Source organism: uncultured Maribacter sp., from assembly GCF_963977385.1.
In the GTDB taxonomy this organism is placed as follows: Bacteria; Bacteroidota; Bacteroidia; order Flavobacteriales; family Flavobacteriaceae; genus Maribacter.
On the sequence record NZ_CAXBOU010000006.1, the window covers coordinates 1 to 57,671 of the forward strand.

Consider the following 57,671-nt stretch of genomic DNA (forward strand, 5'->3'; position numbering starts at 1 on the left):
CTACGGTAACTTTCGATGCCGAATTCAAGGAGAATGAATGGGCCATGCGGAAGGATATGAAGGAATCCGCTGTCGAAATGCTCGAAAAAGCAGGGCTGCGCGATGTCGAGCCCTTTGACAATCCCGGGGCGCTAGGCCTTGGAATCCACGAAATGGGCACCGCCCGTATGGGAAGGGACAAAAGAACATCGGTACTCAACGGACACAACCAAATACACGAAGTACCCAATGTATATGTGACCGACGGGTCGTTTATGGCATCCGCTGCCTGCGTGAATCCATCCCTCACCTATATGGCATTTACGGCCAGAGCGGCAAACCATGCGGTACAACAACTCAAAAAAGGAAATATATAATCGATGGAGGAATACATTCGGAAACTACACTTGGCACAACACATATAAAAACGATCAGTAATATTCAAAAACAATAACAACAATGACAGATTTAACAACTAGCGCAAGTGCACATGTTCTCAGAAACAATTACCTCGGTCACTTGGCCTATCTATGGCAAGGGAAACCCTATTTGATTCCAATTACCTATTATTTTGATCATATAGACGGTACAATTATCAGCTATACATCGGAAGGCCATAAAATCGATGCGATGCGAAAAAGCAACTCCGTCACCGTACAGGTCGAAGAAATACAATCTATGTTTAATTGGGAGTCGGTCATGGTACACGGTACATTCGAAGAACTTGAGGGCAGCATTGCCAAGCAAAAGTTACACCTATTTACCGAAGGCATAAAAAGTATTATAAAACGAAAAGAACATAAGGAGGTCGAGTTTATCAACGAATTTTCAAGTAAAATATACTCCAGGGGCATTCCTATTGTTTACCGTATTAAAATACTGGAAATAATGGGAAAACGAAGGGAAACCTAAAGCTTTCATCAATAATGGGATTGAACTATTTGGTAATCTAAAAAAGATGAAATGGAAAAATTGATATTGGTACGGCATGGAAAAGTGAGTGGAACGTAAAAAATCTATTTGCCGGATGGGCGGATATCGACCTTGACCTGGAAGGCATTGAAGAAGCCAAAAATACAGGTAAGATTTTGAAGCGAAATACTATTGAAACAGATATATAGTTCTCATCCTGCCAAAAAAAATCTAGGGGAAGCATTTACAGAACAACCCAGATGAGTTCTGTTACAAGCTCAACAGAAAATAATTCGGCCATAGGCTTTCGATAAGAGCGAAATTGTTATAAAGATACCTTACTGATAAGCAATTAATTTATGTTTTGAACTGACTAAAATCATACTATATAGCAACTGATTTTGATATTTTTAATTTAACCTATTAAAAGTCTCGAGAGGATAGTTGAAATTAAATAAAAAATGCATTCTAAACTTAAAAAATGAAGATGATAATAAGCCTTTCAAAAAGACCGAATCACTTTTTTCTATATAAATTTTAATTATACTAATTATGTCTAAATATATATTATCGTTAGATCAAGGAACTACCAGTTCCAGAGCCATTTTGTTTAATCATAAAGGTCAAATCGAAGCTATTGCTCAAAAAGAGTTTGAACAAATTTTTCCTAAACCGGGTTGGGTAGAACATGATGCCATGGAAATTTGGTCTTCTCAACGCGGTGTAGTGGCAGAAGCAAAGGCAAAGTTGCACATTGAAAACTCCGATATTGCTGCGATAGGGATAACGAATCAGAGAGAAACTACAATTATTTGGGATCGGGCAAGCGGTAAACCTATTTACAATGCCATTGTATGGCAGGATCGAAGAACTTCAAAAATTTGTGATCAACTTAAGGAGGATGGTTACACCGATAAGATAAAATCAAAGACGGGCTTGGTCATAGACGCCTATTTTTCGGGAACTAAGATCAAATGGATATTGGATAACGTAGAAGGTGCCAGAAAAAAAGCAGAGGCTGGAGAACTAGCATTTGGAACGGTTGATTCGTGGCTTGTCTGGAATCTTACCAAAGGCAAATTACATATTACAGATGTTACCAACGCAAGTAGGACGATGCTTTACAACATCCATGATCTTGATTGGGACAATGAATTGTTAACACTACTTGATATTCCGAAAAGTATGTTGCCTGAAGTAAAATCCTGTAGCGAGGTTTATGGGGTGAGTAGTTGGGGAATTCCTATTGCCGGTATTGCCGGAGATCAACAAGCTAGCCTTTTCGGTCAAATGGCACTAGAATCGGGAATGGTAAAGAGCACTTACGGTACAGGATGCTTTATCGTAGCAAATACAGGAAGCACTCCCGTTTCTTCAAAAAACAATTTACTTACGACCATAGCCTGGCAAATAAATGGTGAAACGACCTATGCCTTGGAAGGTAGCATTTTTATTGGAGGAGCAGTAGTACAATGGCTTCGAGATGGGTTAGACCTTGTTAGGGAATCTCGTGAAATAGAAAAATTAGCCAATTCTGTGGAGGATAATGGCGGTATTTTTCTAGTACCGGCGTTTGCCGGATTAGGGGCGCCTCATTGGGATCAATACGCTAGAGGTATTATTATAGGGATTACACGTGGCACTACCAAGGGACATATAGCTAGGGCAGCTCTTGAAGCCATATGCTATCAGACTAAAGATGTAATGAACGCTATGCATGGTGATTCTAAAATAGCTATAAAGGAATTGCGTGTTGACGGAGGCGCTTCCGTAAACAACACGTTAATGCAATTTCAATCGGACATCCTTAATATTGATGTAGTGAGACCCAAGGTATATGAGACTACAGCACTTGGAGCAGCTTACCTAGCTGGTTTAGCCGTAAAATTCTGGAAATTAGAAGACTTAAAAAATCAATGGCAAGAAGATCAAAAATTCGAACCAAAAATGGAATCTGAAGAAAGAGAAGAATTGTACTCCCGTTGGAGTAAAGCAGTTGAACGATCAAAAGACTGGTTATAATTAGAACAAAAAACAGCAAAAAGATGAACAGAAAGTTAATGATAAAAAAACTCGAGCAACATATCGACAAGGTATGGGATATTGTTGTAATCGGAGGTGGTGCAACAGGACTGGGAGCAGCCTTGGATGCGGCTAGTAGAGGATATAAGACGTTGCTGCTGGAACAAGCGGATTTTGCAAAGGGTACATCAAGCAGAAGTACCAAACTTGTACATGGTGGGGTTAGATATCTGGCACAGGGAGATATCTCTCTTGTACTTGAAGCTTTACATGAACGTGGTCTTCTTAAGCAAAATGCTCCGCATTTGGTAAGTGATCAGGAATTTATTATTCCGAATTATGAATGGTGGGGTGGTCCATTTTACACCGTCGGGTTAAAAGTGTACGATATGATGGCTGGCAAACTAGGATTGGGGCCTTCTGTTCATATAAGCAAAGAAGAAACACTCAAAGCAATACCGAATCTCAAAAAAAAAGGACTACGTGGCGGTGTAATATATCATGATGGTCAATTCGATGATTCTAGACTGGCAATCAATCTGGCACAGACCATCGTGAATAATAATGGTAATGTTCTCAATTATATGAAAGTTACCCAGCTATTGAAAAATAACAATCAATTGGTTGATGGTGTTATGGCAATTGATCAGGAGACTGGTAAAGAATTTAAAATAAATGCAAAAGCCGTTATCAATGCCACAGGGGTCTTTGCCGATGACATTCTAAAAATGGATGATGTAAATGCCCGTAAAACTATAGTTCCAAGTCAGGGTGTTCACATTGTCCTTGAGAAAGAGTTCTTGTTGGGTGACTCGGCTATCATGATTCCTAAAACAGATGATGGTCGCGTGTTATTTGCGGTACCCTGGCATGATAAAGTAGTAGTAGGTACTACTGACACACTAATTTCAGAACCTTCTCTAGAACCACGAGCCCTTAAAGAGGAGATCAAATTTATATTAGATACTGCTAGCAAATACCTAACTAGAGCGCCTTCTAGAAAAGATGTGTTATGCATTTTTGCTGGATTGCGACCGCTTGCAGCTCCTGAGGATGAAGGAAAAAGCACCAAGGAGATATCACGTAGTCATAAAATTTCAATATCCTTATCAGGTCTCGTTACCATTACTGGAGGTAAATGGACTACCTATCGCCGTATGGGAGAGGATACAATTGACAAGGCATCCATGGTAGCCGGTCTTGATGAGCAACCTAGTGTAACCAAAAATATGCCCATTCATGGTTATGTGCAACACTTAGAAGAGGATGATAATTTAAGGTTCTATGGAACAGATCGACTTCGGATACTTAAACTTGTGAATAGCAATCCATCGTTGGGTGAAAAGTTGCATCCTAAATTGAATTTCATAAAGGCTGAAGTAGTTTGGGCCGTAAGAGAAGAAATGGCTAGAAACATAGAAGATGTTTTAGCAAGACGTGTAAGAGCGTTATTCCTTGATGCCCGGGCAAGTATCGAAATGGCACCGGAAGTTGCTAGGTTGATAGCTACCGAGCTGGATTGGAACGATGCTAAGGTTTCCCAAGAAATAGAAGCCTATAAAAAGTTGGCCAAAGGGTATATTTTGGATTAATCAACTTACCTAGTGATAAACATTATTTAATATCAAAACTTATGTCCCCATTTGTAGCAGAATTTTTCGGAACCTTTCTATTGTTATTGCTCGGTCTTGGAACTAACGCCAATGTTGCGCTTAACAATACGTTTGGTCAAAATAGCGGTTGGATCGTTATTAGCTTTGGGTGGGGGCTTAGTGTTTTTGCCGCCGTCGCGGTTGCTGGTCCATATAGCGGTGCCCATATCAATCCGGCGGTAACTATCGGTCTTGCTTCCTCTGGCCTATTTGCTTGGAGTGAAGTACCTTCTTTTTTATTGGCGCAAGTACTTGGCGGTGCCACCGGTGCAACATTGGTGTGGCTGATCTTTAAAGATCATTTTGCATCTACAAAAGATCAAGGCACCAAATTGGGAGTGTTTTCTACCGGACCTGCTATTAAAAATTATCCGATCAACTTTCTAAGTGAAATGACAGGTACATTTGTACTCATGTTCGTAATCCTATATTTCACCGAACCTCAGTTCAATACTGATTTAATGTCAGGTAATGTTGTTGGCTTAGGATCGGTAGGAGCTTTACCAGTAGCCTTATTAGTTACTGTAATAGGGCTAAGCTTGGGCGGCACTACCGGATATGCAATTAATCCTGTACGGGATTTGATACCAAGAATTATGCATGCCGTCTTACCTATTCCAGGAAAAGGTGGAAGCAACTGGAAATATAGCTGGATACCCGTATTGGCCCCCATTACAGGTGCGGTAATTGCCAGTTTAATTTATTTGTATTTAAAGTAATAGATGCTGATATATAGAAGAATTTTAATTCCTTTTAAGATGATGTTATTGCGTAAAGAGCTTCTGTATTTTATTAAAACGTTGCTTTACCGCAACCCGAAAATTCAATTTTAACCTTTTTTAACTTCACAAGAATTATGAGTAATATAAATAAAATCCTTGTTCCATTTAATTTATCCCTGGCATCGGAACGTGCTTTACAATATGCACTTCATTTTATAACCCAAAATGATTCTCCAGAAATCATAACCTTATATGCTTCCAGTACATCGGACGATGACGAATTGAAAGAAGTACTACAAGAAAAGATTTCAGATATAAAGAAACAATTTCCTTATGCATCAAAATCCAATATCGAGTTAATAATACGAAAAGAATTATTAATTGATACAATATTGAAAGAACAAAAAGAGAGCAACATAGATCTCATTATTATGGGAACTAAAGGTAGTGATCAGGATGAAGAAAGTACCTTCACTAATACTTCAGGACTTGTTTTAGAAGCTGATTGTCCTGTCTTGGTTGTCCCGGAAAAAGTTGAAGAGTTTCAAGTCAGTAGGATTGCTTTGGTATTAGGTAAAGATGAAATTGATGACCCTTCTGCTTTAGGGATATTATTAGAAACCGCAAGAAGGTTTGATGCTCAAGTTCATGTATTGACGATTTGTAATGAAGACGGTACTTACGGGTATTCGGTAACCGATGAGAACAACGAAAATACAATCACCTATTATTTGGAAAAGTTTTATTCTCATCACATGTTTATGGAAAATATAGATGTGATGGACGGGATTTTTGATTATGTAAAAAAAAAGGAGATAGATATGATAGCCATACTTCCTTCTAACCATTCGAAAAAGAATCGACCCTCTGAAGGCAGACTAACAAAGTTCCTGACATTACGTTCGCAAATACCTTTACTGACTTTGGATTAATAGGTTTTTCACCTAGGATTACCCTACTCCCAAAATTTAAAATACAACTATGTAAATCAATAAGAGGGTCTTTTATACCATGAGTTTTTTGTCATGATAATGCTCATGTTTATGTTGACCTCGCATTTTTAACTTTATAAAAACTTTTAAAAATTATATCTATGGAAATACTATCGAAAGCACCAAAAAATACTGACCTTGATAAATATGGGTTAAAAGATGTTACTACATTTTGGAACCTTTCCCCTGAGACATTACAAAAACTTACTGTAGAACAAGGAATGGGAAAAGAAACTGCAAATGGCACACTAGCTGTCAATACCGGCAAATTTACAGGCAGATCCCCAAAAGATCGCTTTTTAGTAGAGGACGATTATACAAAAGATAAAGTCTGGTGGGGGCGTACGAATAAATCAATTACCCCAGATAATTTTAATAAACTATACAATGAAGTGACCAATTATTTATCTGGAAAGTCAATATACATTCATGATGGGTATGTATGTGCCGATCCAAAATACCGAATGAATGTAAGAACCATAACAGAATATCCCTGGTCCAACTTTTTCGTTCATAACATGTTTCTTCGATTGGCAGAAAATGAAATTGCTGATTTTGAAGAAGAATGGTTGGTACTTTGTGCTCCGGGATATGAAGCTCAAGATCCTACAGCTTTTGGGATTCGTCAAGGGAATTTCTCCATACTTGATTTCACTCGTAAAATAGCTTTGGTCGGAGGATCTGCGTATACCGGTGAAATGAAAAAAGGTGTTTTTTCGGCATTAAACCTAATTCTACCAATAGAGAAGAATGTACTGCCAATGCATTGTTCTGCAAACGTAGGTGAAGATGGAGAAACGGCTATATTCTTTGGATTATCAGGTACTGGAAAAACAACACTATCTGCCGATCCTAAACGTAAGTTGATCGGTGATGATGAACATGGTTGGACCGCTGAGAATACAATATTTAATTTTGAAGGAGGATGCTATGCAAAGGCGATCGACCTTACCGAAGAAAAAGAACCTGATATTTTCCGTGCGATACGTCCGGGTGCTATTCTAGAGAATATTGTTTTCAAAGAAGGAACCAAAGAAGTGGATTATGAAAATAGTAGCATTACTCAAAATACACGGGTGAGCTATCCTATTGACCATATTGATAATATTACCATACCTTCTTATGCAAAAAACCCGAAAAACATATTCTTTCTAACCTGCGATGCCTTTGGAGTTCTACCTCCAATATCAAAATTAACACCGGCACAGGCGGCATATCATTTCATATCAGGATATACGGCAAAAGTCGCTGGTACGGAAGCAGGGATTGTAGAGCCTGTTCCATCGTTCTCCGCTTGTTTTGGGGAGCCTTTTATGCCATTGCACCCTACGGTATATGCAGAGATGTTGAGCAAAAAAATGACCGAAGCCAACGTAAATGTTTGGTTGGTCAATACCGGTTGGTCCGGGGGACCTTACGGGGTCGGATCCCGTATAAAACTTAGATATACACGAGCTATGATATCAGCGGCAATGGAAGGTGAACTTAATGATATTGATTATGAGCAACATCCAATTTTTGGATTGCATATGCCAAAATATATTCATGGTGTTCCCTCGGAAATGTTGGACCCGATGAATACTTGGTTACAGAAAGGGGCCTATGTTAGCAAATCCATTCAGTTAGCACATTCTTTTCATTTAAACTTTGACAAGTTTATAAATCAAGCTTCCAATGAAATTTTACACGGAGGGCCGCTGATCGATGCGCATCAGATTTTAGATCATATTTAATCGGAAAGAATTCCTCGAGGCTCTGCCTCGGGGTTTCCGTTAAAATTATCATTCCCATAAAAACAGGAATCAAAATAACAGGATTTTGATTTCTTTTCTTTTGATTAAAATGAAACTAGCAAATACCTCTATGGCTGTGCCTCAAGGATAGTCAGTTTCAAAAATAACTTTTATTCTAAAAACGTTGAATAGCTGTAATCCATTTATAGAACCAGTCAATTTAAAAAATAAGAGGTATGGCCGAAAATAAATTGTTTTTTAGGAAAACAATTATCGCAGGAACCGGGCTTTTCTTGTGCTTATTTTTGATTGTACACCTTTCTGCAAATTGGATTCTATTACTGCCTGAGGAAACAGCACGCGAACTGTACAATTCGTACGCTACCACATTGCGGGAGAACCTTTTCATTAAGTCGATATCCTATATTTTGTATGCTTTTATCGTATTGCATGTAATCTATGCATTGCTCATCACAATACATAATAGAAAAGCCAAACCACAGAAATATGTGGTCAATCATTTTATGCAAAATAGTACATGGACTTCACAAAATATGGGACTTATTGGGACGATGATCTTACTTTTTATCGTAGTCCATCTTGCTAATTTTTGGGCCCGTATCAAATTAGGAATAGGTGAAAGTCTAGAACTGGATGCTACAGGTAATTTAGATGTATATGAAGTAACCTTTTCGCTATTTCACAATATTTACTATGTAATTTTTTATACGGTTTTAATGATTCCTCTTGGACTTCATCTAAATCACGGACTTAAAAGTGCTTTCAAAACACTAGGATTTTATCATAAAAAAGGATTACGGATTTTGGCCAAAGTGTCCCTCATATATGCAGTTATAATCTCCATCGGATTTGGGATTATACCGTTTTTTGTATATCTCAAATAATTCATTAAAATGAAATTAGATTCAAAAACCCCGGAAGGAAGACTCGAAGATAAGTGGCGTAATTACCAGATAAAAGCGCATTTGATCAACCCTGCCAATAAAAAGAAACTAAATGTTATCGTTGTAGGATCAGGGCTTTCTGGAGCTGGAGCTTCAGCTACACTTGCCGAATTAGGCTATGACGTTCAATGCTTTTGTTATCAAGATTCTGCCCGTAGAGCGCATTCTGTTGCTGCCCAAGGAGGTATTAATGCTGCAAAAAATTATCAGCATGATGGTGATAGCGTTTGGAGAATGTTTTATGATACATTGAAAGGCGGAGATTTCAGGTCTCGAGAAGCCAATACCTATAGATTGGCCGAGCTTTCTGCACCACTTATTGATCATTTTGTGCAACAAGGCGTTCCATTTGCCAGAGAATATGGTGGGGTATTAGTGAATCGTAGTTTTGGTGGCGTACAAGTACAACGTACCTTTTATGCCAGAGGGCAAACAGGGCAACAATTATTACTCGCCGCATATTCGCAGCTGTATAAAATGATTCGGGCGAAGAAGGTAAAAATGTTTCCGCGCAGTGAAATGCTCGATTTAGTAGTAATCAAAGGAAAAGCAAAAGGGATTATTGTCCGTGATTTGGTTACAGGTGAACTTAAACGCTATGCTGCAGACGCAATTGTATTGGCGACTGGTGGCTATTCTCGTGTTTTTAGATTGTCTACGCTTGCCATTGGATGTAATGGAAGCGCAATTTGGAAAGCCCATAAAAGAGGTGCCTTTTTTGCAGCGCCTAGTTTTACGCAAATTCACCCTACAGCATTACCGCAAACCAGTGAGACGCAATCCAAACTTACCTTAATGTCAGAATCCCTCAGAAATGACGGGCGTATTTGGGTACCTAAACAAAAGGGAGACACCAGAAAAGCAAATGATATACTGGAAAAAGAACGGGATTATTACTTAGAACGTCGCTATCCGAGTTTTGGAAATTTAGCACCTCGTGACATTGCATCAAGAGCTGCAAAAGAACGCATCGATGCTGGACACGGTGTGGGAAGATTAAAAAATGCCGTCTACCTAGATTTCAGACACGCAATCGATAAATTAGGTATTCAAACTATAAAAGATCGTTATGAAAATCTCTTCAGCATGTATAAAAAAATTACAGGGATTGATGCATATAAAGAACCTATGCAAATTTCACCTGCCGCGCATTTCTCCATGGGTGGATTATGGGTAGATTATGAGTTAATGACTACCATTCCTGGATTGTATGCTATTGGAGAATGTAATTTCTCTGATCATGGTGCCAATCGTCTGGGAGCAAATTCATTACTGCAGGCGAGTATCGATGGTTATTTCATATTACCGAATACGATTAATAATTATCTGGCAGGTGCTTTAGAAGAAGATATTCCGACCACAGATCATATAGAATTTGAAAAGGCTGAAAAAGAAGTACGGGGTACTATAGACAGAGTTTTGAATATCAACGGCACCAAAACTGTAGACCATTTCCATAGAGAATTAGGGAAAGTCATGTGGCAAGAATGTGCTATGAGTCGTAATAAAGAGGGGCTGGAAAAAGCAATACTTCAAATAAAAAAGATAAGAGATGGATTCTGGAGTGATGTAAAAGTTACAGGAAGCAGTAATGAACTAAATACAGAACTAGAAAAAGCCTTGCGACTAGCTGATTTTATTGAGTTAGGAATTTTAATGTGTACAGATGCATTAGAACGTGAAGAGTCGTGTGGAGCACATTTTAGAGAAGAATTTCAGACTGAGGATGGCGAAGCTGTACGCGTAGATGAAAACTATTCCTATGTGTCTGCTTGGGAGTACGATGAAGGTGATTTTAAATTACACAAAGAAGAACTAGAATTTGAATTTGTAAAACCTTCGGTAAGAAGTTATAAATGACATATAATGAAAGTTACATTTAAAATTTGGAGACAAGAAAACCAGAATACCAAAGGAGCAATAGAAGAATATAAGGTAGATGGGTTAACAGAAGATATGTCCTTTCTGGAAGCATTGGATCATTTAAACGAATTGCTGGTTCTTAAAAACGAAAAAGTTATCGCTTACGAGTATGACTGTAGGGAAGGTATCTGCGGGCAATGTGGTGTTTTTATAAATGGTCGTGCTCACGGTCCACACGATAATATCACTACCTGCCAATTACACATGCGTAGTTTTAAAGATGGTGATACTATTGTTGTCGAACCATGGAGGGCAGCTTCTTTTCCGGTACTAAAAGATTTGATCGTAGACCGTTCTGCATTTGACAGAATCATGGAACAAGGGGGATATATCAATGCAAAAACAGGAACTGCACCAGAGGCTAATGCCATTCTTATTCCTAAAGAGGTATCTGACAACGCAATGAATGTTGCGGCCTGTATTGGATGTGGTGCTTGTGTAGCTACCTGTAAGAACGCGTCTGCGGCCTTATTTACATCAGCTAAAATCAACCATCTTAACAACTTGCCGCAAGGACATCCTGAAGCGCATAAACGAGTGCAAGAAATGACCTACCAAATGGAATTGGAAGGGTTTGGAAGTTGCTCCTTTACAGGTGCTTGTGAAGTAGAATGCCCAGAGGGGATTTCAATAACCAACATAGCAGAAATGTATGCTAAATATACAAAGGCAAAATTATTTGGCTAAATTGAATCAACAACCTCGGTGCAAACTCACGAGGTAAGCTTCCAAAAAAAAAAGAATTTTGTTTACGCAGGCGAACCTCAGGTAATTAAACCTTCTAAGAGGGATTTAAAAAAGGTTTATAGCGACTTGTATACTTGCAAACTTTTGATCGGTATTCCACAAAGCTGTTACAGACACGGGGAGGTAAATATCTTGGTAAACTTTTACATCCCTGCTATAAATAATTCCAAAATTATTTAGGACTTTATCCCCATAAAAATGGGCGTCATTAACGAATGAAAATGCTCCAGCAATGGAGACTCCCAAGGATGAATGTTTCTTTTTAAAAATATTATAGCTAAGCTCTACATAATTAGTAAAGGTATTCTCTAATTCTCCGTCATCTGTGAGATAGCTATCTCTACCTAGGAGAATAGTACTCCACGACGCTTTTAAAGGAATTTTTTGAAAAGTATATGCTAATGTTAAATCCACAAAGTGGGATGTAGTGGATGTATCATAATCAAAAATTTCTGCATCCGGAAAGTCACTGTAATTATTAATATCCCATAACGCTATTGAAAACCCATGAGTAGTATAACTAATATAATAATCAACCTCGGTATAGTCTCCATTGAATCCTGCACCGCCCCAAAACCCCGCATCTAATTTACCGTTCTTTGAAGTATAATGTAAAAGAGCTCCGGTCATAGGAGCGTCGGTAACCCTAAGCCCTCTCCACAAGTGCATGTTTTTTACCTGTAAATTAAAATCAATAGGTTTATAGGAAACTGCTTCTGTAAGGTTTTCAGTCTCATCTTGTGCATTTAAGGCACTAAAAGAGAGCCAAAATAACAGGACAATCTGTATATACTTAGAATTTTTAACTTTTTTCATTCTCGTGTTTTTAACTCTTTTTCATTACCATATCACAAAATCAAAAAACAAGTTTTTATCTGCACCTGTATTCAATTAATTATGAGATCACTAAAACATTTTCTAATGTGCTGAATTTGTTTTCAGAAAAACCAAAGGACTAAAAATATGCTTCAAACACGTTAAATACTATGATATTCATCATAGTGTTATATGTTTAATAAAATTCTATAAAACTAGAAGAGTTCGGTGTAAGAACATTGAGCGAGAACCTCTAAACTATCCTAAAAATTGCCTACTTCCCGATGGAGAAGGAAATCATCATTAGCAGCTTACTGGCGGTATCTGAACCTAACGAAATAAATCAAAAACCGTAATCTTAAAAGATGATTACGGCAGATTTAACAACTGGCACAAGTGCATGAGTACTCATGAACAATTACCACGGCCACTTGGCCTATCTATTACAGGGGAAATCCCATTTAATTCCTAAAACTTATTATTTTGATCATACTGACAATACAATTATTAGCTATACATCGGATGGTTATAAAATCTCCGCGCTGCGAAAAACAACGTGGTCACCACCGTACAGGTCGAAGAAATACAATCTATGTTTAATTCGGGGTCGATTATGGTACGCGGCACATTTGGAAAATTTCAAGGTAGCATTGCAAAGCAAAAGTTACACCTATTTATCAAAGGCGTTAAAAACATTATAAAACACGAAAAAGTCGAGTTTATCAACGAAATTTCAAGTAAATTATACTACGGAGGAATTTTTATTTATTCCCATATTAAAATACTGTCATTTATAGGAAAACGGAGGGAAACATGAACGCAACATCAATAATGGGATAGAACCGTAACGCAATTTAAAAAAAAAATAAAATGGGAAAATTGATATTGGTAAGACATGGAAAAAGTGAGTGGAACCTAAAAAATATATTTACCGGATGGACGGATATCGACCTTGCCCCGGAAGGCATCGAAGAAGCCAAAAATGCGGGTAAGATTTTGAAGCGTAATACTATTGAAATAGATATATGTTTTTCCTCCTACCTAACACGTGCCATCCGAACGGCTTGGATTTTATTGGAAACGGCCGAACAGATGCACGTGGACACCCGTTACCATTGGAAACTGAACGAACGGCACTACGGGGATTGGCAGGGCAAGAACAAGGAAGAGGTTCGCAATGCGATAGGGGAAGATTATTTTTTGAATGTTCGAAGGGGATTTGACATAGCGCCCCCTATTCTGTCCAAGGAAGATGAACGAAATCCGAAATTTGATCCGAAATATAAACAGGTAAATCCCTCTTTGCTGCCCTTGGGCGAATCATTAAAGGATACCTCGAAAAGGGTCGTCAATTACTTTTTTGAGGCAATTGCAGCCCAATTGGCAAAGGACAGGACAGTACTCATCTCGGCACACGGCAATTCATTGCGCGCCTTGATAGCGCATCTAGAACATATTTCGACTCTCGATATTGAAAAAGTCGAAGTGGATACCGGGATTCCTCATCTATATGAATTTGATGGTAATCTGAACATATTGGAGCATCACCGATTAGAATAGGGCAACAACGACCTAAGAAATCATTAAAATAATTAGAATGATCGCTCTTAAAATAGTTCCCCAAGCTACAGGAGCACTATAGCGGAAAGACCAAACAGAGATATTACCGGGTATGACTCTTCTTCCAAACCTTGTTTGAGGAAGTTAAATATGCCTGGTTCGTCTTCTACTATTAAAATTCGCATGGACAAAAGTTAAGCTCTAAATTTAGAATTCTATTAGGGCTTTCTTAAGATTTGCTTAAAATTTTATCACTAATTGTTCAAGGAGGCTTACCTCGTGTTAAGGGGAAAGTATTAATACCTTAGGTTTTCATTGTAGAGATTAAAATTCAAATTTGACACTCCGTCTGCCTGACGCGGGTAGTTTATTTTATCATTTTTTTGCAAAAGTATATTGACGAGAACTTAATACCTGCGAAATCTCAACTTAAAACCTTAAGACTATCATAAAAAAGAATGAATGTTCATTTTTAGTTGTATTTTTGTATGAGAATTTATAAGATGACTGAATTATCGAAAAGTGAAATAAAGAGAAGGGCATTAGTTGATGCAACCATCTCATTGGTTAATAATAATGGTTTTCACGCTACACCCATTTCAAAAATTGCGAAATTGGCGAATGTTTCTCCAGCTACTATTTATTTATATTTTGAAAACAAACAAGATCTTGTAAATAAAGTATATATAGAGGTTAAGGAATCATTTACAGCATATGCTTTTGAATCTTATATAGAGAGCATGTCTGTGGCAAAAGGTTTCGAAGTTGTTTGGAAACGAATTGCGGATTTCAAGACAAAACAAACAGAAAATGCGATTTTTTTAGCGCAATGTGACAATACGCCTATCATTGATGAAGCTAGTCGACAAGAAGGCATAAAGCACCTGCAACCATTACTTGATTTATGGCAACGAGGTAAAGATGAGCAGATAATCAAGCCTATGTCAGATTATTTACTTTATGCTTATACTATTAATCCATTGTCATTTTTAATAGTAATGCAAAAACAGGGAGCATTTAAAATAGAAGAAAATCATATCGAGGAAGCTTATCACGCAGCTTGGAACAGTATTAAGTTATAAAAAAAGAAACAATATACAAATGGAATTATTAGATAAATTAAATTGGAGATACGCTGCAAAAGCAATGAACGGCGAAAAAGTAGCACAGGAAAAAATTGATAGAATTTTAGAAGCTGCTCGCCTTGCTCCAACGTCAAGTGGATTGCAACCTTTTGAGATTTTCGTGGTTACCAACCAAGAGATTAAAGAACAAATTAAGCCCGTAGCTTGGAATCAATCCGTGATTACAGATTGTTCTCATCTCTTAGTATTCGCTGCTTGGGACACGTATACAGCAGATAGAATTAACCATATGTTTGATTTAACCAATGAGGTACGTGGATTTAAAAACGAAGGATGGGAGAATTACAGACAAATGCTATTAGACTCTTATCCTCAAAAAGATGCCGAAGAAAATTTTAACCACGCAGCAAAACAAGCCTATATCGCTTTTGCTTTAGCATTAACTGCTGCTGCTTATGAAGGCCTTGATGCTACTCCATTAGAAGGTTTTGATCCTGCTGCTGTAGATAAAATATTAGGTCTAAGAGAAAAAGGGTTACGCAGTGCTGTACTCTTACCAATAGGAATGAGAGCACCAAAAGAAGATTGGTTAGTAGATCTAGTTAAAGTAAGAAAGAGTACAGCAGATTTAGTAACTGTATTAGATTAAATAATAATCATTCTGAGTTACCTCAGATTAAAAAAATAAAATTATGAAAAAAGTATTATTCGTGCTTACAAGTCACGATCAATTAGGAAACACAGGAGAAAAAACAGGATTTTGGATTGAAGAATTTGCAAGTCCATACTATTTATTAAAAGACAAAGGCGTTGCTGTTACTTTAGCTTCTCCAAAAGGTGGACAGCCACCTATTGATCCTAAAAGTGCTACTGCAGATTTTAGCACACTTGCTACGGAGCGTTTTAATAAAGATAAAGAAACCCAAGCCGTATTAAGCAAGACATTAAAACTTAACACCATAAATCAAGCTGATTATGATGCTGTTTTTTATCCAGGTGGTCACGGTCCATTATGGGATCTTGCAGAAGATAAAAACTCTGTTGCGTTAATTGAAAGTTTCTACAACAATAATAAACCAGTTGGAGCAGTCTGTCACGCACCAGCAGTATTCAAGCATACAAAAGACACTAACGGTAATCCTTTAGTCAAAGGAAAAAAAGTAACTGGATTCACCAATACTGAAGAAGAAGCTGTACAATTAACAGACATAGTACCTTTCTTAGTAGAAGATATGTTGAAGGAAAATGGTGGAATTTATTCCAAAGGAGAAGATTGGAATCCATATTCAGTTCAAGAAGGTAATTTAATCACTGGACAGAACCCAGCTTCATCTGAGTTAGTCGCTGAGAAGTTGCTGGCAATGTTGGGATAAACGCTATTTTTTTTAGATTAAAGAGAAACGACCTAAGTATTTACTTGGGTCTTTTTTTAACATAAATCATTAAACTTTTTGAATTTTAACACCAGTAATGAAACAGACATTTCGTAAAATATCATCCTTGTTAACAGCTATTGTAGTATTTCTTTCTACAATGTCATTTACTATTGATATGCACTATTGTGGTGATATTTTAGTTGATTCTGCAATTTTTGAAAAGGTAGGTACTGCTGGTGCGGAGTATATGTTGTCCAGAGATTTTTCTTTAATGGGGAGTTACGATAGTCGTTTTGGAGGAGGAGCTGGGTTATCTGTTCGATTTTAATGAATTATAAATACGTAGCAATTATTCAATACTTGGCAGTCCTACTGATAATCGTTCCTTTATTGGTAAGTATTTTAGCTATATTCAGCAAGTAAGCCAATAGAAAATATTTAAAATAAAACCTGAGAAATCAACGAAATGAAAAATCCTATAAAAGAGACTCCCATAAAAGAAAATAATAAACTGTCCCTAATAGGTTCTATATCTTTAGGCACAGGTGTAATGATTGGTGCCGGAATATTTGTCCTTATGGGCCAAATAGCGGAGTTGGTTGGAGACCTATTCCCAGTTGCTTTTATTGCAGGTGCCATTGTGGTAGGATTTAGTTCATATTCTTATGTGAAGTTCTCCAATGCTTTTCCATCCTCTGGAGGTGTTGTTAAATTCTTCAATAGAGCCTACGGCCCAGGAACCACAACGGGTGTCTTTTCCTTGTTGATGTATGTTTCAATGGTAGTTTCGGAAAGTTTAGTGGCGGGTACTTTTGGAGCTTACACGCTTCGGCTATTTCCCGAAAGTTTTGCCGGTTATGCGTCCATTCTTGGTATTCTACTTTTGGTAACTGCCTATATATTGAATATTTTAGGTAATAAAGTTATTGGAGCAACAGCAACCTTTACAGCAATTATTAAGGTTGCAGGTATTGCATTGCTCGCCATTGTAGGCCTAATAATTTCTGGGATTGCAGATATTACAGGGGATTATATTCCTAATAATTCTGAAACTATGCCACAAGGACTTGCCTTTGTAGCAGCACTGGCATTATCAATCCTTGCCTATAAAGGATTCACAACAATCACGAATCAAGGTGGAGATATTAAAAATCCTCATAAAAACCTTGGTAGATCTATTGTGTACTCAATCCTTATCTGCACTGTTATATATGTAGCATTGGCACTTTCTGTTGCAGGAGGTTTAAGCATCCCTGAAATAATCAAAGCAAAAGATTATGCGTTGGCAGCTGCGGCAGAACCCGTTTTTGGAGAATGGGGTTTATGGATTACTATAGCCATAGCAATTGTAGCGACCTTTTCTGGAGTTTTAGCTAGTATGTTTTCTGCATCGCGCTTATTAGGGATGTTAAGTAATATGAAGCAAGTTCCATCCTTAAAAAAATTAGGAAATTTTAAAAATCCAGCCCTTATATTTACGGCTTCTCTTGCTATTTTATTGACTGTTCTGTTCGATTTAACGAGGATTGCTTCTATAGGAGCTATTTTTTATCTTATAATGGATATAGCTATTCATTGGGGGCTTTTCCGCCACTTAAAAAAGGATGTAAAATTTCAACCTATCATTCCGTTAATAGCCATTGTAATGGATATAGCCGTACTCGTTGCCTTTCTTTATTTAAAATATCTCAATGACCCAATGGTGCTTATAGTTGCGGCAATTGGAATTATATTAATATTTGTTGCGGAACGGTTTTTTATGAAGTCGCATACTGATAATGAAGGTAATATGGAAATGGGAATGGAAACCAAATCAAAGAACTAAAAACAAAATTAACATCAATTAATAAACCATTTGGAGTATGAAATTTATTAAAAGAATTGCCATTGTACTATTAATTGTACTTGTGGGCATTCAATTTGTGCCCACAAAGGGCAATCAAAGTGATGCAATTCCTATAACTGATTTTATAACGGTTAATAACGTACCAAAAACAGTAAATAATAATTACTGAAAACCATTGGATAAAAGAAGAACGTTCGGGTTTCTTACATAAGAAAATTAATATTCACGACTATGTTAAAAAAGCTCAAACCATAGCAACATTGTCTGACCCTTTTGGTACAAAAAGCCTGAGTATTAAAGCAAGTAATGATGGTTACATTTAAACATCAACGAAGCATCAATGGTCTATCAGGGCGATGCAATCTGGACGGGTGAAAATTTACTCTTTCTCATACTGTTTAAAATTATGACCTCCTCCCTATAAACAGTTCGGTTTAAGGGGGAGCTTACAATCCCAGGAAACCACGGAAAGGTTTTTGGAACAGATGCACAAAAACAGGAAGATTTAGACAAAATATTTAATGCGATAATTAAAAAAGATGGCGTTAAGAATGTAATTTTGGAATCTCAAAAATTTCCGTAAAATTCACAATGCATACTTCTAAAATGGTAGAAATAAAAACAATTGAAGATGAAGTAAAACGTTTAGGTTTCCATGCGATACCAATGGGATTATTCCAACTTTAAATAGGAACTCATGAAGCAGAAATCACTCATTTTATTAGGTGTTTTAATTACTATAAATTGCTTTTCCCAACAGGAAAAAGTAATAGTAAATAAAGACTCTTTGAGTATCAAACAAATACGACACCCACAATCACCAGAGCCAAAATATCAAAAATACGCTATTTCTGGCTATGTAAAGTTGGTTAGTACGTTCGATGTTGGTCCAAATATTAAAAACACAGGCGCGTTTAAAAATTCTGACATTCCTGTTAATCCTAATAAATTACAAGAAAAGTCGAGATTGTCTTTCGATGCAAGACAAACACGGGTAGGTTTTGATGGCAATTTTACAGCAGGTAATGAACATATTCATACCTATGTAGAAACCGATTTTTACTCTTCAGAAACTTTAAATAATTATAGTCTTCGCTTACGGTTGGCATACATTAATGTTTGGAAATTCCACATTGGTAGAGATTGGACCACCTTTGCAAATCTGGAAGCGACGCCAAATCAAGTAGACTTTCAAGGTGCGAATTCTTCACCTACCATTAGAAATGAGATGATTCGTTTTGTTCACGATTTAAACAAAAAGACCACACTCAATATTGCAGTAGAAACCCATAATTCAGATTTTACACCATTGGTTCAAGATGACCCAGGCTATGTATCATTTCCAGATTTGGTGTCGAATATTACACATACAGATGATTGGGGACAACTGTCATTTGCAAAGATGTTTCGAGACATCTCTTATCTTAATGCTGAACTAGATACCAAACACGAATTCGGTTACGGTTTAAATGTTGCGGGTTATATAAATACATTTAAAACAGCAAATGGCACTAAACACGATAAGTTGATGTTTATGGGTGTGACAGGAAAGGGAATAAGTCATTATATATTAGATATTTCTGGTTTGGGCTTGGATGCTGTTTCACTTGCAGCAAATAAATTAACTGCTTTAAAAGCCGGAGGAGGTTATTTAGCTTACGAGCATTGGTGGAACGATAAAATGAGTTCTACGCTTGTAGGAAGCCATGTTTCAGTAGAAGATGTAAATCAGCAACTTCCAAATATATATAAATCGGCAAGTTATCTTGAAGCCAATTATATCGCGACACCTTTAGAAAATTTTCACGTAGGTATTGCTTATTTATATGGTAATCATCGACTTCAAAATAAAGACAAAGGTAATGCGTCTAGAATACAAGCGATGTTTCAGTATAGTTTTTAAAAATATAATAAGCAGTCATAAATCGTTTAAGACGCTTTTAATTTAATTCAGAATTAAAAAAAACTTTCGCTTATAGAAATTGTATCTATAGGAATAGGCACCATGTTGAACTAAACCTAAAGGTAGCTTCAAGTTTTTACCGTTCACTACCTTTAAGTATTGTACAATCCTTAAGATCTAAATTATGAAAAAAAAGTAGTACCCTTCTCGAAAGGGCCCGTCAAAACGTTCCCGAATTTAATGTAACCTACCAAAAGCTAAAACGATCGGTAGAACTCTCCGGCAAGAGCCAGAGCACCCTTACCAATTATGCGCGCTGCCTGGCGCATATCGTACTTCATTTCAAGTGCAGTCCGCTCGATCTGGACCGGGAGCAGCTTCTGGATTATCTCCATCATCTAAAGTCGCAGGGCAAAACGCCTTCCGACAGTTTCTTCAAGCATACGGTATATGGTCTGCGTTACCTCTACCGGGTATATGGTCTTGAAGAGCACCGGGTCGCGCTACCTTCGATAGAGCGGCCCAAGAAACTGCCCGTGGTGCTGAGCGAGGAAGAGACAAGGCTGCTTATAAAAACCCCAAAGCTTCACAAACACCGATTGATGCTGGCCCTTCTCTACGGCTGTGGGCTGCGCAGCCTTGAACTCCGCAACCTGTATATAAAGGATATCGATATGGACAGGGAACAGCTCCACGTGCGCCAAGGGAAGGGGCGCAAGGACCGCTACGTTCCCCTCTGCGGTCTTTTGGTGCGCGGGGTACGCAAGCACCTGGCATCGGAAAGTCCCGTACAATGGCTTTTTAACGGTAACGATGCGCAAGGCAGGGCGGTAGGGCTATCCGCCAATGGTGTACAATGGGTGGTGAAACAGGCCCGGCAACAGAGCGGGATACGGAAGCAGGTGACCACCCACACTCTCAGGCACAGCTATGCGACCCACCTTTTGGAAATGGGCCTGGACATCATGACCCTTAAGGACCTTTTGGGCCATGTGGATATCCGGACCACTTTAGTGTATCTGCACGTTTCGCGCTATAAGCAGGGCACGGCCTTTAGCCCATTGGAAAAACTCTACGGCAAGGCGCAATGAGCGCCGCGGCCCATGAAGTGGCCGGTGTATTGGAACGGAACAGGGAGGGCCTATCGGGCATTTGCTCCGACAGCTGGCAGGCAAGGACGCTCCATGCGCTGCGCAAATGCCGTACCGCGGCCCTTGGCGGCCATATCGACCGCTGCGACGATCCATCCTGTGGCCGACTGCACCTTAGTTACAATAGTTGCCGCAACAGACACTGCCCGAAGTGCCAGGGGCACAAGCGGGAAGCGTGGATCAGGGCGCGAGAGGAAGAACTGTTGAACGTGCCCTATTTCCATGTGGTCTTCACCATGCCCGATACGCTGAACAAGCTGTGCCTGCACGAACCGAAGCAGCTTTACGGCCTGCTTTTCAGAACGGCCTGGTCGGTGATCAGGGATTTTGGTGAAAACCCGAAGTTTATGGGGGCAACAACGGGCATGGTCGCCATTTTGCATACCTGGGGCCAGAACCTGAGTTTGCATCCACATCTGCACTGCATCGTCCCGGGCGGAGGCGTGACGGCGGGCGGCAAGTGGAAGTATGGCCGTAGCAAGGGCAAATACCTGTTCCCCGTAAAGGCAATGGGCAGCGTGTTCAGGGCACGGTTCGTGGCCGGACTGCGCAAGGAGCAGGGAAAGCGGCAATCCCCTTCCTTTTACCAAAACCTGTTCGGGCAAAACTGGGTAGTCTATTGCAAGCGTCCGTTCCTAGGCCCGCCACAGGTAGTGGAATACTTGGGACGCTACACCCATAAGATCGCCATAAGCAACCATCGCATAAGGAACCTGGAGGAGGGCTCGGTGACCTTTTCCGTGAAGGATTACCGTCATGGGGGCAAAAAATCGTTGGTGCGGTTGCCGGATGCCGAGTTCATCAGGCGCTTTTCCATGCATGTGCTGCCCAAAGGGTTCGTACGCATACGTCATTACGGGATCTTGAGCAGTTGCAGGAAGAAGACCGTATTGCCCGTTGTAAGGGTCCAGATCGGTGGTATCGCGACCAAGATCACAAGGGAGCCCCTGCGGCACGGGATATGCCCCATGTGCAAAAAAGGAAAGTTGGTGACCTTGATGGTCTTCGACAGCAGGGGGCCGCCAAAGCATTGGCTCAGGAAACTGGAAAAACAAAATATACGTCCCCAAGATTGAACGGCGCACTGGCTGTAACGGACAGCCTATATCCAATATCAAGATTTTTGATAAAAAAAGAAGATGATTTCCAAATAAGGAACGCTTGGTTGGAAAACAACTCTCAAAAGAGATCAAAAACGGACCATGAGTCCGTTTTGAACGAGAAATTCAACCATAAGACCGTTCACCGCTTCCATACCAATCCCCATAGTAACTCTATAACCGACCCACTTTAGTCAACACCGCGTTCATGTTCGGTCGTACCGACCACACGAATGCTTAGTTAATGGGAGCAGGTATTTTTGCACTATTTAGTGAGATATCTTCTTTATCTGGCGTTTATTCTTGGCTAGCATTGCAACAACAGTTATCATCTCTGGTCTTGTGGGTTATTCTTTAATGAGTAAAATATCGAAAACGGGGGGCTGGCAAAATATTTAAACTACTCATGGAACGGAGGTTTAATAGGATGAGGTCAACTTTAATGAAGTTTTAGAAAACTAAGCAGTTCTAGTTAGGGGAGGCTTACACACTTGCCTACAAGATTGTCCTACAAGTAGACAGAATTTTAACATAAAAGAAAAGTATAAACCATTGTTTACGTAAGGAATTGCTAGTTGGTGTAAAAACCAAATATGTTGACCTATAGCCAGTGTTCAGGATTTAGTTAGTTTCCTGTTGCTTATCTGGAGAAGTCCAATCCTTTGTCGAAATCTTTACGGTCAACCTTCTTTACATCCATGTTTTGAATATCGGATGTCTTTTTATCCGATTCTATGTGTAGGATATTTTCTTTGTGCTGCCCTTGAGCGACTTCATTGCTATATTGCTCCATACCTACTTGCATAGCATTAATACGTTCGTTATCGTAACTAGTATCTTTAAACATTGGCGTAGTCAAATTCAATTCTTTAGCCAATTCATACCCAAGATTGAAAGCCTCTTTATAATCCTTATTAACTTTTAAACTTTCTTCCATAATTAAAAGGTTTCACGAACATTTGCCTCAATATATTCATTTATAGAGTCCCGGTCGTAGAGAATAATTTTCTTTTGTGGTTGGGAAAACGCAATTTTTCCCTCATCCCTCAATTTTTGTAAGGTGGTTGTAGATTTTATTTTAAGTATACCCATTGCTTCCTCTCCATCGATCCATTTGGCAGGCTTATCGTTTAATTTTTCCTCTAAATGTTCGACTACCTTATCAAATAAGGCGTAAAAAGCTTCTTCTTGTAAGCAGACGATTTGCATTGAATTATTTCTTAGCCAAAATGGTTTGCTCCATATTTTGGTTTTATTAATCCAATAATGTACCCATTTTTCGAAACCTATCGACCTAAAATAGTTTATCGGTCAATTTATTGGTTGAAAATACCGTTTGTATATTAGAAATTGACAACTTTTTCCAAGGCATCATCCGTTTCTTTGTGCATGAAATTTGATTGATAATTTACGGTCGTCGTAATCGAAGAGTGACGATATAGTTTTTGAAGCATTTGAATAGGTATTTTATCTCCTGAAATATTACCAAAAGTATGTCGGGCTATATGCATACTTAGTTTCTTTTCGATACCCAGTTTTTCAGCGACAATTTGCAATCGTCGATTTAAGTTTCTTGTAATAGTCTTAATCCGAGTTGCGACCCTCTTCTCGTCCTTTAAATCAGTACCTTTTAAATAAGGGAAGACTAAATCGTTCTTGTGTTTCTTGAGTGACATGTATTGATATAATATTTTCTTTGCCTTTTCAGGAACCGTTAGCGAAACAAGTTTTTTGTTTTTGCCCATTCGATAATAAAGCCTATCGTCTTTAAAATCAAGACATTTCAATTTTAGGACATCTCCGACCCTTATCCCCGCAAAGTAGAAACTTGTTAACCATGTATTTACGGCATTCTGTTGAGCGGGAGTCAAATCATTTGCAGTTTCAAGCAATTGCACCTCTTCCATATTCAATCCGATTTTTTCAGTTTCGGGAAATTTGATCTGGATTTTTCCTTTACCGAAAGGATAGTTCTTATCATCAACTTGGAATTCCTCTCTGGCGAAATTATAAATTGTTCGAATAAGCATCAGGTAATTGATAGCCGTTCTCTGAGCTACCTTCCTCTCGTACAAGAGATAGGTCTCAAAGCCCCTGAGAAGAATAACATCCAAATTGGAAAAAACCAATTCTTTACTTTTTAAGTACTCCTTGAAAATTTTCAGTCGCCTTTCTTGATTATAGTGCTGGTTGAACTTCTTCCTTTTCAAGAGATTTGAAAGAAATATTTCGCTAGCTTCAAAAAAATCCAATTTAGATTTACCAATTATTTTCTTTTTTATTTTCTTGGCAGATTGCCCTGAAACTTCAGTATCACTATCAATTAGTCTATCGTTTGCTTCTGATAGCTTCTTTGCCATTAGCTTATTTAAACGGTTTGAATTAGGATGTGATTTTCTAACCCTGTTGAATTTACTATCCCAAAACTTCTCGTCAATGTATTGTCCACTAAAAAGGTAAGATGATTTTCTATCTTTGGTTACACGAATGGCGATAGGAAATAATCCCGCCTTATTTGGTTTCATCCTTAAAACTGCCTGTATTGTTGCCATAACTACTATTTTGGATACTTAAATATACAAAATTTGGGTACAACATAGGTACAACATTTGATGTTTTTACATGGCTTTATAGGATTTCATAAATATATAATACGTTTATAAACAACTGATTAATAATAAAATGAGACCATATTGGTACAAATGTCTCAGAATTCATAACCCGGAGGTCGGGGGATCGTGCCCCCCTCTCGCTACATTAGTAAAATCAACCAAAACAACGGTTTAGTTCACTCTAAACCGTTTTTTTTATGTCTATATTTCTAGAAGTAATTACGATTGAACATAAAAGTGAACACGTTTTAGAATACGATTTATCTACAAAACCAAATTTTTCAGCTCCAAAAATCTATACCGCAAAGGGTAATCTTTCCAAAAGATGGTATGTTTATTTTTCATTTAGAGATTCGATTACCAAGAAACTGGTGCGAATGAAGAACATTTATGGGAAAACGAACAATTATTAGACCAAGGCGTACAGACTTCCAATCCTAACTTCGTACCGAAAAAATTTACTGAAATTACTTAAAGAGGGAAATAGCCTTTTTGAAAAAATAACTTCAATTGTAGCCGCAGAAACTATGGAAAGTATTTATGGAAATGAGACCTATGCTTTACCTCACGATTTACTCATTGAAACACTCAAAAAATATAATCGGATAGAAGAATAACGTTGTAGAACAATATATAAAGCCAATCAATCATAACCTGGAAGTCGGGGAATCGTACCCCCTCTTGCTACAGAACATAAGCTTATAATGTAATACCTACTGCAATTAAAAGTGTCTTGAAATAATCAATTGCTATGAAAAAGCATATTTGATGGAATTTCTACCTTTTCGAAATCGCCACTTTGCCAAGATAAGGTCAATTTACGTCCACCGCCTTGCTGAAAATAATTGAGCGCGATTTTATGCATTCCGGTTTTTAAAGAAATTGAACCTTTTTTTTCGTAATTGCCATGCGCCCCGTCATTGTCGATGAGCACTTCATCATTCAGGAATAGCACACTTCCATCGTTGGATTCAAGAAAGAAGGTGTATAAACCATCTTTTGGGACATTTATATATCCATCAAAGGCGTAACCGAAATTTTCTGTCTGTTCACTATATTCTATGGAAAATTGTGGGATTATACCTGCTGCTGTTTCCTGCTTTTTTTCAAGGCATCTCGCCTTGCTTAATTCTTCATTGTAATATTTATAATGTAGCCCCGCTGTAGGCTTCTCCGCCAGTTGCTGCGCCTCTTCAAATAGATCAGTACCAATTTCAACGGATACGATCTGACTAGGAGTTTTGTCTCCCGAAAATGCCTGCATACGCAACGTGGCTTTCTTGGTAATTACAATCGGTTCTTTATATCGCAATTCATTTTCCGGTTTGGGCAGGGAGCCATCAAGTGTATAATAAATTTTGGAGGTTCCGTCCTTGGGTGCCAATTGGATATTACCATTTTGATCTGATGCCACTTTGGGATTTTCGGTAGCCTCCTGATAAATCCAATCTAAGCTAAGGCGGGTAATTTGTGTAGTAGCCAAACCATGCCCGCCCTTTCTATCTCCTGCACAATGCCCCAAAAGCACATGATCATCAAGGAACTCTATTGCCGTGTAGCAATACCATCCATCAGGGTCACTTTCAATGGTCTTTATCTTCTCCCAACTTTTTCCTTCATCTTTGGATATGGCAAGGTTGTATGGAGTTCGATAGCCGCCGTCTCTTGAATTTTCGTAATTGTTGTTCCAGACCAGCAATAAGTCCCCTGTTTTTGGAATGCGCTCTATCGAAGCTGGGGAAAGTGGCGATTTTATATTTCCCGCTACGATGGGCGACCAGGTTTCCCCCTTATCTTCCGAATAGGAGAAGTATTGTACACCTGCATCTGTCCGACAAAAAAGCATCATTTTTCCATGATCTAATTCCACGATTCCTGGCTCTTGCAACACGACGTTGTTAGGATTGGGTACCTCCATGGATTTGGACCAACTTTTCCCTAGATCATCCGAGAAATAGGAATATATTTTTCCATTAGCAGTCATACTAGATTCAACCTCACCATGTAGTGCAGTGGGATAAATGATTCTGCCATTGGGCAACTGAAGCAATCTGTCGTTATTTATAACATGATATCCTTCGTCTTCCATACATCTGATCGGCTCACTCCAAGTGTGTGCCTCATCAGTAGAAATACGCATATAGGGTATACAGTCCGTTTCGGAGTTTTTTCTAATGTAAAAAAGCGCCAAACTTCCATCACTTAACCGCAAAAGAGAAACGGACATCACGTTCATTCTACCTTCGTTGGGTAAAATACTAACATCTTCTTGTGCCCAGGTTTGGCCGCCATCACTGGAATATCTCCCTGCAAGATAAGCTTTGGCATGATCCCCTGCTCCACCCGTAAAATGGGTATAAACAAACAATATTCGCCCATCTTTTAGCTGGATAAAATCCCCTTCGCTATTCCTAGGATTATCAGAACTAGGAGTTAGACGTAAAGTAATTTCTTTACCGGAATCTTCCTGTGGAGCAGTTTTACAACCCATGAAGAATATGGCTAATATTATAAAAAGGAAGCGGTATTTGGGGTTTGTGTAATTCATATTTTTTGAAAACTGGGGTAATTCTATTTTAGTCTCTTAAATTAGCCATTTTAGACTAGATCAACTTAAAAATTAATGGTATACTCTTTTTGGTCTTATAATCCACCCCCTTTGGATTTATTTGATTTTTCCATTGATGACTTATTCAAATTCATTGTCTTTGTCCTGAAACTGACAGGTATTATTATCAGTGATTTGATATTTAATGGTCATTCCGCTAGGGTTTTCAACACATATATTTTTATAAATCCATGATTATTATCGTAAGTGCAAAAAAATTGTAACTTAGATTTTCTACCATAAAACTTATCCAAAAATTCATGAAAGTAAACACTTGTATTAAGTCAGCACTCTTTGGTGTTTTTTTATTTTTAGGATTAATAATTGGAAATGTTCTACTAGCTCAAGGCAATGTCACAGCAATATTGCCTGAGTTTACGGTTGATCTATCCAAAACCATGGGTGGTTTCAAACCCTTGAACGGGGTCAACGGCGGTCCGAGAATTAGATTGGGAAATGCATTTGATAATAGTGAATATTTCAAAACCTTCGGCCCTCCACATGTACGCCTGCATGATACACGATATTCCGATGAAGAAACGGTTGATGTTCACACCATCTTTCCAAACTTTAATGCCGATGAAAATGATCCGGCAAACTATCATTTCAAAAAGACGGACATTTATATAAAGTCGATCTTGGATCTTGGCGCAAAAGTAATATTTAGGTTGGGAGAAAGTATTGAGCATGGTGAGCCAAAATTTTACATCCATCCTCCGTCCGATTTTGAAAAATGGGCGCGCATTTGTTCTCGGATAGTACAGCATTATAATATGGGCTGGGCCGAAGGCTTTAATTGGGATATTAAATATTGGGAAGTTTGGAATGAGCCGGACATAGCAGAGTGCTGGTCAGGAACTCAAGAACAGTATCTTCAATTGTATGAAATAACGGCCAAGACCTTAAAAAAATTGGATGCAAACTTGAAAATTGGAGGGCCAGCACTTGCCTATAACATGGATAGTGAGCTTGGGGAGGCTTTCCTTAAACATTGTAAAAAAACCAATTCCCCTTTAGACTTTGTTTCTTATCACATCTATAGTAAAAGTACCGATGACTTCATGAAAAGAATAGAAACATCAAACGCTACCATAAGGAAACATGGATTTAAAGATACGGAAATCAGTCTCTCCGAATGGAATTACGTAACATCTTGGTCTGGCAAAAGCAGAGCCGAATCACGAGATGGATTGGCCCAAACAATGGCCGCCCCTGGGTCAGCATTTACTGTTGCAGTTTTATCTTATATGCAAGATACAGAACTGGATATGGCACAATACTATTCCGCTTTTGGAACCATATTTCGTTTTGGGCTTTTTGATGCATCAGGAGTACCCAAAAAAGCAATTCATGCATTAGAAGCCTATCATAAAATGGTACAATTGGGCACTCGGGTTTCTACCGTTGGGAATAATCAGGAAACAGGTGTGTCTATCATTGCCTCTACCCAATTGAGTGACGGAAAAATAGCTGTTTTGTTAAGCAATTTTGAAGATGATGCCTCACGCTATAAACTCCAGATGAAGAATGTTCCTTTTCAAAACCAATTAAAGTGTAGCGAATATTTATTGGACGACAAACATAATTTGGACTTGGACCGTGAACAAATATTGAGCAGCAAAGATTTCAGCGTCATTGTAGACTTGCCCAAATCGTCAGTTAGGTTACTTCTTTTTGAATCTTTTTAAACATTCAAAAACATAAAACTCCTTACATATCGACAATTCTAAGTTTGATTATTTTTCAATAGGCCCCATAAAATATCCGTCTACCTATTAAAACCAGGGTTCCGAAAATCGTAAAACCCGAATAATAGATTTTGATATTGTGGAAATCACGTGGTTTAAACTGTTGAACATTGCCTACAAAGTACGTTGTTGGGTCTATCTTCTTCTGTAGTGGAGATGCATGATCGTAAATAATTCTTGAAGCCTTGGAAATAATTTAGCCTATGGTTTCGGGAATCAATTTCAAAAATATGTGTGATTTAGAAAAAGATAAAAAATAAACAATACCAGAGTTCGTGTTTTGTTCATTTTTTGCATCGCCAAAAAAAACGACCAAGCCCACTTAACTTCGGTAGACAGGCCTAACGGCAGTACACTAGAGTCAAACAACAGTATAATCGTGTATTGCTTTCCTCCTATTTAGCTTAAGAAGAACTGATATAAAAACAAACAAATTCTTCTTTAATTTAAGACATCGTTATTCTCGGCTCATAGATTTAGAAATTAGATTCTTTGAACTTTTTTCATTGGATATATCTAACTGATGCTCTTAAAGGAAAATATGCAGCAATTGAAGATATGGGAAAGGGCATTTCGAAGCTCTTCTTTAGAAACTTATTTTTAGGTTTCTTTGATGAAAACAACATCAGACATAAACAAATATCAATTAAGGTTAAGTCAGAATATGGTATAAATTATGTCTTATTAACTTTCTAAATTACCTGCCTTAACAACACATTTTTCAACAGTGTTTTTCTCTTTAACAACTGAATATTTTTCCAATCTCTTTTTATTCTCACTCCTAATATTCAACGTATAAAACATTAATACATTACAAAAAGTAACGCTTGTATATGTACTGATTTTCATATAAGCCCATTGTGTGTATCAATTCTAAATCAATATGGTTTGGGTTAATAAAATGTTTTAATTAGTCAATGCTCTGCCTATATACTAAATAATTTTAATGTAAAATATTTAATAATTAGAACTCAGGTAATAAATTAAAAGGTCATGGTTGGTTCTATTAAACAAAGGCGAAGACTTTATAAACAGTTTAAAAATTGAACGTGGAATACGTAGAAAATTATAAGGTAAGGTATAACAAATCTCTTCGCATAAAAACTATACAATTATGGCTTGGTCTAAAACCTCAAAGACAGCGAAAGATATACTCATAAATTATAAAAAAATTAAATTAAGATGACATTATGAAAAAGAAAGATAACATTTCCGCAAGTAATGAAAAATCAAAGCAACTGGATAAATTCACAATCGATAACAGTGATAAAGCTCTGACTACCAGGCAAGGCTTAAAGGTTAGCGACACAAACAATTCTTTAAAGGCAGGACCGAGAGGGGCTACCTTGTTGGAGGATTTTTTACTTAGGGAAAAAATCCACAGTTTTGACCATGAGCGAATTCCTGAACGCATCGTCCATGCTCGCGGTAGCGGAGCACATGGCTATTTTGAACTCTATGAGAGTATCGAGAAATATTCGAAAGCTGGTATTTTTACGGACACCTCAAGAATAACCCCTGTATTTGTTCGGTTCTCTACAGTTGGTGGTTCCAAAGGTTCCACTGACATGGCACGTGATGTTAGAGGTTTTGCAGTAAAATTTTACACCCAAGAAGGGACTTGGGACCTTGTTGGCAATAATATGCCAGTTTTTTTTATTCAGGATGCCATGAAATTTCCAGACTTAATCCATTCGGTTAAACCTGAACCCAACAAGGAAATCCCACAGGCGGCATCAGCACACGATACCTTTTATGATTTTGTTTCTTTGACAACTGAAACGCTTCACAACCAAATCTGGTTAATGAGTGATAGAGCGATACCGCGCAGCTTCCGTATGATGGAAGGATTTGGTATACATACATTCCGACTAATAAATAAGGAGGGTAAAGCACATTTTGTAAAGTTTCATTGGAAACCCAAATTAGGAGTACATTCCGTTACATGGGATGAAGCCGTTAAAATTAGTGGTGCAGACTCCGATTTTCACCGAAGGGATTTGTGGGATGCTATTGACGCCGGACAATTTCCCGAATGGGAGCTCGGCTTACAAATTGTACCCGAAGAGGACGAACACAAATTTGAATTCGACCTGTTAGACCCAACAAAACTTATACCTGAAGAAATGGTACCTGTTCAAATTATTGGAAAGATGGTACTTAACCGTAACCCCGAAAATTTCTTTGCCGAGACTGAGCAAGTGGCTTTTCTTCCTGGAAATATTGTACCCGGAATTGATTTTACGAACGACCCATTGCTACAAGGACGATTATTTTCATATAGGGATACACAACTTTCAAGGTTGGGTAGTCCTAATTTCCACCAAATTCCGATTAATAGGCCTGTTGCTGCTGTTCACAATAATCAAAGGGATGGGCAAATGCAGATGGAAATACCTAAAGGCCAAACAGCCTATTTTCCAAATACATTAAGCGCCGGTTGCCCCTATCTATCTTCAGTGGAGGAAGGTGCTTTTGAAAGCCATCAAGAACATATCGATGCCAAAAAAATTAGGGCACGAAGCGAGAGTTTTAGTGATCATTTCTCGCAACCCGCTCTATTTTATAGAAGTTTGGCTGATTGGGAGAAACAACATGTGGCCGATGCCTATTCTTTCGAACTTGGCAAATGCAATCATGACCATATAAAAGAACGTATGTTATGGCTTATTGCCCAAATTGATGAGAGCTTGGCAAAAGAAGTCAGTTCAAATCTGGGCATTGTAATTCCAAATGATATAAAGAGACCCATCAATCAGGCAATAGGCGCCGATGCCAAAGTAGAAGACCACCAACCAGGCAAGAAGAAAATTTATCTGGACATGGCACCTACCCTAAGTCAGGCCAACACAAAGTTCGACACCATTGCCACACGCCAAGTTGCATTCTTAATGGCCGACGGTTTTAATAATAAGGAATTTGAAGAAATGAAAGAAGCTTTGGAAAACGAAAAGGCAGTTGTAAAAATTGTATCACCACATGGCGGTACGGTCACTAGTGACTCAAACATGGAATACAAAATAGATGCTTCAATTATGACTACTGAAAGTGTCCTCTTTGATGCCGTCTATATTCCAGGTGGCAAAAAATCTATCGAGGGCCTCATGAAAAAAACGAAATTTATAAAGTTCGTGAACGAAGCATTCAAACATTGTAAAGCGATAGCTGCTGATAATGAAGGTGAAATATTGTTGGACAATAGTGTTGTAAAAGAAAACAAGAATGACAAAGCTGTCTTTTTAAACAAAAAAGCGAGCAATTTCATTTCGGCAATTGCTAAACACCGAAATTGGGAACGTATAAAAACCGCTTCTGAAATACCAGTGTAAACTATTTAATTATAAATCAATTTATATGGAAAATGAATTTGCAAAACATGAAATCGATTATATCCGTCGCTACGAGGCAATAGGTTATACTGATCAGTATAGGGTTGTTGCCAATCGATTGGATAATCTCACAAATAAAAAATCATATTCTTGCGAGGAGGTTACAATCTTAAAGGAACATCGATATGAAGGTATGAGTAACCCTTCGGATATGTCGTTGCTTTATGTTCTGGAGACATCAGATGGTAGCAAAGGAACAATGCTTGCTAATTATGGTGCTAAATCTGATACCTCGATTCATGAGTTCATGAACTCCGTACCTAAAGAAAACGTTAAAGATGAACAGGTGCTTCCACCAGATGCGGAAAATGAAGTATAACCTTACGCGAAAAGCCCATTAAACCTTGGTAAATAAAAAATTGAAATTTTACCCATATTACACGGTACTACCAATTAGTAAACTAAATCCAATAACTTTTATGTACTTAGATAAGTATTAAAAACGGGATTCAAAAATCACTTTATTTTCATAAATGCCACCTAATTTCCGGTGGCATTTTGTTTTTATAATAATTACGTACAAGAATGAAATCGGTAATTAATATTCCTAATTTTTTGGACTATTGATATACTATACAAATTACAAGAGCATAAGACTTAGTACCGTTGTTTTCGTTTCAAATTAGTAGGAATACTGATTTTTAAAATTGCGCATTACAGCTAATTTTTGAATTTATTGATATACTTCATTTCGAAATCTGCCTGTAATTTAGATTAAAGTTTTAATCCCAAAAAAGCATACTAACATGAAAAATTTAAAAGAATTATTCGAACATCAACTTAAGGATTTGTACAGTGCAGAGTCACAACTTGTGGAAGCTTTGCCTAAAATGGTTAAAAACGCTTCAGATCCAAAATTAAAGAAGGCATTTGAAGACCATTTAAAAGAAACTAAAGAGCAGAAAAAAAGATTGGAAGATATCTGCGATGAATTGAACATTAAACCGAGTGGCGAAAAATGTAAGGCAATGGAAGGACTTATTAAAGAAGCTGAAGGGTTTATTGAAGAGGCAGAAGATGAAGATGTAATGGACGCTGGACTAATAGCGGAAGCTCAACGCGTAGAACATTACGAAATCTCTGGATACGGCACAGCCGTAAGATTCGCCAAAGAACTTGGCCACAAAAAAATTGCAGAGAAGCTTCAAAAGACCTTAGATGAAGAGTATGATGCCGATAATAAGCTAGACAAGCTTGCGGAAAACCGTTTAAATGAAGAAGCTATTTCTTAACTATTCACAGTCATATTTATATTAATAGCACCCCAAAAGGGTGCTATTTTTTTAATTAATAAATATGGAATTAAATTTCACAAAAAAAAAATTCAATTTATTAAGTTTACTTGAGAATTATAAACTCGTTATCTTTTTTTAGCTCGTTACTTAATGAAGTATTACATAAAGATTTATGAATCAGTGTTTTTAGGGTCTTAAAAGAAGTTGATTTTTGTATGAATTGATTAGCACCATCTTCTTTAAGCTGATTTACTTCTCTTTGTCGATATGTTGTAGAGTAAACTATTACGTGGATGTTAGCGAATTTTGCAAAATTCCTAATATCGGTCAGGCATTCGAACCCGTCCATAATCGGCATATAAAGGTCAAGAAATATTACATCTGGTAGTACCTCATCAGAAAATAATTTATCCATTAAGTCAACACCATTATTAAATTGAGTCACTTGTGTTCTGAGTGGTATTTCGTCTAAAGCCTCCAATAAAAACTCGCGATCCTCTTTATCATCATCGGCTAAATAAATTTTAATACGGTCCATTATCAATTATAATATATAAAATTTACGGCTCTATTGAACTTAATCAAACCTAATATTAGGGTCTAAAAATACTTATAAACTATAGAAAATTTTACGCTATTTTACATTTAAACTAACTCTAAAGCGTAAAATTCTAAAAGATTCAGATCATGTTAAAAACTACAATACAGTAATTCTTACAAGTTGCTATTCAACCATATTTAAATTTAAGTGTACTTATTAAAATTTCATATAAATTCTAATACTGTTCATGCATACTATTTAGTTCATTGTAAAATATTCTTTAGGTAATTTTTAGCTTATTATATCAAGTTATATTCGCAAGCGCCAATTAAAATGACACTTATCTCATTTAAAATTTAATTAAAATAAATTAAGCTATTTTTAAAACCTAAATGTCAGATATTAGTTACTTAATAAATCTATAGATTCGTCAATAATTAGCAGTAATAATATATTTAATACAATCTAATATGGAGCACAAATTAAAGCAACACATTTTATTAGTTGATGACGATAAAGACGATTGTGATATATTCAAAGAGGCATTAGACGAATTAGGAATAGCTTTTATTCTAACAGTATTACATAACGGTATGGAGCTTTTAGATTATTTATCCTCCGAAGTAGCGAGCTATCCTGATATATTATTCCTTGATTTGAATATGCCAAGAAAATCTGGATTAGAATGTATTAAGGAAATGAAATCATCCACTATATTATCTACCATTCCAATTGTAATTTATTCTACATCTTTTAATACACATGTAGTTGATGAACTATATGATTTAAGTGCACATTATTACATTCAAAAACCGAGCTCATACAAGTGCTTAAAAAAAGTAATTAACCAAGCAATACATTTAATAAGCAAAGAAAACAAAACCTCAATTACCAGGGCTAATTTTGTTATTAAACCTTAGACTAACATATGCACGCTGACGATACTACATTTAATTTTTTACAAGGTGGCGGAGAAATGGGTAAACTCATAGAGTCTTACGATTGGAATACAACCCCCTTAGGTGATTTGAAAAATTGGCCACAAACATTAAAAACGATGGTCAACGTAATGCTTAACACCCCATATAGTATGTGTATTGCGTGGGGAAAGGAATCTATTCAAATATACAACGACAGCTATTATTCAACCTTAGGCTTAAGCAGGCATTCTAACACTTTAGGAAATGGAGCACAAGCCATTTTTGCCGAAAACTGGCATGATATAGGTTCTTCACTTAATAGTGTAATGAACGGCAATTCTATTGGGCAGCAATTAATTTCGTTACCTATCTATAGAAATAACACAACTGACAACTATCAATTCCAATTTACCTATAGTCCGATTCGATTAGCGACGGGTGAAATTGCGGGTGTCTTAATAACAGTACAAGAAAATAGTACTGAAAGAAATCATTCAAAAAACATAGACGAAAATAACGACAGTTTTCAACAGCCAACTACAGATTCCTTACTAACTGAAGCGAAAAAAACCAGTACTACTACTACTTATTTTCCTGAAGCATGGTTTAAGCTCACAGGTATGCAAATAGAGCAATTATTGGACTTCGGATGGTTAGAACAAATACATCCTGACGATAGAGAACAACATAAGAATATATTCCTTAAAGCTTTTGAAAATAAAGAATCATTTACTGATGAGTTTCGTGTTTTAAATAGCGAAGGTGAATACCGTTGGTTACTTGTACAAGGACCACCAAGTTTTGAAACGGATGGCACATTTGCAGGTTATATAAGTTCATGTATCGATATTACAGATCAAAAGACTTTTGAACTAGAATTACAAGAAAGTAAAGATCAATTAGAATTTGCCATTGCCGCAGCTGAACTAGGTACTTGGGATTATAATCCGTTGACCAATATTTTCACAGCCAATAATAGGCTCAAAGATTGGTTCGGGTTGCCAAATAACAATGAAATTGAATTAACGGATGCGATTAATGCAATTAAAGAAAATGATAGAGAACGTGTAGCCACGGCCATTCAAAATTCGCTAGAGTATGCAACTGGTGGTAGTTATGATATTGAGTTCAGAATAAATCATTTAATCAACAAGAAAGAAACAATTCTACATGCAAAAGGCAGGGCATGGTTCAATGATAATAATATTGCCTATCGCTTAAACGGCACATTAGAAGATGTTACTACACGAGTATTAGCAAGAGAAAAAGTTGAGGAAAGTGAAACACGTTACCATAATCTTATTCAATCATCACCTTCTGCTATCGCCATATTATCTGGTGAAGATTTAGTGATAACAATTGCCAATGATACTATTACTGAGTATTGGGGAAAAGGAAAAGATGTAATAGGTAAACCATATTTCGAATTATTGCCAGAAATGGTAGACCAAGGTTATGTCGATATTTTTAAAGAAGTTTATAAAACAGGCAATCCTTTTACGGCAATTGAAATTCCATTGTATTTTTTGCAACATGGAGAAATGAGTACAAAATATTACAACTTCATCATTTATCCGCAGAGAGATTTTGAAGAAAATATAAATGGTCTTGGTATAATTGCAACAGAGGTAACCTCACAGGCCCTTTTAAACAATAAGATTAAAGAGAGCGAACAAAATATACGAGCCTTGGTCGAAAGTGCTCCATTCCCTATTGCTGTATACGTAGGAGACGAGATGTTGATTTCATTGGCAAATCAGTCCATTATGGATGCTTGGGGGAAAGGAAATGATGTGGTCGGTAAATTATATTCAGACATTCTACCAGAATTAGGAAATCAACAAATATTCAATCAAGTTCGTAGTGTATTTCATACAGGAACTCCCTTTCATGCAAAAAACCAAAGAGTTGATTTGAGAAAAGATGATGAATTGAAATCTTTCTATTTCAACTATAGCTTCACTCCCCTATTCAACGAATCAGGAAATGTGTATGCAGTTATGAATACTGCTGCAGAAGTTACAGAGCTTCACGAAGCTAAAATTAAGGTTGAAGAAAGTGAAAAGAGATTCCGTAGAATGGTTATGCAGGCGCCACTAGGTATCACCATTTTTAGAGGAAAAAACCATATAGTCGAAATAGCAAACAAAAGCTATTTAGAAATTATAGAAAAAACTAAAAAACAGTTTATAGGAAAGCCACTTTTTGAGACATTACCAGAGGTCAAAGATATTATTTCACCTATAATTGCAGACATATATAAAACGGGTGATGCATATCATGGATATGAATTTCCTGTTGTCTTTAATAGACACGGTAAGTCAGAAACTAAATACTTTAATTTCGTTTATCATCCTTTAAAAGAAAAGAATACCATTACAGGTATCATGGCTGTAGCTACTGAAGTAACTGAAATGGTGAAGGCCAAGCACGTTATTGAAGAAAGTGAAGAAAAGCTAAGTCTTATTATTGAAGCCAGTGAGTTAGGGGTTTTTGATGTCGATTTAAAAACGGATGATATTATAGCTTCTAAACGATGCTATGAAATTTTAGGCTTTTATGGTGAAACTAGTTTAACGCACGAGGATATGGTGAATAATATTCATCCAGATGATCTTGAAATGCGAAAAGAAGCATTTGAAACAGCTTTTAAAGAAGGAACTTTACGTTACCAATCAAGAGTACTAAGAAAAGACCAATCTATACATTGGATCGATGCTAAAGGAAAGGTGTTTTATGATGAAAATAATAAACCTGAAAGATTACTGGGTACTGTTCGTGACATCACTGAAGAACGCAATTTTCAACAGCAATTATTAGAGCGTGAAGAAAAGTTCAGGTTATTGGCAGACTCTATGCCCCAATTTGTTTGGACATCTGATGCCGAAGGAAACTTGAATTATTTTAATAAATCAGTTTTTGATTACTCAGGATTAACACCAGAAAAAGTTTATAAAGACGGATGGATTCAAATTGTACATCCAGAGGATAGGGAAGAAAACATTAAACTCTGGACAGTAGCTATAAGTACTGGAAAAGACTTTTTACTTGAACATCGATTTCGAAATTCTATTGGAGAATACCGTTGGCAATTAAGTCGTGCTATTCCCCAAAAAGATAGCGATGGTACTATAAAAATGTGGGTAGGTACAAGTACAGATATCCAAGAGCAAAAAATGTTTACTAACGAATTAGAGAACATGGTTCAATTACGAACTAATGAACTGCAACATAAAAATGTTGATCTTGAAAAGATGAATAAAGAGTTGCAATCTTTTGTATATATATCTAGTCATGATTTGCAAGAACCACTTCGTAAAATTCAAATCTTCGCCTCTCGCATTTTAGAAACAGATTTCGAAAGCTTATCAGAAAGAGCAAAGCATGATTTTACAAGAATGCAGAAATCGGCATTTAGAATGCAAAGCTTAATACAAGATTTACTTGCCTATTCAAGAACCAAGGTTGAAGACATAACTTATGAAATTGTTAATCTTCACGAAGTCATTGAAGATGTTCAAGAAACATTAAGTGAAGAATTAAAAAATAATAAGGTTACTCTCGATTTGAATATTAAATGCAAGGTCAAAATAATACCAATACAGTTTAAACAAATCATTCATAATCTAATAAGCAACTCTATTAAGTTTGCTAAGGAAGACCACCCATTGGTTATTAAAATTGATTGTGAGCATATAAAAGGAAAAGATACAGGTGTCGAAACCTTAGATAGCAACAAAAAGTATTGCCATATTTGCTTTGCAGATAATGGAATCGGATTCGAACAACAATTCAGTGAAAAAATATTTGAAGTATTTCAACGCTTACATAGTAACGATGAATACACAGGTACAGGTATTGGATTGGCTATTGTCAAAAAAATAATTGAAAACCATAAAGGACATATTTTAGCAAAAAGCACGGTGAATGAAGGTGCTGTATTCCATATTTATATTCCGGCTTAACTTTGAAATCAGTGTAACTTATTAATTTAAAGAGCTACTACGTTTAGGACAAAAGTTTCCTTTACTAATTAATATTCAATAGCAATTTTCTAGAATAGTAAAAATGCATTTAAAAGAAGAACTTAATAAGGGCCGATTAGAAGCTGTACGAATTAATGGTAAACATTTAATGGTACTTGCAAGCGCAGACACCGAAAAGTCTAACACAATGCTTGAAAAAAATCAATTATCTCATTAATGACAAACAAGCTGATGCCAACACCTAACAATTAATAACCTAGTATTTATTTAATAATAAGCAATTAACAGCCTACCCTACTATCTACCATTTCCTACCCTGCTAATTATCATTGCCTACCATATCACTTACCCAAAGTTAAAGTTTAACCTACCCGTGACAACCATATTACCTACACTATGCCTACCCGAAAATAAACGATAGAATTCCATAATATTTGAAGTGGTAACCACAACTCCCACATTCGTTGTCATTACCAATAATAAACTGCCATTTTACGACAGTGCAAACCATCACTAACCATAGGTTATCTTAAGCAAATCTATTTTCTATTCTAGGTTAAGTAATACTCACACCGTGCTTACCCGAAGAAAAATAATTGACTACCATTCTTGAAAAGCTTTGGTTAAACCTTAAGAAAGTAGGCTGATTCTTGTTGTCTTGACTACAAAAAAGAATCGGTAAAACTCATTGTTTACTTTATGCATTATTTCAGTCACTTGTCTTTTCTTTTTATACCGTTAGTCATAATACTTTTTGAGCAAACAAGAAACTCTTTATTTTATAACTTTAATTTATTAATAATTAAAACATAAAAAATGGTTACTGAAGATAAAAAACAATCAACGGAAAATTCTAAAGAGTCAATTGGAAAACCCGTAAATAATGGAGGTGTAGCAACTTCAAGAACTGACTTACATTTAGAAAAGCAATGGTTAGCGGTACGGGATGAATATCTTGCCCATTATCCTGAAGTTGAAAATACCGATACAGAATATGATAAAGAAAATTTTTCGTCCATTTTTGATAGTATCGCAAAAAGAAGACAACGTACATCGAAAGAAATACGTGATGAAATTATGGAATGGTCCTCAACTAAATAGAATTAAACTTCGAAATCTTGAAGATTAAAGGTTCATTCACATAGAGCATAAAACAAAATTAAGATCTATTATTGTTTAACTTATTTATCAAATAAATTGTTAGTATGAAATGGCAAGGTAGGCGTCAAAGTTCAAATGTCGATGACCAAAGAGGTCAGTCAAGTTCAAGAAAAGGTATCGGAGGTTTTAATCCCATGTTACTTGGTCCATTAATTAAAATTCTTTTTTCAAAAACAGGATTGATTATCGTAGGGCTATTTCTTCTGTTTTCGTTTGTAACCGGTAACAATCCGTTGAGTTTCCTTGGTGATTTTATTGGGGGCGACAGTCAATCCATTTCTACCGAGTCTTATCAAGGTACAGAAAAAGAGAATCAGGAAGCCGAATTTAGTGCAACTATATTGGCAAGTACAGAAGATGTATGGAATAATATCTTGGATGATTACCGTGAACCTACCTTGGTTCTTTTTACAGGCTATGTGACATCTGCCTGCGGTTCTGCCTCTAGTGCCACAGGGCCATTTTATTGTCCTGGTGATGAAAAATTATATCTAGATTTAAGTTTTTTCGAAGATATGGAACGGCAAATGAATGCTCCCGGCGACTTTGCACAGGCCTATGTCATAGCACATGAAGTTGGTCATCATGTTCAAAAACTAATGGGAATAACTACTAAAGTAGATAAGCTAAGAGGACAATTAAGTGAAAAAGAATTCAATAAATACTCCGTACGATTAGAGTTACAGGCCGATTTCTTTGCTGGGGTTTGGGCAAATCGTTCTCAAAGTATGACGCAAATGATGGAGAAAGGTGATCTTGAAGAAGCATTGAATGCCGCCAATGCTATTGGCGATGATCGATTGCAGCGACAGTCAACGGGAAAGGTTGTGCCTGACTCATTTACTCATGGTACATCAGAACAACGCATTAGATGGTTTAAGAAGGGGTTTGAAACTGGGGATATTTCGCAAGGAGATACTTTTAATGCAACATCCCTTTAATCAAGGTTTATTCATTAACTAGATATTAGATTTAGAATAGGTACATTTAAATGAACCTATAAATTGGATGACTCAGAAACCCATATTAACACCAATTACTACCCTAGCCTACCCAAATTCATTTACATTCAAACACCTCAAAATCAATACCTTAGTGCTTATTAAATGATAAATAGGTAACAGTCTACCCTAGCCTACCATATTATCTACCACAATACCTACCCTAAACTATAAGCCGAGAAAACATTTCCTTAATTATTGCCTATCCTAATCTCAACCCATGCTTATTTCAAGCACATTATTAATTAAAAGAAACTCCGTCTAAATCCCAAAGTACAGGCAGAAAAAAGTATATGATTGAACTTATGATTATAATTGAAATCATATTCATCAAAAAACCTGAACGCATCATATCAGGTATTCGAAGATATCCTGAACCAAATACCACGGCATTGGGAGGGGTTGCAACCGGTAGCATAAAAGCACAAGAAGCAGCGGTTGTACAAGCCACCAACAATAGGAAAGGATTTACATCTAATGTTAATGCCAGTGGTGCCATTACAGGAAGCATCATTGCCGTTGTTGCCAAATTAGACGTTACCTCAGTTAAGAAATTAATACAGGTAATAATTAACAATAACAAAATAAACAATGGCAGACCTTCAAAAAACATCATTTTAGAACCCAAGAAAATAGCAAGTCCGGTTTCTTCAAAGCCCTTTGCAATTGCCATTCCTCCACCAAATAAAAGTATAATTCCCCAAGGTATGCGAACAGCTTCACCCCATACCAGTAAAGACCTGTTTTTCGAAACCGCCGGTATCATAAAGAGCACGATTGCCGAGCCGATTGCTATAATAGTATCATCCATGTTCGGTACAAAACGTTGCAATAGAAAAGAACGGGTTATCCAACAGAATGCGGTAAGAACAAATACCGCCAATACCCTTCTCTCTTCCACCTTCATAGGACCGAGTTCTATAATTAATCTATTAATTTCTTCTTTACCACCAGGAAAAGTTTTTTCCTTTTGCGGATAAGCAAATCTGGTGAGGTAGTACCACGATATTATCAGCAATAATATAGCTACAGGCATACCGAATTGCATCCATTGCCAGAAACTAATATCAATACCATATGTTTTTTGAACAAAACCAGCGAAAACCAAATTAGGGGGCGTTCCTATCAATGTTGCCATTCCTCCGATTGATGCCGAATATGCAATTGAAAGCATTAATAATTTACTGAACGTTTCTTTTTCAGACCTTTTTGTTGAATGATTTTCTTGAAATTGTTTGATTATTGAAATTGCCATAGGTAAGACCATTACAGTTGTTGCAGTATTAGATATCCACATAGAAAGAAAGGCTGTGGCTACCATAAAGCCCAAGACAATGGTATAAATATTAGTGCCTATGGTTTTAATAATGTAGAGTGCTATTCTTTTATGTAAACCCCATTTTTCAATTGCCATGGCCAACATGAACCCACCCATATATAGAAAGACATATTTATGGCCATAACTGGCGGTAGTCTCCCCTAAGCTAATTGTATCTAATAATGGAAATAGGACTATAGGAAGTAATGCCGTAACGGAAATGGGTAAAACTTCTAAAACCCACCATATGGCTATCCATACCGTTGCGGCTAGAATATCTCGACCTTGATCGGATAACCCATCACCTTCAAAATAAAAGTGTATGAAGAAGAATAATAACGGACCTAGAATAAGGCCTATTCTTTTAGTTGTAGTCATGAACAGGTTCTATACTATTAATAAAAAAAAAGAAAGGAACAGCTGGTTTTATCCCAGTCTGCTCCTTTAAAACCACTATTTATTAATTAATATTTTCCTCATCCATAACATACAATAAATATGGAATGTTATAAGCATGTGTCCAACCAAAAACCCTTAGACCCTGGTTAGTCTGCCAATTGGTAAATTTACCTTTACTGTTTGGAAGGTTAGATATTTCTAGGAGGTCTTCACTGTACTCTTTTGAATTATCATATTCTTCAGGCGATTTTTTCAATTCACCGATTTTAAGAAATTCAGCACGGGACATGGCTTCATCTAGATATCCTTTTTCCCCGCTAAATTCATATCCAAGAACAAGTGGATATATAGTGGCTAAATATGATTCCATTTCATGGTTTAACGGAGGAACATCTCTAACCCATCTAGCATGTTCTAATAATGCCTTTCTAACCTTTTGATCACCTGTTATTTGTTGATATTTATATAAACCTTGCGCTACATAGGTTTGACTATAGCCATATCTATCTAAAAGTAAATTACCTCCTTGTCTTTCTTGAAATTCTAACATTAAACTTACTCTTTCATCTAACTCTTTCTTATACTTATCAAGCTTGGTGGCATCATATAGTTCAACAAGGTTAAGCACTGATAAATACAATCTTCGACCTCTTAAATCATGCTCTCCCCAAATTCTGTTTAAATACGTATCACCCGTCATTTTAGCAACTTCAAGTGCTCTATGGTCAGCAGAAATATAGTATGATGCGATCCAACCTTGAATCCAAACATGTGCACTCAATAATGCGTACCAATGTTCATTGGCATGTCTTCTTCCTATTCCTAAATAAGGTGTTGACTCAGGTTCCTCTTTATAATTCCAAAAATCTATTGCATCGTTAATTTCACCATAGTATGTTCTCTTTTTAGGCCAATGAATATTATCTACATCCATGGTATGTCTACTCATAGCTTGAGCCATGTTAAAATATTTTGGGTCTCCGGTACGCATAAAATTTGTCCAAAGCATAAAATCCACGGTAGGCTCATTATTTGTCCATTGAACCCAACGGTCATTAAAATAGTAACTCTTTCCATCTCCATAATTGAACATACCGTACCAAGGTTCATGTTCTTGGTTGTAACCCCACCATTGATATCTGTATTGTAATGCATTTTCAAATTCAGGATATTTTGTAGACATTGGCGCCATATTACCATACACCTTAGAATCGGTATACCATTTTGGTGCAGCATGAGCTACGGGACTATCTAAAACATAGTCCATTTTTTTACTTACTTCTTCTGTAGCAACATTGTCATGAAAATAGTAGATGAATTCCGTGGTCTTTGTAATACCTTGAGCAAAGTTGCCCAACATACCACCATCAGGTTCGGTATTATGCCTAGCAAAATTCATTGGTCCATTTTCAAGAGGCCAAATACTTCCTGTTAGCGATTTTGTTACTGGATCCACTTTAACACCTTTAGGATATTCCTTTAAGAAATTCTTAATGCCTACACCTACACCTCTTTTAGTATCGGCGATATTTACCCATCCTTTAGCTCTTTGAGATTTCGCAATGTTTTCATCTCCATTAGTAATAGTAGCCTCAAATTGAAAATCTTTCTTTATTTCCTCATTCCCATCTTTTTTGAACCCATTAATATAGAGACTTCTTAAACTTGTACTTTTAGCTCTTTCCGGACCTTGTTGCAAAAGTTGTACAACATTCTTATTATTTGATTTGATTTCTTGTGTACTAACCTTAGCATCATCATCTTGCCAGCTACCTTCGGTCATAGGAATAGAAATATTGACATCATCATTTAAATGATATTTTAACTGAATTCCGCTTGCAGCTATTTCATCATTTGGCTGAGTCCATCCAATATCTTCAACTGTGTTCTCTGGAAGAATATTTTCATTCTGAGTGGCAATATTATAATGTTCACCTTCAACAATTTTATGCTTATCAGGCACACCGGTATAGGTTAACGTATGTAGCACTTTTACATAACTTTTACCCGCATACACATGCAACCACATAGTAAAAGGAGAAATATTATTATCTTTTCGATTATACGTATAGGTGCCTTCAATTCTAAAAATGTTGTGCATAGGACCCGACCCTTTTTCTCTAAAAACTTCATGAATAATTGCTTTTGACTTATCTATCCCTGCATCATCTAAAATATCTAAAAACGAACCTCTATTCTCCCCTTGAGATGAGCCGATAAGTTCACCTTCTTCAAATTCACCATTAGCATTAGAATCTAAAAAAACCTCATCTAGAAAACCATTTCCCATTTTATGTATGGCAAAGGAAAGCGGACCGGTATTTACTTCTATCCCACCTTGTGGCCTCATATTATTGGTTGAAACAATTTTCTCTTTGGAAATAATTGGAACAATGGCATCACCATATTCTAACGTATATTCAGTTCCTTCTTCCGAAAAGAAGAAAACCCAAGCCCATTTTACACTATCGTCTAATGGTCCCCAATTGGAAACTTCTGTCGTCTGGCATGGAATTTCAACCCCGTCAGAAGTCAGCAAACGTAAATGGTCTACAGATTTAAGTTCCCCTTTTGGAAAAGGAATACCTAAGGTAACAGGAGCACCGACCTTATTATTCTCAACGGTAATATTGATTTCTTTACCAATACCAACTTCTTTTTCAGAACAAGAATTCAGTAAAAAAACTGCAATCAATGTGGTTATTATTATTCTCATTTATATGTTTATTTTAATTACAGACAAAGCGCGGCAGCCCCAAGTATGGGTGAATCGACTAAATCTGAGGTTTGAATTTTTAAATTTTCTATCTGTTTTTGATAAGCAAAAGATTCTAGACCGGTTTTTAGTGATTTTTCAAAAAATTGAAACGAATTACTAATAGAACCACCAAGAATTATAGCTTCTGGTGCATACATGTAAAGAATTATCTTAATAGCTTCTGCTAAATGAATACCATAATCATTGAAAGCCAATAATGCTTTTTCATCTCCTTCCAAAGCTTTATTATAAAGTGACAATGCCGAACTTTTATATTCCCTTTCAAAAAAGAAGCTACCGGTATACTCTTCAAGAATACCATCTAAATAAGGTACCATCCCTATTTCACCTGCACCACAGAGTACTCCGTTATATAATTTATCATTAATAATTATTCCCATGCCCATGCCCGTACCTAATGAGAGTGCAATACAGTTTTTAAATTCTTGAGCTTTTCCAAATCTCTTTTCCCCAATGGCAAAACAATTTGCATCATTATTTATGTAAACAGGAACATTAAATTTCTCCTCCACTAAATCTTTTAAGGCAATCTGTGTCCAAGAAGGAATGTTTTGAACATCGTATACCGTACCTGATTCTATGTCAACCACAGCGGGTACACCTATACCAATTGCTTTTACAGAATCCGTCATAAAACCCTTCAATCCTTTATAAAGATTATCTAGCGTAACTTGTTCAAGATCATCACGATTTACTCGAATTTTACACTTCTGTACAACGACACCGTTAACCACTTTTCCAATTTTAATATTGGTGCCGCCAATGTCTACCCCTAATAGTTCTTCTTGCATCATGCTCATTTATCTTTCTTTATACTAATGGTTTTGTTATTGACCAATGGCTTGGCCCAAAAACCTATTGACAGAATAAAAGCAAGGGGGATAATTAAAAAGAACATACCAGACTTAAGTGTCATCATTTCTCCTAATCCACCAACAATAAATGGAATTACTGCGCCACCTGCTATACCAGTACATAAAATACCAGACAGTGAACCGTGATGTTCCTTAACAGAATTAAGCGCAAGAGAAAAAATAACTGAATACATGACTGAAATAAAGAAACCGATTAATGGAAACCCAATTAAGGCCATTTCTTTAGAACCAGTTAAAGAAAGAATTAAAGCCAGAATGGTAATACTAGTAGCCGCTATTAAAATTTTACGACTATCAAAGAATTTTAAAAGTAATAAGCCAAGTAAACAGCCTACCGTAAGCATTGCCCAAAAATAGGATACTGTATCGGCTCCTATCGTTTGTGGGTTAAGACCATGATATTGGTACAAGAATTGTGAAATCCAATTACCAACACCCTGCTCTGCACCTACGTAACAGAATATTCCAAGAAAATATAAAATAGTCCATTTATTCTTTAACAAGTCAAAGTACGAACTCTTATCACCAGTTTTTTCATCTTCATTTTTATGGAATTTTGGATATTTATTAAAGAAAACATAGATGAATAACACAAATGCGATTAAAGCAAAGACAATATATAACGAAGCCCAAGGTAAATTAACTGGTACCCAACCACGTAATGTTTCTGCTAATGCATCATTACTGTTACCTTCTGTATTAACCAAATATTTATAGAGATAAGGACTCAGAAAAGATGCCGCACCAAAAACCAATTGTGCGAGTACAGAGTTAAAAGCAAAATGCTCCTCACCACCGGCAACCCTTAACATAGGGTTTATAATAACCTGTAAAACAGCCATACAACACCCTAATGTAAATAGTGTTACACTAAACACCCCATAACTAGGGAAAATGGCAAAACCCAAAGAGGCAAGCCCCATCACCAAAAATGACACTGACAATAATGCTTTTTCACTATACTTTTCTGATAAGAACCCTGCTGGTATTGACATGATTCCATAGGCAATAAAAAAAGTAAAAGGTAAAAAACCAGTAGAGGTAAGACTTAAATCAAAACTATCTTTTACATCTACTATTATTGAATTTAAAATATTAGTAATAAATGATATTACAAAGAACACCAGCATTACTAATCCTATTATGTGATAATATCTTTTGGTGGTAGGCTTACTATTCTCCATGGACGGTTGGTTGGTTATACTTTTTATTAGTTAGCTTTTATTTACTCCCTAACATTGGAAACATTTCTTTGATTTCTGCATCAGTTGGTTGTTTACCATATTCACAGATTTCAAAAAATTCAACTTGCTTAACTTTAGAAACATCAACATTCGGATACCATTTTTTTACTGTTTCTAAAGTGGCAGCATCAGGTTTTCTATTCATCCACTTATCTTTCAACCAAGCTAAACGCTCTTTTTCTCCAGTAGGAATCGTTGACAAATCAGTTCCATTTGTCCAAGGAAGCCATTCGAACATTTGAGATTCATGTGCTGCTAATCCCTTAACTTTAGTATCAATAACATCATCAATGATTACCGCAATATCTTTTTGAAAAGGATAAGGTTTCTTAAAATGATCGCTCATATATAAAAAGACTGGATTCTTTTGTAATGGAGGAGTATCTGGAGCAACATTTGGTACAATATTCATATAGGCGGCATCTTGCACAACCGAACCTGCATTTCTATGATCAGGATGATAGTCATTTGGTCTTAACCCTAAAACGATATCTGCATCCCAATTTCTAATTCTTCTAATTACTTCTAATCTTACATTTAAAGTTGGAAATAATTCACCGTCATGATTATCCAAAACCTCATATTCGGCAATGCCCAAAGCTTTTGCTGCATCTTTTGCCTCTTGGCGACGTATTTTAGCCAAAGGGCCACCGCCCTTACTTTGATGGCCAGCATCTCCATTAGTAAGTGCTAAAAACTTCACATTATGTCCCATTTTAGCAAATAGCGCAGCAGTACCACCAAATTTGGAATCACAATCATCAGGGTGCGCTCCAATAGCTAAAATATTTAATACTTTTTTCTCTTGTGCTTGAGCTGTCATAAAGACAAGACTTAAGCAGATAATGGATACTAATTTTCTCATTGTGTTTTTATTTAAAATTTCACATTAATCGCCCTGTTCAACTTATATTGAAGCTAAATGGATGCATTTAAAAAGCTTTTAATTAGTGTTAGATATTATTTGATACCCACAGCGTACAAGTAGGATTTTCTATGGTATTGGGCAGCTTCAAATAAACTAACAATTTTTCCTTCTTCTAATTCTGATTAAAATTTGGATTAATATCTATTTCTCTTTGAGGAATAAAGAAAAACTCACGAGTGCCTGTTATGAATGGTTCGGCCTCTTGTATTTTACTATCCAATCCAAATCTTTTTAAGTCTGGCCATCTATGATTCTCAAAGGCTAATTCCAATCTTCTCTCATTTAGTAATTTCTCACTAAAAGTACCCGGCGTACTTGCGTCGATGTCATCTAGACCAGCTCTTTCTCTAACTTCATTAATAAGATCATAACTTTCACTAGTTTCACCTAATGCTTCAGCTAACATTAATAGTACATCAGCATATCTAAAGACTACAAAATTTATATCTGAATCATTTTCTATAGCAGGATCAGACCAATATTTTTTAACATATCGAGACTCAATAGTTTCTCCTTCCAAATTAACATATGTGTCTCCCATTGATGGGGCATATCTTAAATCACCTGCTTCAAAAGCTTCCATTAAAGAAATGGTCGGTCTATTTCTTCCAAAACCTGACCCTGTTTGCAAATCGGTACTTGGAGAAAAATCATTTGTAAAAAGACTTCCTTGACCTATACCACCACTAATATATTGAACTTCGAAAATCGACTCTGCGTTATTTTCATTAGTTACACCCCATAAATCTGCATAATCATCAAGTAGCTCATACCCATAATCTGAAACTATACGACGTAAAACTGTAGCAGCTGCCGTGTTATCTCCAGTAGTAAGCAATACTTTTGCTAATAATGTAGCCGCTGCACCTTTTGTAATCCTGCCTAAATCACTACCAGAATAAGCAACTGGTAAACCCGCTTCTGCATCTGTTAAATCTAATATCAATTGATTTAAAACAGTAGCCTGATCGACTTGCGAAAGCTCATCACCCGAAACAAACGGAGTTAATTGTAAAGGAATGTTACCATAAGCGATTGCTAAATGATAAAACATTAGAGACCTAATAAATAATGCCTCACCGGATATTCTGCTCTTAAGACTAGCATCCATTTCGACATCATCAATACGGGCAAGTATGACATTACAATTGGAAATAACCTTGTACGACTCACTCCAAACTGAAGAAACCTGCTCATTCAATGCATCTTCGGTAAAAGAATTAATTTCGGTGTATTGTCGTGCTAAACCAGTTGCATCTGGCCCTTGGTCTGTGTTATCACTTCTCATTTCAAACATAGTCCAAAATCCTCGACCATATATACCTGTACTTTGTAAGCCAGAATAGCTAGCATTTATAGCAACTTCAAAATCAGCTGAAGTTTTATAAAAGTCCGCCTCATTACGATTAGAAATTGGCGCGAGATCTGTGAAATCATCACTACATGCGTTAAAACAAGCAGTGAAAAATATTAAATATAGAATTCGTTTCATTTTTTTCGTTTTTAGGTTAGAACTTTAAGTTAATTCCCATGGTAAAGGACTTGGTTAATGGAAAGGCACCATAATCTTCTCCTGGTGTTAAACTGTTAGTAGTTATACTACTAACTTCAGGGTTATATCCAAGATAATCTGTCACCGTAAAAAGATTTGTTCCTGTAACATAGAATCTAAGTCTATCAATTGAGCCTCCAAAAAGATTCTCTATTGGCAAAGTATATCCTAATGTTACATTTCTTAAACGTACATAAGATCCGTCTTCAACTTGAAAAGAAGATGGTCTACTATTGTTTCCATGGTTTCCAGATTCTCTATCTGCTCTTGGCATATATCCATTTCCTGGATCAGCAGCTGACTTCCATCTCTCATTAAAAATGGCATATGAATTAAAATTAGCTTCACCATTTTTTAAGTGTCTCGATGTTAAGTTTAATATTTCATTGCCTTCAACGCCTTGTATCAAAAAACTAAAGTCAATATTTTTATAACCAAAACTGTTATTGACACCCCAAGTGAAATCTGGGAAGTAACTACCTGTAACAGTTCTATCATCTGGGGTAATTTCCCCATCACCATCAATATCTTTAAACTTAATATCACCAAGTCCTGCATTCGGCGCTTGAGTATCTACAGGTGCATTATCGATATCTGCTTGAGTTTGATAAATTCCATCAGTCACATATCCATAGTAACTACCGATTGGATCACCTACTCTAGTTACATGTCTTACACCAGCACTACCTGAAGAATAAATTGGTTCATTACCCTCATTTAGAGAAATTACTTCATTCTTATTCGTAGAGAAGTTAATATCTGTATCCCAAGTGAAGTCTCCAACAAAATTTTTAGTTCGTAAAGCTAATTCAAACCCTTTGTTCTCTACTTCACCAAGGTTTCTTAAAGTTGTTTCAAAACCTGAAACAGAAGAAATTGCAACATTCAGTAGTAAGTCTCTAGTTGTAGAGGCGTAATAATCTGCTAAGACGAAAACTCTGTTATCAAACAGCCCAACTTCCAAACCTACATCTACTTGCTCAGATTTTTCCCAAGTTAAATTCGGATTAGGTATTGTGGCCTGAACTAGTCCATTAATTTCATTTCCTGCTAAATTATAGTTCTGTGGAGATAATAAACCAACGGCACCATAGTTTGGAATTTCAAAGTTTCCTGTTTGTCCCCAACTTGCTCTAATTTTCAATTCTGAAATTAATTCAGATTCAGCTAAAAAATTCTCTTGACTTAATCTCCATCCTGCTGAAAAGGAAGGAAAATAACCAGTCTGGTTATTCTTACCAAATCTTGAAGATTTGTCTGATCGAAATGTTCCCGTAAATAAATATCTGTCTTTATAACTATAGTTAACTCTTAAAAGAGATGACAATAATGACCATTGCTCTTTTACCGAAGTACCGCCAAACACTTGTCCGCCACTAATTGTCGGCACTAAATCATCTGGATAATTATTGGCTAGAACTTGTTTTAACGTCAAATTATCTTTTTGCGCAGTATATCCAAGAACAGCATCTAAATCATGATCACCAAATTCTTTTTTCCAACTCAAAGTATTTTCCCAAAGCCAGTTTGTTTCCGTTGATGAAGAAGCTTGACCATATGGATTTCCATCTGCTGAATCTCTATACAACAACGTATTTGACCTATAAAAATCTTGATTATACAAGTTAATGTATACACCACCTAAAGTTTTGAAACTTAAACCTGGTAAAATATCATAAGTCAAACTTAAGGTTCCTCTATTCTGAAATTGAAACAACTGATCATCAACAGCTTGAATAATAGCCAAAGGATTACTAGCTGTTGTTGTACCTCCTCCCAAATAAGATTGATTATTCAACTGATTTATTGTTCCATCTGTATTATATGGACTCACGGTTGGTGAATGAACAATAGCAGAATAAACAATACCTGGAGGGGTTGCAAAGTATGGTGAAGATGCTGGCACTCTTTGGTTTTCAGTTACCGTAGGAGCCAATCTTAAATCTAAATTCAATTTCTCAGACAACTGGGAATTAAGATTTAATAAAACAGAATACCTTTCAAATTTTGATTTATCGATAACGCCTGTTTGTGAAAAATACCCTGTGGATGCATAAAAGCTAGTTTTATTTCTAACCGGTGATGCATAGGAAAAATTATAACTCTGAACAATCCCGGTTTTAAAGACTAAATCTTGCCAATCTGTATCTGTACCATCCCAATTAACAAAGGACTCAGGCAATTCATAGTTTGCATTACCTCGATCACCAGGTGCAATTGGGTCATTTATCGACGCCCCTGGTACAGATGCTAAATAATTATTATTTCTAGCATCAGTCGTGTAATCGATAAGTTCACTTGCATTCATAAGATCTAACTTATTGGCTACTGACTGCATACTTGCATATGTGTCAAAAGAATAAACACCTTCATCTGAATTAGAACCTTTTTTCGTAGTAATTAATAATACTCCGTTACCACCTCTTGAACCGTAAATTGCAGCTGCACTTGCATCTTTTAAAACCTGTATAGATTCTATATCATTTGGATTCAATGTAGCCAAAGGATTAATTGTAGGAGGTTGAAAAGAAGCTCTACGATTAGCAACGCCACCTAATTGGCTTGAAGAAGTTAAGTTTCTTGTAATTGGTATTCCATCAACAACAAATAATGGATCATTGCCCGCAGAAATTGAACCAGAACCTCTAATTCTAATATTTGGTGCAGCTCCCGGTTCCCCAGAAACTTCTTGAACTTGCACCCCTGCAACCTGCCCAATAAGAGCTCCTTCTGCTGTTAATGAAGGTACTTTAACAATTGTTTCTGTATCTATTGAAACAACCGAACCTGTTACTTTTGTTTTTGCCAATGTACCGTACCCAACTACAATAACCTCTTCTAAGGCCGCAGCGTCAGGCTCCAAACTTATAGTAATAGATTCTTTATTTAAAACATTCACTTCTTTTGAACGATATCCTAAATAAGACACTTCAATTACTGAAATACCTAATGGCAAAATAATTTCAAAATTACCATCAAAGTCTGTTGTTGTACCTACTGTAGTTCCTTTAGCTATAACTGTTGCACCTGGTAATGGTATTCCACCTTCATCCAAAACTTTACCATTAAGACTTGTTTGGAAGTTAGAAATCTCAACACTCTTTTCTGGAATTTTACCACTATAAACGGTCTCTCCTTTTCTTTTAACAACAATTTGACTAGAAAGTATTTCATAGTCTAAATCTGTTCCTTTGAAAACTTCGTCAAGTAATTCTTCTATATGAAGATTAGTTTTTGAAACAGTTACTTTACGATTTAAATCTACCTCAGTAGCTTCATAAAAAAATTTATGTCCTGTTGAATTGGTAATTGACTCAAAAATTTCACCTAAATTTTTATTTTTAAAATTACTCGCTACAGTATCTTCTTGAGTGCAAGCGCTTGCATTTGCGTAACTAAAAAATAACGACATACATAGGAGGCAGATTAAACTCCTCCGAGCCTTGCCGACTTTAGTATAAATGGTTTTCTTTTTTCTCATAATTCATTCGGTCTAGTTAGTTTTAATTAGTTTCTTTTTACTTTAGAATGGATTCAAATCATAGGCTATTCTGTTATTTAATAGTTATTGTTTTTCCTTTTTTTATGTATTTAAAATTTGTGTGAGTTTGAATTGTCTTTAAAATAGATTCAATACTCTCCGTATCGAATGCGCCCGTAAATTGACGCTCTTCTAACGTATTGTTTTCATTAATAATTTGCACATCAAATTGACGCTCTAATTTTTTTATTATTTGTGACATATTCTCATTTTGAAAAGACATGACCCCCGCTACCCATGATACATATGGAGTAACATCGACATCTTCTACAATAAATGAGTTACTGATTTTTTTAGAATTTGTGATTTTTTGTGAAGGTTTGAGCATCGTTAAGTTTTTCTCTTTAAATCTGAGCTTATCTCCTACCCCAACAGAACCTTCAACCAAAACCACTTCTATGTCATCGTCATCTTCATATGACGAAATGTTGAAAACTGTTCCATAAACTTGGGTAAACGTTTCTTCAGTCTGAACCACAAATGGTTTCAACGGATTCTTGGTAATTTCAAAAAAGGCTTCTCCTTTAAGTTCAACCTGCCTTATACTTAAATCTGCAAAGGTGGAAGGGTAAGATAATTCTGATCCTGCATTTAATTTTACAACTGAACCATCATCAAGCGTAACTGATAATGTTTTTCCGTAGGGAACTTTTAATATATTATTGATTGCGTTGGAAGCATTATTAATTAATCCATTTTGCTCTAAAACCCCATTTTTCAATTGAATGCTAGCTAATCCATTACCAACCTTTATTATAGTATCCTTGTTTTGATCTAGATTAATAATCTTTCCATTATTTAATTGAAGAGTGATTTCATTGTAATTCAAATTTGATTGAATTACTTCCGTAGAACTGTTATTTAATATATAATAGGTACTACAGGCTATTAGTACAATTATAGCAGCAGCATATTTCAAAATACTTTTACCTACATTCAAAGGAATGATTTTGGTTTCTTTCTTAACCTTAATACTTTTCAAAAATTCTTGAAAAGCCTCTTTTGAATCCCAAGATTCTTTTTTATACCTGACCAAATAATCGGCCTGAACCAATTTTTTGAAAGTATCTTTATTACCGTCTTTTTTTACCCATTCAAATAGAATGGCTATTTCTTCCTTAGTAGCTTCTTCCCTAAGGTATCTGGTAATAATAGTTTTTATATCGAGCTTGGTCATTTAAAAAAATTAAGTGTCTTTTTACTAGAGACGCACCTATTTTTAAATACCCTTACTCAAAATCTAATTTTTTAACATTATTATTATACGAAGTATATATTTACTTCTATTTACGTGAAGAAAAGTCAATATTAATTATACTGAATTATAGAAAAACAGTCAATTGAGTGCGTAATCTTTTTAATGCTTTAGACATATGTACTTCAACTGTTTTAATTGAAATATGTAGTCGTTCAGAAATTTCTCGATACTTCAAACCTTCTCTCTTGCTTAGAATAAATACTTTTTTACACTGATCAGGTAAATTTTCAATTTCAGCTTCTACCAATTTTAACTTAATTTCAAATTGATTGGTGTCAATGTCAACTACATCTGAATAGGCCTCTTCCTTAAGATTCTCTAAAAGTTTATACTTTTTCTTCTCCTTACGTTTTGAATCAATAAATAGATGATAAGCCATTTTAAAAAAATAGGCTTTTAAAGCATTATCCTGAATAGATAATGATTCTCGTTTGTCCCAAAGTTTAACAAAAGTTTGTTGAGCAATTTCTTCTGCCAGCTCAGAATCACCAGAAATAGTTAGAAGATAATTGCAAAGATCTTTATAATAATTTTTGAAAAAATAACCATAAGCAACTTCAGACCCCTTCTTTAGTCCTTCTAAAAGAAATTCCTCATTCATATAGTTGTTATTGTCCATATTGGCATTTTTAAAAATCAGCCTATATAATACAGGTTGATTTAAATTTTACAATAAACAAACTAGCCCAGGTTAGGTAGTATAGTTGGAGTTTTCATCAAATTTCAAGCGAAATACACTTTAAATTCCGCTTAAGTATGATGTATAAACCATCACACTAATAAGACAAGCCACAACCTCAAACTATTAAGTTAAGTACACTTAATAGTTCAAACAGACTTAAAATCAATTCTAAGATGTAAAAAGAAACTATAAACAATGTTATTAAAAATATCTTAATTATTATAATAATTTCATTATAACCTGCATGTTTTAGCTAAATACATAATATTTACACTCAATAATCAATCATAATGTAATTAATACTCCCTGTAATTGTAGATAAAGTTAGAAAGATAACAAAGGATATATTATACGTAATCGTAAACTAGATATTATGTAATCAATAAAAAATTATGTCTATTAATTTTTCCCTTGAAGTACTATCGAAATAGGTAATTACTAATTTGAACTCAATTTTCATCATTAATTTATACACCTCAAAAATTTCACTATTCTTTAGTACATAATTTGTTTAATCAGCTAATTCGTTACACAATACGATTTTATTTAAAAAGACTATATATGGTAAAAGAGAGAGGTTTATTCCCGATAGCTATCGGGATTGTCTAAATCTAAAGTTTCACCCTATATTAACCTTAATTCTCTCTTTTGTTCTTTTTATTAAACCTATAAGTTAATAGAATACTAACTTAGGACACCTATACCTAATGCCGGGTTTAGTTTATAATTCAATGGTTTGCGTATATTTAAAGTGTCCTCAAAATCTTTAGGATTTTACTCTGGTAACTAAAAAATAAAACTCAAAACTTTTGCTAGTTGCATGTTGGAAAGATAAGTGGATCTTCCCTCCCGCACTACCCATAGCTCAGTTCGTTAAGCAGTCGCAAAAAACAGAATGCGTACAATTATAAATTGAATATTATTTAAACACTTTTACAACTAATCTAATGAATGCATTACAGGACGAAATGATTTTACCTAATGGAGTAATTCTAAGTAATAGAATTGCAAAATCAGCAATGAGTGAAAATTTATCAAACAAAAATCATGAGCCAACGCCTACTCTAATAAATGCATATAAAGTATGGTCTAAAAGTGGTGCAGGATTATTGATTACCGGTAACATTATGATTGATTCAAACGCTATTGGTGAGCCAAGAAATGTAGTTGTTGAAAATAGACAAAACCTTAGACAACTTAAAAAATGGGCTAAAAGTGTAGAAGGTACCAATACGCAATTATGGGCTCAGATAAATCATCCGGGAAGGCAAGCCATGGAACTAATTAATAGTAATCTAAAAGCTCCTTCTGCTATACCGTTAAAAACTGCTGGGAGAAAAAATACAACAAAAAAAGTACCTGAGGTATTAAGTGAAAAGGAAATTTTAGAAATTATTGAAGCTTTTGGAA

At 36.2% G+C, this 57,671-nt stretch carries 47 protein-coding genes (1 of these 47 running past the window's edge); 32 read left to right on the forward strand and 15 right to left on the reverse strand.

Translation table 11 applies throughout. The features are described from left to right. The 11 genes from AAC084_RS08300 to AAC084_RS08350 form a co-directional block, all read left to right on the forward strand. The coding region (locus AAC084_RS08300) for a GMC oxidoreductase (protein ID WP_339839401.1) at positions 1-356 on the forward strand (356 nt) is incomplete at its 5' end. A gap of 82 nt (positions 357-438) precedes the next feature. Beyond that, on the forward strand, positions 439-891 hold the full coding sequence (locus tag AAC084_RS08305; RefSeq protein WP_339839404.1) for a pyridoxamine 5'-phosphate oxidase family protein: 453 nt from the start codon (positions 439-441) through the stop codon (positions 889-891). Between the two features lie 137 nt (positions 892-1,028). Continuing rightward, positions 1,029-1,100, forward strand: coding sequence for a hypothetical protein (locus AAC084_RS08310; RefSeq protein WP_339839752.1), 72 nt, complete (start codon positions 1,029-1,031; stop codon positions 1,098-1,100). Positions 1,101-1,443: 343 nt separating this feature from the next. After that, positions 1,444-2,913, forward strand: a complete 1,470-nt coding sequence (gene glpK / locus AAC084_RS08315; RefSeq protein WP_339839407.1) for a glycerol kinase GlpK — start codon at positions 1,444-1,446, stop codon at positions 2,911-2,913. Between the two features lie 38 nt (positions 2,914-2,951). Continuing rightward, positions 2,952-4,505: a glycerol-3-phosphate dehydrogenase/oxidase gene (locus AAC084_RS08320; RefSeq protein WP_339839411.1), complete on the forward strand. Its 1,554-nt coding sequence runs from the start codon at positions 2,952-2,954 to the stop codon at positions 4,503-4,505. Between the two features lie 41 nt (positions 4,506-4,546). Then, positions 4,547-5,284: an MIP/aquaporin family protein gene (locus AAC084_RS08325; RefSeq protein ID WP_339839414.1), complete on the forward strand. Its 738-nt coding sequence runs from the start codon at positions 4,547-4,549 to the stop codon at positions 5,282-5,284. Positions 5,285-5,421: 137 nt separating this feature from the next. Next, on the forward strand, positions 5,422-6,219 hold the full coding sequence (locus AAC084_RS08330) for a universal stress protein (protein WP_339839417.1): 798 nt from the start codon (positions 5,422-5,424) through the stop codon (positions 6,217-6,219). 161 nt (positions 6,220-6,380) lie between these two features. Then, entirely contained in the window at positions 6,381-8,012 is a 1,632-nt protein-coding gene (pckA, locus tag AAC084_RS08335; RefSeq protein WP_339839419.1) for a phosphoenolpyruvate carboxykinase (ATP), read from the forward strand. Between the two features lie 236 nt (positions 8,013-8,248). Then, a complete protein-coding gene (locus AAC084_RS08340; protein ID WP_339839422.1) occupies positions 8,249-8,917 on the forward strand; it encodes a succinate dehydrogenase cytochrome b subunit in 669 nt (222 codons plus the stop codon). A gap of 9 nt (positions 8,918-8,926) precedes the next feature. After that, on the forward strand, positions 8,927-10,837 hold the full coding sequence (locus AAC084_RS08345) for a fumarate reductase/succinate dehydrogenase flavoprotein subunit (protein WP_339839425.1): 1,911 nt from the start codon (positions 8,927-8,929) through the stop codon (positions 10,835-10,837). 6 nt (positions 10,838-10,843) lie between these two features. Continuing rightward, positions 10,844-11,587 carry a succinate dehydrogenase/fumarate reductase iron-sulfur subunit gene (locus AAC084_RS08350; protein ID WP_339839428.1) on the forward strand — a complete coding sequence of 248 codons (744 nt, stop codon included), beginning with the start codon at positions 10,844-10,846 and terminating at the stop codon, positions 11,585-11,587. 105 nt (positions 11,588-11,692) lie between these two features. Here the strand turns inward: AAC084_RS08350 and AAC084_RS08355 are convergent, their stop codons facing one another. Continuing rightward, positions 11,693-12,463: a hypothetical protein gene (locus AAC084_RS08355; protein WP_339839431.1), complete on the reverse strand. Its 771-nt coding sequence runs from the start codon at positions 12,461-12,463 to the stop codon at positions 11,693-11,695. Positions 12,464-13,333: 870 nt separating this feature from the next. On the opposite strand from AAC084_RS08355, the gene AAC084_RS08360 reads away from it, so the two are divergent. The 11 genes from AAC084_RS08360 to AAC084_RS08410 all read left to right on the forward strand — a co-directional run bounded on the left by AAC084_RS08360 (position 13,334) and on the right by AAC084_RS08410 (position 22,678). Beyond that, the gene (locus AAC084_RS08360) at positions 13,334-14,023 is read left to right on the forward strand and encodes a 2,3-bisphosphoglycerate-dependent phosphoglycerate mutase (RefSeq protein ID WP_339839433.1); all 690 of its coding nucleotides are present in this window, start codon (positions 13,334-13,336) and stop codon (positions 14,021-14,023) included. Between the two features lie 503 nt (positions 14,024-14,526). After that, the gene (locus tag AAC084_RS08365; protein ID WP_339839755.1) at positions 14,527-15,105 is read left to right on the forward strand and encodes a TetR/AcrR family transcriptional regulator; all 579 of its coding nucleotides are present in this window, start codon (positions 14,527-14,529) and stop codon (positions 15,103-15,105) included. A 19-nt stretch (positions 15,106-15,124) separates the two neighbouring features. Further along, positions 15,125-15,757 (forward strand): nitroreductase family protein, encoded by a 633-nt coding sequence (locus AAC084_RS08370; protein WP_339839435.1) that lies wholly within the window; start codon positions 15,125-15,127, stop codon positions 15,755-15,757. A gap of 61 nt (positions 15,758-15,818) precedes the next feature. After that, on the forward strand, positions 15,819-16,481 hold the full coding sequence (locus tag AAC084_RS08375; RefSeq protein WP_339839437.1) for a type 1 glutamine amidotransferase domain-containing protein: 663 nt from the start codon (positions 15,819-15,821) through the stop codon (positions 16,479-16,481). A 97-nt stretch (positions 16,482-16,578) separates the two neighbouring features. After that, positions 16,579-16,812 (forward strand): hypothetical protein, encoded by a 234-nt coding sequence (locus AAC084_RS08380; protein ID WP_339839440.1) that lies wholly within the window; start codon positions 16,579-16,581, stop codon positions 16,810-16,812. 150 nt (positions 16,813-16,962) lie between these two features. Continuing rightward, positions 16,963-18,309 (forward strand): APC family permease, encoded by a 1,347-nt coding sequence (locus AAC084_RS08385; RefSeq protein WP_339839757.1) that lies wholly within the window; start codon positions 16,963-16,965, stop codon positions 18,307-18,309. A gap of 37 nt (positions 18,310-18,346) precedes the next feature. After that, on the forward strand, positions 18,347-18,499 hold the full coding sequence (locus AAC084_RS08390; RefSeq protein WP_339839442.1) for a hypothetical protein: 153 nt from the start codon (positions 18,347-18,349) through the stop codon (positions 18,497-18,499). Between the two features lie 528 nt (positions 18,500-19,027). Beyond that, positions 19,028-20,233 carry a DcaP family trimeric outer membrane transporter gene (locus AAC084_RS08395; RefSeq protein WP_339839445.1) on the forward strand — a complete coding sequence of 402 codons (1,206 nt, stop codon included), beginning with the start codon at positions 19,028-19,030 and terminating at the stop codon, positions 20,231-20,233. A gap of 539 nt (positions 20,234-20,772) precedes the next feature. Beyond that, positions 20,773-21,324: a tyrosine-type recombinase/integrase gene (locus AAC084_RS08400; protein WP_339839447.1), complete on the forward strand. Its 552-nt coding sequence runs from the start codon at positions 20,773-20,775 to the stop codon at positions 21,322-21,324. Continuing rightward, on the forward strand, positions 21,321-22,460 hold the full coding sequence (locus tag AAC084_RS08405) for an IS91 family transposase (RefSeq protein WP_339839449.1): 1,140 nt from the start codon (positions 21,321-21,323) through the stop codon (positions 22,458-22,460). The genes AAC084_RS08400 and AAC084_RS08405 overlap by 4 nt, the downstream gene beginning before the upstream one ends. Continuing rightward, complete coding sequence (locus tag AAC084_RS08410; protein WP_339839451.1) at positions 22,457-22,678, forward strand: hypothetical protein; 222 nt, start codon at positions 22,457-22,459, stop codon at positions 22,676-22,678. Before AAC084_RS08405 ends, AAC084_RS08410 begins: the two co-directional genes overlap by 4 nt. Positions 22,679-23,124: 446 nt before the next feature. On the opposite strand, the gene AAC084_RS08415 is transcribed toward AAC084_RS08410, so the two are convergent. The 3 genes from AAC084_RS08415 to AAC084_RS08425 all read right to left on the reverse strand — a co-directional run bounded on the left by AAC084_RS08415 (position 23,125) and on the right by AAC084_RS08425 (position 25,036). Further along, positions 23,125-23,421, reverse strand: a complete 297-nt coding sequence (locus AAC084_RS08415) for a hypothetical protein (protein ID WP_339839454.1) — start codon at positions 23,419-23,421, stop codon at positions 23,125-23,127. Positions 23,422-23,423: 2 nt separating this feature from the next. Then, the gene (locus AAC084_RS08420) at positions 23,424-23,693 is read right to left on the reverse strand and encodes a helix-turn-helix domain-containing protein (protein ID WP_339839456.1); all 270 of its coding nucleotides are present in this window, start codon (positions 23,691-23,693) and stop codon (positions 23,424-23,426) included. A 134-nt stretch (positions 23,694-23,827) separates the two neighbouring features. Beyond that, the gene (locus tag AAC084_RS08425; protein ID WP_339839458.1) at positions 23,828-25,036 is read right to left on the reverse strand and encodes a site-specific integrase; all 1,209 of its coding nucleotides are present in this window, start codon (positions 25,034-25,036) and stop codon (positions 23,828-23,830) included. Positions 25,037-25,293: 257 nt separating this feature from the next. Between AAC084_RS08425 and AAC084_RS08430 the strand changes: the two genes are divergently transcribed. Beyond that, positions 25,294-25,509, forward strand: a complete 216-nt coding sequence (locus AAC084_RS08430; protein ID WP_339839460.1) for a hypothetical protein — start codon at positions 25,294-25,296, stop codon at positions 25,507-25,509. 329 nt (positions 25,510-25,838) lie between these two features. Here AAC084_RS08430 and AAC084_RS08435 read toward each other — a convergent pair whose 3' ends face one another. Then, positions 25,839-27,644 carry an exo-alpha-sialidase gene (locus AAC084_RS08435; RefSeq protein ID WP_339839462.1) on the reverse strand — a complete coding sequence of 602 codons (1,806 nt, stop codon included), beginning with the start codon at positions 27,642-27,644 and terminating at the stop codon, positions 25,839-25,841. Positions 27,645-27,964: 320 nt separating this feature from the next. Here AAC084_RS08435 and AAC084_RS08440 point away from each other — a divergent pair, with 320 nt between their 5' ends. From AAC084_RS08440 to AAC084_RS08455, 4 genes are all read left to right on the forward strand, one after another. Then, positions 27,965-29,392, forward strand: coding sequence for a glycosyl hydrolase (locus AAC084_RS08440; RefSeq protein WP_339839465.1), 1,428 nt, complete (start codon positions 27,965-27,967; stop codon positions 29,390-29,392). 1,250 nt (positions 29,393-30,642) lie between these two features. Continuing rightward, on the forward strand, positions 30,643-32,781 hold the full coding sequence (locus AAC084_RS08445; RefSeq protein ID WP_339839467.1) for a catalase: 2,139 nt from the start codon (positions 30,643-30,645) through the stop codon (positions 32,779-32,781). A gap of 25 nt (positions 32,782-32,806) precedes the next feature. Next, entirely contained in the window at positions 32,807-33,160 is a 354-nt protein-coding gene (locus tag AAC084_RS08450) for a hypothetical protein (protein ID WP_339839469.1), read from the forward strand. A gap of 427 nt (positions 33,161-33,587) precedes the next feature. After that, positions 33,588-34,073 carry a ferritin-like domain-containing protein gene (locus tag AAC084_RS08455; RefSeq protein ID WP_339839471.1) on the forward strand — a complete coding sequence of 162 codons (486 nt, stop codon included), beginning with the start codon at positions 33,588-33,590 and terminating at the stop codon, positions 34,071-34,073. Positions 34,074-34,179: 106 nt separating this feature from the next. Here the strand turns inward: AAC084_RS08455 and AAC084_RS08460 are convergent, their stop codons facing one another. Further along, the gene (locus tag AAC084_RS08460; RefSeq protein WP_339839474.1) at positions 34,180-34,614 is read right to left on the reverse strand and encodes a response regulator; all 435 of its coding nucleotides are present in this window, start codon (positions 34,612-34,614) and stop codon (positions 34,180-34,182) included. Positions 34,615-35,087: 473 nt separating this feature from the next. On the opposite strand from AAC084_RS08460, the gene AAC084_RS08465 reads away from it, so the two are divergent. The 4 genes from AAC084_RS08465 to AAC084_RS08480 all read left to right on the forward strand — a co-directional run bounded on the left by AAC084_RS08465 (position 35,088) and on the right by AAC084_RS08480 (position 41,625). Next, positions 35,088-35,537, forward strand: coding sequence for a response regulator (locus AAC084_RS08465; RefSeq protein ID WP_339839476.1), 450 nt, complete (start codon positions 35,088-35,090; stop codon positions 35,535-35,537). 8 nt (positions 35,538-35,545) lie between these two features. Next, positions 35,546-39,502 carry a PAS domain S-box protein gene (locus tag AAC084_RS08470; protein ID WP_339839479.1) on the forward strand — a complete coding sequence of 1,319 codons (3,957 nt, stop codon included), beginning with the start codon at positions 35,546-35,548 and terminating at the stop codon, positions 39,500-39,502. Between the two features lie 837 nt (positions 39,503-40,339). Further along, positions 40,340-40,624: a hypothetical protein gene (locus AAC084_RS08475; protein WP_339839481.1), complete on the forward strand. Its 285-nt coding sequence runs from the start codon at positions 40,340-40,342 to the stop codon at positions 40,622-40,624. Positions 40,625-40,728: 104 nt separating this feature from the next. Beyond that, complete coding sequence (locus AAC084_RS08480; protein WP_339839483.1) at positions 40,729-41,625, forward strand: neutral zinc metallopeptidase; 897 nt, start codon at positions 40,729-40,731, stop codon at positions 41,623-41,625. 301 nt (positions 41,626-41,926) lie between these two features. On the opposite strand, the gene AAC084_RS08485 is transcribed toward AAC084_RS08480, so the two are convergent. From AAC084_RS08485 to AAC084_RS08525, 9 genes are all read right to left on the reverse strand, one after another. Then, a complete protein-coding gene (locus AAC084_RS08485) occupies positions 41,927-43,381 on the reverse strand; it encodes a DASS family sodium-coupled anion symporter (RefSeq protein ID WP_339839486.1) in 1,455 nt (484 codons plus the stop codon). An 82-nt stretch (positions 43,382-43,463) separates the two neighbouring features. Then, positions 43,464-46,118 (reverse strand): hypothetical protein, encoded by a 2,655-nt coding sequence (locus AAC084_RS08490; RefSeq protein WP_339839488.1) that lies wholly within the window; start codon positions 46,116-46,118, stop codon positions 43,464-43,466. Positions 46,119-46,135: 17 nt separating this feature from the next. Next, positions 46,136-46,981, reverse strand: coding sequence for an ROK family protein (locus AAC084_RS08495; protein ID WP_339839490.1), 846 nt, complete (start codon positions 46,979-46,981; stop codon positions 46,136-46,138). Further along, complete coding sequence (locus tag AAC084_RS08500; protein ID WP_339839492.1) at positions 46,978-48,240, reverse strand: MFS transporter; 1,263 nt, start codon at positions 48,238-48,240, stop codon at positions 46,978-46,980. Before AAC084_RS08500 ends, AAC084_RS08495 begins: the two co-directional genes overlap by 4 nt. Positions 48,241-48,277: 37 nt before the next feature. Further along, positions 48,278-49,165 (reverse strand): PIG-L family deacetylase, encoded by an 888-nt coding sequence (locus AAC084_RS08505; RefSeq protein ID WP_339839494.1) that lies wholly within the window; start codon positions 49,163-49,165, stop codon positions 48,278-48,280. 175 nt (positions 49,166-49,340) lie between these two features. Then, complete coding sequence (locus AAC084_RS08510; protein WP_339839497.1) at positions 49,341-50,720, reverse strand: RagB/SusD family nutrient uptake outer membrane protein; 1,380 nt, start codon at positions 50,718-50,720, stop codon at positions 49,341-49,343. Between the two features lie 16 nt (positions 50,721-50,736). Next, positions 50,737-54,192, reverse strand: a complete 3,456-nt coding sequence (locus AAC084_RS08515) for a TonB-dependent receptor (protein ID WP_339839500.1) — start codon at positions 54,190-54,192, stop codon at positions 50,737-50,739. Between the two features lie 142 nt (positions 54,193-54,334). After that, positions 54,335-55,498, reverse strand: coding sequence for a FecR domain-containing protein (locus AAC084_RS08520; RefSeq protein ID WP_339839502.1), 1,164 nt, complete (start codon positions 55,496-55,498; stop codon positions 54,335-54,337). Positions 55,499-55,643: 145 nt separating this feature from the next. Continuing rightward, positions 55,644-56,198 carry an RNA polymerase sigma-70 factor gene (locus AAC084_RS08525; RefSeq protein WP_339839505.1) on the reverse strand — a complete coding sequence of 185 codons (555 nt, stop codon included), beginning with the start codon at positions 56,196-56,198 and terminating at the stop codon, positions 55,644-55,646. 1,010 nt (positions 56,199-57,208) lie between these two features. On the opposite strand from AAC084_RS08525, the gene AAC084_RS08530 reads away from it, so the two are divergent. Next, a protein-coding gene (locus AAC084_RS08530; protein ID WP_339839508.1) for an NADH:flavin oxidoreductase/NADH oxidase family protein crosses the window boundary here: on the forward strand, positions 57,209-57,671 show its 5' end (the start). The gene runs 785 nt beyond the window's last position; 463 of the gene's 1,248 nt are visible here — the first part of the coding sequence; its start codon is at positions 57,209-57,211; its stop codon lies beyond the right edge, outside the window.

Coding starts and splice junctions, on each gene's coding strand:
- AAC084_RS08445 (WP_339839467.1), top strand. CDS start 30,643: ATGAAAAAGAAAGATAACATTTCCGCAAGTAATGAAAAATCAAAGCAA.
- AAC084_RS08520 (WP_339839502.1), bottom strand. CDS start 55,498: ATGACCAAGCTCGATATAAAAACTATTATTACCAGATACCTTAGGGAA.
- AAC084_RS08305 (WP_339839404.1), top strand. CDS start 439: ATGACAGATTTAACAACTAGCGCAAGTGCACATGTTCTCAGAAACAAT.
- AAC084_RS08405 (WP_339839449.1), top strand. CDS start 21,321: ATGAGCGCCGCGGCCCATGAAGTGGCCGGTGTATTGGAACGGAACAGG.
- AAC084_RS08415 (WP_339839454.1), bottom strand. CDS start 23,421: ATGGAAGAAAGTTTAAAAGTTAATAAGGATTATAAAGAGGCTTTCAAT.
- AAC084_RS08450 (WP_339839469.1), top strand. CDS start 32,807: ATGGAAAATGAATTTGCAAAACATGAAATCGATTATATCCGTCGCTAC.
- AAC084_RS08420 (WP_339839456.1), bottom strand. CDS start 23,693: ATGCAAATCGTCTGCTTACAAGAAGAAGCTTTTTACGCCTTATTTGAT.
- glpK (WP_339839407.1), top strand. CDS start 1,444: ATGTCTAAATATATATTATCGTTAGATCAAGGAACTACCAGTTCCAGA.
- AAC084_RS08495 (WP_339839490.1), bottom strand. CDS start 46,981: ATGAGCATGATGCAAGAAGAACTATTAGGGGTAGACATTGGCGGCACC.
- AAC084_RS08470 (WP_339839479.1), top strand. CDS start 35,546: ATGCACGCTGACGATACTACATTTAATTTTTTACAAGGTGGCGGAGAA.
- AAC084_RS08340 (WP_339839422.1), top strand. CDS start 8,249: ATGGCCGAAAATAAATTGTTTTTTAGGAAAACAATTATCGCAGGAACC.
- pckA (WP_339839419.1), top strand. CDS start 6,381: ATGGAAATACTATCGAAAGCACCAAAAAATACTGACCTTGATAAATAT.
- AAC084_RS08365 (WP_339839755.1), top strand. CDS start 14,527: ATGACTGAATTATCGAAAAGTGAAATAAAGAGAAGGGCATTAGTTGAT.
- AAC084_RS08355 (WP_339839431.1), bottom strand. CDS start 12,463: ATGAAAAAAGTTAAAAATTCTAAGTATATACAGATTGTCCTGTTATTT.
- AAC084_RS08480 (WP_339839483.1), top strand. CDS start 40,729: ATGAAATGGCAAGGTAGGCGTCAAAGTTCAAATGTCGATGACCAAAGA.
- AAC084_RS08330 (WP_339839417.1), top strand. CDS start 5,422: ATGAGTAATATAAATAAAATCCTTGTTCCATTTAATTTATCCCTGGCA.
- AAC084_RS08465 (WP_339839476.1), top strand. CDS start 35,088: ATGGAGCACAAATTAAAGCAACACATTTTATTAGTTGATGACGATAAA.
- AAC084_RS08425 (WP_339839458.1), bottom strand. CDS start 25,036: ATGGCAACAATACAGGCAGTTTTAAGGATGAAACCAAATAAGGCGGGA.
- AAC084_RS08345 (WP_339839425.1), top strand. CDS start 8,927: ATGAAATTAGATTCAAAAACCCCGGAAGGAAGACTCGAAGATAAGTGG.
- AAC084_RS08510 (WP_339839497.1), bottom strand. CDS start 50,720: ATGAAACGAATTCTATATTTAATATTTTTCACTGCTTGTTTTAACGCA.
- AAC084_RS08490 (WP_339839488.1), bottom strand. CDS start 46,118: ATGAGAATAATAATAACCACATTGATTGCAGTTTTTTTACTGAATTCT.
- AAC084_RS08395 (WP_339839445.1), top strand. CDS start 19,028: ATGAAGCAGAAATCACTCATTTTATTAGGTGTTTTAATTACTATAAAT.
- AAC084_RS08460 (WP_339839474.1), bottom strand. CDS start 34,614: ATGGACCGTATTAAAATTTATTTAGCCGATGATGATAAAGAGGATCGC.
- AAC084_RS08500 (WP_339839492.1), bottom strand. CDS start 48,240: ATGGAGAATAGTAAGCCTACCACCAAAAGATATTATCACATAATAGGA.
- AAC084_RS08390 (WP_339839442.1), top strand. CDS start 18,347: ATGAAATTTATTAAAAGAATTGCCATTGTACTATTAATTGTACTTGTG.
- AAC084_RS08370 (WP_339839435.1), top strand. CDS start 15,125: ATGGAATTATTAGATAAATTAAATTGGAGATACGCTGCAAAAGCAATG.
- AAC084_RS08380 (WP_339839440.1), top strand. CDS start 16,579: ATGAAACAGACATTTCGTAAAATATCATCCTTGTTAACAGCTATTGTA.
- AAC084_RS08525 (WP_339839505.1), bottom strand. CDS start 56,198: ATGGACAATAACAACTATATGAATGAGGAATTTCTTTTAGAAGGACTA.
- AAC084_RS08350 (WP_339839428.1), top strand. CDS start 10,844: ATGAAAGTTACATTTAAAATTTGGAGACAAGAAAACCAGAATACCAAA.
- AAC084_RS08505 (WP_339839494.1), bottom strand. CDS start 49,165: ATGAGAAAATTAGTATCCATTATCTGCTTAAGTCTTGTCTTTATGACA.
- AAC084_RS08440 (WP_339839465.1), top strand. CDS start 27,965: ATGAAAGTAAACACTTGTATTAAGTCAGCACTCTTTGGTGTTTTTTTA.
- AAC084_RS08360 (WP_339839433.1), top strand. CDS start 13,334: ATGGGAAAATTGATATTGGTAAGACATGGAAAAAGTGAGTGGAACCTA.
- AAC084_RS08455 (WP_339839471.1), top strand. CDS start 33,588: ATGAAAAATTTAAAAGAATTATTCGAACATCAACTTAAGGATTTGTAC.
- AAC084_RS08475 (WP_339839481.1), top strand. CDS start 40,340: ATGGTTACTGAAGATAAAAAACAATCAACGGAAAATTCTAAAGAGTCA.
- AAC084_RS08435 (WP_339839462.1), bottom strand. CDS start 27,644: ATGAATTACACAAACCCCAAATACCGCTTCCTTTTTATAATATTAGCC.
- AAC084_RS08430 (WP_339839460.1), top strand. CDS start 25,294: ATGTCTATATTTCTAGAAGTAATTACGATTGAACATAAAAGTGAACAC.
- AAC084_RS08515 (WP_339839500.1), bottom strand. CDS start 54,192: ATGTCGTTATTTTTTAGTTACGCAAATGCAAGCGCTTGCACTCAAGAA.
- AAC084_RS08320 (WP_339839411.1), top strand. CDS start 2,952: ATGATAAAAAAACTCGAGCAACATATCGACAAGGTATGGGATATTGTT.
- AAC084_RS08325 (WP_339839414.1), top strand. CDS start 4,547: ATGTCCCCATTTGTAGCAGAATTTTTCGGAACCTTTCTATTGTTATTG.
- AAC084_RS08485 (WP_339839486.1), bottom strand. CDS start 43,381: ATGACTACAACTAAAAGAATAGGCCTTATTCTAGGTCCGTTATTATTC.